Origin of the sequence: Desertivirga xinjiangensis (genome assembly GCF_024436435.1) — a bacterium.
GTDB classification, from domain to species: Bacteria; Bacteroidota; Bacteroidia; order Sphingobacteriales; family Sphingobacteriaceae; genus Desertivirga; species Desertivirga xinjiangensis.
In genome coordinates this window covers 1-57,671 of record NZ_JAFMZP010000011.1, presented here as the reverse complement: position 1 = coordinate 57,671, position 57,671 = coordinate 1, and the positions used below count along the sequence as shown (strand labels likewise).

52 protein-coding genes (1 of these 52 running past the window's edge) are annotated in these 57,671 nt (G+C 41.8%); 19 read left to right on the top strand and 33 right to left on the bottom strand.

Translation table 11 applies throughout. The annotated features are described in order from the left end of the window. Together bshA and J3P37_RS20420 are read right to left on the bottom strand one after the other, a co-directional pair. Positions 1–1,006 carry the 5' portion of an N-acetyl-alpha-D-glucosaminyl L-malate synthase BshA gene (gene bshA / locus J3P37_RS20425; RefSeq protein ID WP_256013323.1) on the bottom strand. It extends 128 nt beyond the left edge of the window, so the window shows 1,006 of its 1,134 coding nt (coding positions 1–1,006); its start codon is at positions 1,004–1,006; the stop codon falls past the left edge of the window. Positions 1,007–1,132: 126 nt separating this feature from the next. After that, positions 1,133–2,986, bottom strand: a complete 1,854-nt coding sequence (locus J3P37_RS20420) for a serine hydrolase domain-containing protein (protein WP_256013320.1) — start codon at positions 2,984–2,986, stop codon at positions 1,133–1,135. Between the two features lie 183 nt (positions 2,987–3,169). Here J3P37_RS20420 and mutL point away from each other — a divergent pair, with 183 nt between their 5' ends. Genes mutL through J3P37_RS20390 form a run of 6 tightly spaced genes read left to right on the top strand, consistent with a single transcriptional unit; the run spans position 3,170 to position 10,178 of the window. Then, complete coding sequence (gene mutL / locus J3P37_RS20415) at positions 3,170–5,023, top strand: DNA mismatch repair endonuclease MutL (RefSeq protein WP_256013318.1); 1,854 nt, start codon at positions 3,170–3,172, stop codon at positions 5,021–5,023. A gap of 21 nt (positions 5,024–5,044) precedes the next feature. Next, complete coding sequence (locus J3P37_RS20410) at positions 5,045–5,767, top strand: rhomboid family intramembrane serine protease (RefSeq protein ID WP_256013316.1); 723 nt, start codon at positions 5,045–5,047, stop codon at positions 5,765–5,767. Between the two features lie 53 nt (positions 5,768–5,820). Beyond that, a complete protein-coding gene (locus tag J3P37_RS20405) occupies positions 5,821–6,624 on the top strand; it encodes a rhomboid family intramembrane serine protease (RefSeq protein WP_256013313.1) in 804 nt (267 codons plus the stop codon). Further along, positions 6,621–7,760, top strand: coding sequence for an endonuclease/exonuclease/phosphatase family protein (locus tag J3P37_RS20400; protein WP_256013310.1), 1,140 nt, complete (start codon positions 6,621–6,623; stop codon positions 7,758–7,760). The genes J3P37_RS20405 and J3P37_RS20400 overlap by 4 nt, the downstream gene beginning before the upstream one ends. Positions 7,761–7,820: 60 nt before the next feature. Then, positions 7,821–9,281 (top strand): cysteine--tRNA ligase, encoded by a 1,461-nt coding sequence (cysS, locus tag J3P37_RS20395; protein WP_256013307.1) that lies wholly within the window; start codon positions 7,821–7,823, stop codon positions 9,279–9,281. Between the two features lie 24 nt (positions 9,282–9,305). Next, positions 9,306–10,178: a DUF4440 domain-containing protein gene (locus tag J3P37_RS20390; RefSeq protein ID WP_256013306.1), complete on the top strand. Its 873-nt coding sequence runs from the start codon at positions 9,306–9,308 to the stop codon at positions 10,176–10,178. Positions 10,179–10,203: 25 nt separating this feature from the next. Here the strand turns inward: J3P37_RS20390 and J3P37_RS20385 are convergent, their stop codons facing one another. Together J3P37_RS20385 and J3P37_RS20380 are read right to left on the bottom strand one after the other, a co-directional pair. Beyond that, entirely contained in the window at positions 10,204–11,166 is a 963-nt protein-coding gene (locus J3P37_RS20385; RefSeq protein ID WP_256013305.1) for an AAA family ATPase, read from the bottom strand. Between the two features lie 12 nt (positions 11,167–11,178). Beyond that, positions 11,179–12,525, bottom strand: coding sequence for a peptidylprolyl isomerase (locus tag J3P37_RS20380; protein WP_256013302.1), 1,347 nt, complete (start codon positions 12,523–12,525; stop codon positions 11,179–11,181). 256 nt (positions 12,526–12,781) lie between these two features. On the opposite strand from J3P37_RS20380, the gene J3P37_RS20375 reads away from it, so the two are divergent. Further along, entirely contained in the window at positions 12,782–13,318 is a 537-nt protein-coding gene (locus J3P37_RS20375; RefSeq protein WP_256013299.1) for a hypothetical protein, read from the top strand. 32 nt (positions 13,319–13,350) lie between these two features. Next, positions 13,351–13,935, top strand: a complete 585-nt coding sequence (gene rdgB / locus J3P37_RS20370) for an RdgB/HAM1 family non-canonical purine NTP pyrophosphatase (RefSeq protein WP_256013297.1) — start codon at positions 13,351–13,353, stop codon at positions 13,933–13,935. Between the two features lie 197 nt (positions 13,936–14,132). Here rdgB and J3P37_RS20365 read toward each other — a convergent pair whose 3' ends face one another. Then, complete coding sequence (locus J3P37_RS20365; protein ID WP_256013294.1) at positions 14,133–16,187, bottom strand: OstA-like protein; 2,055 nt, start codon at positions 16,185–16,187, stop codon at positions 14,133–14,135. Between the two features lie 83 nt (positions 16,188–16,270). Between J3P37_RS20365 and tilS the strand changes: the two genes are divergently transcribed. From tilS to J3P37_RS20350, 3 genes are all read left to right on the top strand, one after another. Further along, positions 16,271–17,623 carry a tRNA lysidine(34) synthetase TilS gene (tilS, locus tag J3P37_RS20360; RefSeq protein ID WP_256013292.1) on the top strand — a complete coding sequence of 451 codons (1,353 nt, stop codon included), beginning with the start codon at positions 16,271–16,273 and terminating at the stop codon, positions 17,621–17,623. After that, positions 17,613–18,104 carry a hypothetical protein gene (locus J3P37_RS20355; protein ID WP_256013289.1) on the top strand — a complete coding sequence of 164 codons (492 nt, stop codon included), beginning with the start codon at positions 17,613–17,615 and terminating at the stop codon, positions 18,102–18,104. Before tilS ends, J3P37_RS20355 begins: the two co-directional genes overlap by 11 nt. Before the next feature lie 333 nt (positions 18,105–18,437). Then, positions 18,438–18,680, top strand: a complete 243-nt coding sequence (locus J3P37_RS20350; RefSeq protein ID WP_256013287.1) for a hypothetical protein — start codon at positions 18,438–18,440, stop codon at positions 18,678–18,680. Positions 18,681–18,787: 107 nt separating this feature from the next. On the opposite strand, the gene J3P37_RS20345 is transcribed toward J3P37_RS20350, so the two are convergent. Further along, positions 18,788–19,174 (bottom strand): response regulator transcription factor, encoded by a 387-nt coding sequence (locus J3P37_RS20345; protein WP_256013285.1) that lies wholly within the window; start codon positions 19,172–19,174, stop codon positions 18,788–18,790. Positions 19,175–19,326: 152 nt separating this feature from the next. Here J3P37_RS20345 and glgX point away from each other — a divergent pair, with 152 nt between their 5' ends. The 6 genes from glgX (at position 19,327) to J3P37_RS20315 (ending at position 30,290) form a co-directional block, all read left to right on the top strand. Beyond that, positions 19,327–21,465, top strand: coding sequence for a glycogen debranching protein GlgX (gene glgX, locus J3P37_RS20340; RefSeq protein WP_256013283.1), 2,139 nt, complete (start codon positions 19,327–19,329; stop codon positions 21,463–21,465). Positions 21,466–21,516: 51 nt separating this feature from the next. After that, the gene (treZ, locus tag J3P37_RS20335; protein ID WP_256013280.1) at positions 21,517–23,379 is read left to right on the top strand and encodes a malto-oligosyltrehalose trehalohydrolase; all 1,863 of its coding nucleotides are present in this window, start codon (positions 21,517–21,519) and stop codon (positions 23,377–23,379) included. A 40-nt stretch (positions 23,380–23,419) separates the two neighbouring features. Beyond that, positions 23,420–27,634, top strand: coding sequence for a malto-oligosyltrehalose synthase (gene treY, locus J3P37_RS20330; RefSeq protein ID WP_256013278.1), 4,215 nt, complete (start codon positions 23,420–23,422; stop codon positions 27,632–27,634). A 106-nt stretch (positions 27,635–27,740) separates the two neighbouring features. After that, positions 27,741–28,319, top strand: a complete 579-nt coding sequence (locus tag J3P37_RS20325; protein WP_256013276.1) for a putative outer membrane beta-barrel protein — start codon at positions 27,741–27,743, stop codon at positions 28,317–28,319. Between the two features lie 265 nt (positions 28,320–28,584). Next, positions 28,585–30,075 carry a tetratricopeptide repeat protein gene (locus tag J3P37_RS20320; protein ID WP_256013274.1) on the top strand — a complete coding sequence of 497 codons (1,491 nt, stop codon included), beginning with the start codon at positions 28,585–28,587 and terminating at the stop codon, positions 30,073–30,075. A 26-nt stretch (positions 30,076–30,101) separates the two neighbouring features. After that, positions 30,102–30,290, top strand: a complete 189-nt coding sequence (locus J3P37_RS20315; protein WP_256013272.1) for a hypothetical protein — start codon at positions 30,102–30,104, stop codon at positions 30,288–30,290. On the opposite strand, the gene J3P37_RS20310 is transcribed toward J3P37_RS20315, so the two are convergent. The 25 genes from J3P37_RS20310 to J3P37_RS20195 all read right to left on the bottom strand — a co-directional run bounded on the left by J3P37_RS20310 (position 30,246) and on the right by J3P37_RS20195 (position 54,792). After that, on the bottom strand, positions 30,246–30,914 hold the full coding sequence (locus J3P37_RS20310) for a lysophospholipid acyltransferase family protein (RefSeq protein WP_256013270.1): 669 nt from the start codon (positions 30,912–30,914) through the stop codon (positions 30,246–30,248). The two genes, J3P37_RS20315 and J3P37_RS20310, sit on opposite strands and share 45 nt — an antisense overlap. Further along, positions 30,911–31,744 (bottom strand): alpha/beta fold hydrolase, encoded by an 834-nt coding sequence (locus J3P37_RS20305; RefSeq protein WP_256013267.1) that lies wholly within the window; start codon positions 31,742–31,744, stop codon positions 30,911–30,913. The genes J3P37_RS20310 and J3P37_RS20305 overlap by 4 nt, the downstream gene beginning before the upstream one ends. 23 nt (positions 31,745–31,767) lie before the next feature. Next, positions 31,768–32,133 carry a holo-ACP synthase gene (locus J3P37_RS20300; protein ID WP_256013265.1) on the bottom strand — a complete coding sequence of 122 codons (366 nt, stop codon included), beginning with the start codon at positions 32,131–32,133 and terminating at the stop codon, positions 31,768–31,770. A gap of 49 nt (positions 32,134–32,182) precedes the next feature. Continuing rightward, entirely contained in the window at positions 32,183–32,995 is an 813-nt protein-coding gene (locus J3P37_RS20295; protein WP_256013262.1) for an enoyl-ACP reductase FabI, read from the bottom strand. Beyond that, the gene (locus J3P37_RS20290; protein WP_256013260.1) at positions 32,995–34,344 is read right to left on the bottom strand and encodes a beta-ketoacyl-[acyl-carrier-protein] synthase family protein; all 1,350 of its coding nucleotides are present in this window, start codon (positions 34,342–34,344) and stop codon (positions 32,995–32,997) included. Before J3P37_RS20290 ends, J3P37_RS20295 begins: the two co-directional genes overlap by 1 nt. Positions 34,345–34,346: 2 nt before the next feature. After that, entirely contained in the window at positions 34,347–34,607 is a 261-nt protein-coding gene (locus J3P37_RS20285; protein WP_256013257.1) for an acyl carrier protein, read from the bottom strand. A gap of 6 nt (positions 34,608–34,613) precedes the next feature. Next, positions 34,614–35,165, bottom strand: a complete 552-nt coding sequence (locus J3P37_RS20280; RefSeq protein WP_256013255.1) for a hypothetical protein — start codon at positions 35,163–35,165, stop codon at positions 34,614–34,616. Between the two features lie 3 nt (positions 35,166–35,168). Further along, the gene (locus tag J3P37_RS20275) at positions 35,169–35,891 is read right to left on the bottom strand and encodes an SDR family NAD(P)-dependent oxidoreductase (RefSeq protein WP_256013253.1); all 723 of its coding nucleotides are present in this window, start codon (positions 35,889–35,891) and stop codon (positions 35,169–35,171) included. A 171-nt stretch (positions 35,892–36,062) separates the two neighbouring features. Continuing rightward, positions 36,063–37,259 (bottom strand): aminotransferase class I/II-fold pyridoxal phosphate-dependent enzyme, encoded by a 1,197-nt coding sequence (locus J3P37_RS20270; protein WP_305121199.1) that lies wholly within the window; start codon positions 37,257–37,259, stop codon positions 36,063–36,065. Positions 37,260–37,378: 119 nt separating this feature from the next. Continuing rightward, complete coding sequence (locus J3P37_RS20265; RefSeq protein ID WP_256013252.1) at positions 37,379–37,978, bottom strand: acetyltransferase; 600 nt, start codon at positions 37,976–37,978, stop codon at positions 37,379–37,381. A 2-nt stretch (positions 37,979–37,980) separates the two neighbouring features. Then, positions 37,981–38,583, bottom strand: coding sequence for a sugar transferase (locus tag J3P37_RS20260; RefSeq protein WP_256013251.1), 603 nt, complete (start codon positions 38,581–38,583; stop codon positions 37,981–37,983). Then, positions 38,576–39,883: a phenylacetate--CoA ligase family protein gene (locus J3P37_RS20255; protein WP_256013250.1), complete on the bottom strand. Its 1,308-nt coding sequence runs from the start codon at positions 39,881–39,883 to the stop codon at positions 38,576–38,578. The genes J3P37_RS20260 and J3P37_RS20255 overlap by 8 nt, the downstream gene beginning before the upstream one ends. A gap of 11 nt (positions 39,884–39,894) precedes the next feature. Beyond that, the gene (locus J3P37_RS20250; protein ID WP_256013249.1) at positions 39,895–40,497 is read right to left on the bottom strand and encodes an acetyltransferase; all 603 of its coding nucleotides are present in this window, start codon (positions 40,495–40,497) and stop codon (positions 39,895–39,897) included. A gap of 107 nt (positions 40,498–40,604) precedes the next feature. Continuing rightward, the gene (locus J3P37_RS20245) at positions 40,605–41,705 is read right to left on the bottom strand and encodes a glycosyltransferase family 4 protein (protein WP_256013248.1); all 1,101 of its coding nucleotides are present in this window, start codon (positions 41,703–41,705) and stop codon (positions 40,605–40,607) included. A gap of 58 nt (positions 41,706–41,763) precedes the next feature. Then, positions 41,764–42,741 (bottom strand): glycosyltransferase, encoded by a 978-nt coding sequence (locus tag J3P37_RS20240; protein WP_256013247.1) that lies wholly within the window; start codon positions 42,739–42,741, stop codon positions 41,764–41,766. Then, complete coding sequence (locus tag J3P37_RS23170; protein ID WP_369414101.1) at positions 42,741–43,838, bottom strand: EpsG family protein; 1,098 nt, start codon at positions 43,836–43,838, stop codon at positions 42,741–42,743. The genes J3P37_RS20240 and J3P37_RS23170 overlap by 1 nt, the downstream gene beginning before the upstream one ends. Further along, positions 43,838–44,944: a glycosyltransferase gene (locus J3P37_RS20235; RefSeq protein WP_256013246.1), complete on the bottom strand. Its 1,107-nt coding sequence runs from the start codon at positions 44,942–44,944 to the stop codon at positions 43,838–43,840. Before J3P37_RS20235 ends, J3P37_RS23170 begins: the two co-directional genes overlap by 1 nt. After that, positions 44,941–45,855 (bottom strand): glycosyltransferase family 2 protein, encoded by a 915-nt coding sequence (locus tag J3P37_RS20230; RefSeq protein ID WP_256013245.1) that lies wholly within the window; start codon positions 45,853–45,855, stop codon positions 44,941–44,943. The genes J3P37_RS20235 and J3P37_RS20230 overlap by 4 nt, the downstream gene beginning before the upstream one ends. Next, positions 45,845–46,975 carry a polysaccharide pyruvyl transferase family protein gene (locus tag J3P37_RS20225; protein ID WP_256013243.1) on the bottom strand — a complete coding sequence of 377 codons (1,131 nt, stop codon included), beginning with the start codon at positions 46,973–46,975 and terminating at the stop codon, positions 45,845–45,847. The genes J3P37_RS20230 and J3P37_RS20225 overlap by 11 nt, the downstream gene beginning before the upstream one ends. Then, on the bottom strand, positions 46,972–48,111 hold the full coding sequence (locus J3P37_RS20220) for a glycoside hydrolase family 88 protein (RefSeq protein ID WP_256013241.1): 1,140 nt from the start codon (positions 48,109–48,111) through the stop codon (positions 46,972–46,974). The genes J3P37_RS20225 and J3P37_RS20220 overlap by 4 nt, the downstream gene beginning before the upstream one ends. A gap of 28 nt (positions 48,112–48,139) precedes the next feature. Beyond that, the gene (locus J3P37_RS20215) at positions 48,140–49,147 is read right to left on the bottom strand and encodes a glycosyltransferase family 2 protein (RefSeq protein WP_256013239.1); all 1,008 of its coding nucleotides are present in this window, start codon (positions 49,145–49,147) and stop codon (positions 48,140–48,142) included. Beyond that, a complete protein-coding gene (locus J3P37_RS20210) occupies positions 49,144–50,136 on the bottom strand; it encodes a glycosyltransferase family 2 protein (protein ID WP_256013237.1) in 993 nt (330 codons plus the stop codon). The genes J3P37_RS20215 and J3P37_RS20210 overlap by 4 nt, the downstream gene beginning before the upstream one ends. Beyond that, positions 50,129–51,631, bottom strand: coding sequence for an oligosaccharide flippase family protein (locus J3P37_RS20205; RefSeq protein WP_256013235.1), 1,503 nt, complete (start codon positions 51,629–51,631; stop codon positions 50,129–50,131). The genes J3P37_RS20210 and J3P37_RS20205 overlap by 8 nt, the downstream gene beginning before the upstream one ends. 28 nt (positions 51,632–51,659) lie before the next feature. Continuing rightward, a complete protein-coding gene (locus J3P37_RS20200; protein WP_256013232.1) occupies positions 51,660–54,017 on the bottom strand; it encodes a GumC family protein in 2,358 nt (785 codons plus the stop codon). A 1-nt stretch (position 54,018) separates the two neighbouring features. Then, complete coding sequence (locus tag J3P37_RS20195) at positions 54,019–54,792, bottom strand: polysaccharide biosynthesis/export family protein (RefSeq protein ID WP_256013230.1); 774 nt, start codon at positions 54,790–54,792, stop codon at positions 54,019–54,021. A 175-nt stretch (positions 54,793–54,967) separates the two neighbouring features. Here J3P37_RS20195 and J3P37_RS20190 point away from each other — a divergent pair, with 175 nt between their 5' ends. Beyond that, the gene (locus tag J3P37_RS20190; RefSeq protein WP_256013228.1) at positions 54,968–55,636 is read left to right on the top strand and encodes a tyrosine-protein phosphatase; all 669 of its coding nucleotides are present in this window, start codon (positions 54,968–54,970) and stop codon (positions 55,634–55,636) included. Here J3P37_RS20190 and J3P37_RS20185 read toward each other — a convergent pair. Continuing rightward, positions 55,625–56,332, bottom strand: coding sequence for an HAD family hydrolase (locus tag J3P37_RS20185; protein ID WP_256013227.1), 708 nt, complete (start codon positions 56,330–56,332; stop codon positions 55,625–55,627). The genes J3P37_RS20190 and J3P37_RS20185 overlap by 12 nt on opposite strands. A 75-nt stretch (positions 56,333–56,407) precedes the next feature. Between J3P37_RS20185 and J3P37_RS20180 the strand changes: the two genes are divergently transcribed. Continuing rightward, on the top strand, positions 56,408–56,974 hold the full coding sequence (locus tag J3P37_RS20180; RefSeq protein WP_256013225.1) for a Crp/Fnr family transcriptional regulator: 567 nt from the start codon (positions 56,408–56,410) through the stop codon (positions 56,972–56,974). Between the two features lie 139 nt (positions 56,975–57,113). On the opposite strand, the gene J3P37_RS20175 is transcribed toward J3P37_RS20180, so the two are convergent. Next, positions 57,114–57,545, bottom strand: a complete 432-nt coding sequence (locus tag J3P37_RS20175; RefSeq protein WP_256013222.1) for a VOC family protein — start codon at positions 57,543–57,545, stop codon at positions 57,114–57,116. Between the last annotated feature and the right edge of the window lie 126 nt (positions 57,546–57,671).

Below are 57,671 nucleotides of genomic sequence, written 5' to 3'. Positions count from 1 at the left end.
CGAGGATATGGATTGCTTTTTCGGCCATATCATCAACATCGCCAACTTCACTTAGAAACCCGGTTACCCCCTGTACGTTCAGCTCTGGCAATCCGCCTGCATTGGACGAAATTACAGGAACTTTACAGGCCATTGCTTCCAGGGCTGCCAAACCAAAGCTCTCCGATTGAGATGGGATCAGGAACAGATCAGCAACAGAAAGAATTTCTTCAATGGCATCCTGCTTTCCGAGGAAACGAACATTCTCACATATTTCCAGCTCCCTCGAAAGCTGTTCACAGTTCACCCTGTCCGGACCATCGCCGACCATCAGCAGTTTAGAAGGAATTTTTTCCTGCACTTTCTTAAACACTTTTATTACGTCGGTGGCTCTTTTTACTTTCCTAAAATTGGACGTATGGATAAGGATAACCTCATTAAGGGGTGCTATCGCCTTTTTAAAATGATCTTTTTTCTTCAGGCTGAACCTGTTAAGATCTATAAAATTGGGAATAACCTTAATTTCCTTATGGATCTCGAAATGCTCATAAGTAGCCTTTCTTAGGTCTTCAGAAACGGCTGTAACGCCATCAGACTGGTTGATAGAGAAAGTAACCACTGGCTTAAAAGTTAAATCCTTCCCAATTAAGGTAATATCGGTGCCATGCAGGGTAGTAACAACAGGGATATGAATTCCATATGTTGCCAGGATCTGTTTGGCCATAAATGCTGCTGAAGCATGTGGAATTGCATAATGAACATGCAGAATGTCCAACTTTTCAAACCTTACAACATCTACAAGTTTGCTTGCCAGCACAGCCTCGTAAGGCGAGTGATCGAACAAGGGATAGTTTAGAACTGATACTTCGTGATAGAACAGGTTTTCAGAGAAAAAATCTAGCCTTGCCGGCTGGCTATATGTAATAAAATGCACCTGATGACCATTGCCGGCAAGAGCCTTTCCTAATTCAGTTGCAACAACGCCACTACCGCCAAACGTTGGATAGCAAACAATTCCAATCTTCATGGCACAAATTAACATGATTTTTGTGAACAGATTGTTTACCTGCCGTCAATTCTTAAGGCATCTGATACCCAAAGTGTCACTCGTGATACTTTCATGATATCCCGATGATATGTAAGGATACCCTTATTATTGGGCTTTTAAAATCGCCTTGTATACGGCATCCTGAATTGCCGGCCTGATATTCATACTTGAGAGCTTGTTAGCCGTCTGCTCATGGACACGGTTTGATAAAAAAATATAGATCAGCTTAAATTTAGGATCTACCCATACGCAGGTACCAGTGAAGCCCGTATGTCCATAGGTTTCTGGCGATGCCAGTTCTGAAGGATAGCTGCCCGTCGCGGGATTCCACCTATCAAAGCCTAAACCCCTGCGACTGGTTGATGATTGTTTTGATGTGAACAAGCTGATGGTGTTAGGATTGAAGTATTGCAAGCCACCATATGTTCCGCCATTTAACAGCATCTGGAAAAGAATGGCAAGATCGTTTGCGCTGGCAAACAGACCAGCATGTCCGGCAACCCCACCGGCCATTGCCGCCCCCTGGTCATGTACATAACCGGCAACAAGGGTTTTCCTAAAATAGGTATCATTTTCAGTGGGTACAATCCGGCTTTTATCAAAACGGTTACGGGGGTTAAAGCCGGCGGTATGCATCCCCAACGGTTTATAAAACTCATTAAGCACATACTGATCAAGTCTGTTCATCGACTGGCGCTCTATTACTTCCTTTATGAAATACATGCTCAGATCGCTGTATTCGTATCTGCCACGAGACTCGAGCCTGGTAGTCAGCATCCGGGGTAACATCACATCTTCATAATAGTTGCTGCGCAGGTAATAACCATCAGCCACTTTTACCGAATACTCTGACGATGAATCCGAACTATGATCTGTGGGTTTTAAACTCGAATAAAACGGGATAAAAGGTGTTAGTCCCGCCTCATGAAGCATCAGCTCTTTGATACTCAGGCTATTCTTTGAAGTACTTCTGGCGAGAGGGAAATAAGTTCCAAGGCTCTCATCCAGATCGAGTTTTCCCTGCTCGTAGAGCCGCATAGCTGCAATAGTTGTTGCCGAAACTTTGGTTACAGATGCCAGGTCAAAAATATCTTCTACTTTATCAGGCTCAGCCACAGGATCATTAGAATAGGTATGACTGCCATATGCTTTATTAAAGATCACTTTACCATCTTTCACTACCATAACCGCGGCGCCCGGAGTAGCTCTTTGAGCTATTGCCTTTGCCATAATTTTGTTTATAGACGTTTCAAGCTCAAAGCCATCAATGCCCAGCTCTTCGGGAACCGTATATTTAAGACGTGTAGCAGTGGTGCTATATCCATCTCCCAGCTTAAACTTTTCGGAAATCCCATAGGGCAGCCGCGCATACATCTCCGCACCTCCGAAGATCGCCTGAGCTCCATAGTTAGCCGACACCGGCGACTTGTCAGAAGTCCACAAAATCGGACAAGATACAGAATCGAGATATTTTAAGCTCCGAGCATCACCTTGCATGGTGATGATCAATTGCCTGTCTTTCTCTGAATCCAGGTCGGCTAGAAACGACTGTATTCCTGCATCACTCAAAACAACATCATTTACCTGTACGATAATGATATTATAAAATTTAAGGTCTGAGCTCAACTTATTCAAGCTCTGACTTCCACTTTGGCGCTCATAGGCCTGGGCCGAAAAGCTTTTGACTTCCGCATACTTATTTAAAATACTGTCAAACTCACCAGAATATACAGATCCGAGATTTACACTCGCTATCCTGCTCTCTGAGAGGTTCTCCAAGGGAACTACACCTGCCTGATTATTAAGCAAAACCATCGAAGCCGCCGTAACCTCCATTTGCCTAAGCCATTCAACATTCGAGGATTTTTTGGGGACTTCTGCTGATACAAACAGAACCAGCGAAAGTAAGATCGCTGAAACAGGCAGTAAAAAACGGTCTTTGATATACTTTCTATTCATTTCGTAGGAGGGATGCTTTAATAAGTAACGAAAGTATGAAACTATAATTATTTGTAAAAACCTGAATAAAAAACATTAAGCTGATGTGCTGTTGCGGCATTACCCGTTTTTTACAATTAATTGATTAGCCAATTCAAAGCGGGTCTGGCATTAGGGTATATTTTGATTAATTTTGAAACGATTATGTCTGATATTATCCAGCTTTTACCCGATTCGGTAGCCAACCAGATTGCAGCAGGCGAAGTAGTTCAACGACCTGCTTCGGCGGTTAAAGAACTTATTGAAAATGCAATTGATGCAGGCGCCGGAAAGATCCAGCTTATTATAAAAGATGCAGGTAAGTCCTTATTGCAGGTAATAGATGATGGCTGCGGCATGAGCGTAACCGATGCCCGCATGTGTTTTGAACGCCATGCGACTTCCAAAATACGAAAAGCCAGTGACCTGTTTGCGATCCGCACAATGGGATTCAGGGGAGAGGCAATGGCATCAATAGCTGCAATTGCCCAGGTTGAACTTAAAACGCGGCGACATGAGGATGAGCTGGGCACTCAGATCTGTATTGAGGGTTCTGAAGTAGTGAAACAGGAACCTGCCTCCTGCCCTTCAGGAACCAGCATTTCTGTAAAAAATTTATTTTATAATATTCCTGCCAGGCGAAATTTCCTGAAAGGAAACGCGGTAGAGCTGCGACATGTTATTGATGAGTTTCAACGTGTGGCTTTGGCCCATCCGGAGATTTTTTTTACGTTTCATAGTGATGGAAATGAAGTATTTCATTTACCAAAAGCCAGTCTGAAGCAACGGATAGTTCACCTCTTTGGAAGTGCATACAACCAAAAGCTCGTACCGGTTGAAGAAGAGACAAGTATAATCTCCGTTAAAGGTTATGTTGGAAAACCCGAATTTGCACGTAAAACGCGGGGCGAACAGTTCTTTTTCGTAAACAAGCGCTTCATTAAAGATCCGTATCTCAATCACGCGGTACTTACTGCCTTTGAGGAACTGCTGCCTGATGACAGCTACCCATTGTACGTATTGTTTATCGATATAGATCCGGCCAAAATTGACATCAACGTTCATCCTACGAAAACTGAAATAAAATACCAGGATGAAAAGGCAATATATGCTATTATGCGTTCATCAGTTAAGCGAGCATTAGGGCAGTATAATATCACCCCCACACTGGATTTCGATCAGGAAACCGGATTCAGCCAGATGATCTCCCATAAAGCGCCTGAGGACATTGTGCCGCCTCAAATTAGTTTCAATCCTGATTTTAATCCTTTTCAATCAGAACCAAAAACGCAAAGAGACAGCTCGTCCTATACAAGGAACTTTAGTGAAGGCCGCCCTGAAGTCTCCAAGAACTGGGGCTCACTGTACGAAATAGTTCAAAATCCGGCAGCAGAACAGCAGGAAATAGCTATACAGCCCGAAGCAAGCATAAATCCGCTTAAAAAAACAGGCGAGAGCCAGATATTCCAGCTTCATAACCGATTTATAATTTCGCAGATCCGCTCTGGTTTCATGCTGATCGATCAGCAGGCCGCACACGAAAGAGTTCTTTATGAGCGTTTCTTACTACAACTGGACAATCACAAGGGAGCGAGTCAGCAAAGTTTGTTTCCACAAACTATTACACTTAGCCCTGTCGATTTTGAATTAGTAAAAGAGCTTCTGCCTGATATCCAATCTTTAGGATTTCAGATACGTGAGTTTGGAAAGAATACGGTAGTTGTTGAAGGGGTTCCTGCAGATATTGGCTCGAACGTAAGTGAAGTAGAAATGCTTGAGCATTTGATCGAGGGTTTTAAAAACAATTTCACGTTATTGAAATTAAATAGGCGAGACAATCTCGCCCGCACACTGGCCAGAAATACGGCAATTAAAGCCGGAACGAAGTTATCGCAGGAGGAAATGAATAATCTAATTGATGAATTGTTTGCATGTCAGATGCCTAATTCGTCGATTAGCGGAAAGCCGGTGATAATAACATATAGTCTGGATGATCTTTTACAAAAATTTGAAAAATAATCAGCGAAAGCGAATAGATTAATGAATAGCTACCGACCCTCACCTTTTGCCAATATTACGCCGGTTGTGAAAAACCTGCTCATTATTAATGTTATCTTTTACATAGCTACACTGCTCTTCAGGAAAGGGGACAGTTTCCCCCTGGTTGATCACCTGGCCGTGTATTATTTCGATTCGCCGAAATTCAAGGTTTGGCAGGTGGTCACATATATGTTTATGCATAGCCCCATGAACTTCGGACATATTCTTTTTAATATGTTCGCTTTATTCAGCTTTGGATCCACCCTGGAGAATATCCTTGGTTCAAAACGTTTTCTGAACTTTTATCTTATAACCGGCCTGGGCGCCCTGGTATTACAAATGGCGGTTCAGGCTGTTGAAATTTACATGATGACCGGAGGCTTCACCATAAATGTTGACACCTACCAGTCAACCAACCAGGAGCACCTTATGACTTTAGGCGGTATCTATTACGGCCCCATGCTTGGTGCTTCGGGTGCTATCTTCGGTATTTTAATTGCTTTCGGATTGTTATTCCCAAATGCAGAATTATTTCTTATCTTTCTGCCTATACCAATTAAAGCAAAATACCTTATTCCGGTGTATGTAATATTAGAGCTGGTGTTCGGCGTGGCGAAATTTTCCGGTGACTCGGTCGCCCATTTTGCTCATTTAGGCGGAGCATTGTTCGGTTTTATTTTAATTAAACTTTGGGGAATTCGTCGTCCCGGAGGATTTTTATGAACAGGTCTATATTTAAAGAGTTATCGTATAAGATGCTTCATTCGGGGAGCCGGATGAATTTATTTATCGGCATTAATAGCATCGTCTTTTTTACGCTGGGCATATTCACAACAGTAGAATTCCTTTTTACGAAAGGAACCCCGATGTCTGACTGGCTGACGATGAACTTATCAGCCCCGCCATTTCTTCCAGACTTACTGGAAAAATTTTGGACGCCCTTTACTTACATGTTCAGCCATAGGGCCTTATTGCACTTTGTATTTAACATGCTGGGCCTTTACTGGTTCGGAAGGATTTTCGAGGATTTCTTAAATGCCCGCCAGTTTACCTTTAATTATATTGCCGGAGGCTTGTCAGGCGCATTATTCTTCATTCTTGCCTGCAATGTATTTCCTGTCTTCAGAGATAATATCGTCTTTCTGCCACCTGTTATAGGAGCCTCCGCAAGTGTTATGGCCATCATAGTGGCTACCGCCACCCTTCTGCCCGATTACAGCCTCAGGCTATTGCTGTTTGGTGATGTTCGTCTGAAGTATCTGGCTCTGGTATATGTTCTGATAGATCTTGTTTCTATTGCGGGGACCAATGCAGGCGGCGCTATCGCTCACCTGGGCGGCGCTCTGTTGGGATTTATATATATCAAACAACTACAAGCTGGAAATGACTGGAGCAAGATCTTTGACCGAAAGAAGAAACTGAAGGTTATCAGAAACTCACAGACGAGGAGCAAGCCTGTCAGTTCACCTCCTGACGAAGAGATTATAGATCAGATATTGGATAAAATTTCGAGGTCAGGATACGATAGCTTAACCAAGCAGGAGAAAGAGCAGCTTTTTAAAGCCAGCAATAAGGAATGAGGACTAGGAAAAAAACAAAAAAACCTTTCAGTTTTGTTAGTAAAAGCATTTTTGTAGCCAACCTGATCGCTGCCCTGGTTTTACTTCTCAGCTATGCCGCATCCTTTATTAGCCCCGCTACATTTTGGCCCCTCGCATTTATCGGTTTAGGTTATCCTTTTCTGCTGGCAGTAAACCTGCTTTTTGTGGCCTACTGGTTATTCCGGAAACCCCTCTACACCCTGCTTTCTGTAATTACTATTGTTCTTGGATGGAAGTTTCTTGTAAGCACCATTGGGTTCAGAGAATCAACCGGTATTCAGGTTCCAAAATCTTCACAAAGTTTCATTAGGGTGCTTACATGGAATGCTCATTACTTTAAAAAATTTGATGAGCAGAACGACAAGATGATAAAAGACCAAATGCTCGATGTTATAAGGCACGAACAGCCGGATATTATTTGTCTCCAGGAATTCTACTCACGCAGGAAAGGCGAATTCAACATCCGAAAATCCATCCTCGAAATCCTGAATACGGAACACTATTATATTGAAGAAAATATGGGAAACGATTATGAAACTATCGGACTGGCCATTTTTTCAAAATACCGGATCAGAAAAAAAGGAAATATTGTTTTCCCTAATACCGACCGTGGAAATCAGGTTACATATGCCGACTTTAAGGTTAACAAACAAACATTCCGAATTTATAACGTTCACCTGCAGTCAATCAAATTCCAAAAGGAAGACTACAATTACCTGAAAGAGATCAAACAGATCAATACCGATGATTCTGAATCGCCGAGACGCATTGGCAGCCGCCTGAAACAAGCCTTTATAAAACGCGGCGAACAAGCAAAAATACTAAGAGCCCATGCACGCGAAAGCGAGCTTCCATATATTATTGTTGGAGACTTTAACGACACACCCGTTTCATATACGGTTAACACGCTTTCTAAGAATATCAAAAACAGCTTCCGGGAAAGAGGAAGCGGTTTCGGAGTGACTTATAATGGTGATTTTCCCAACTTCCAGATTGACTACATTCTGGCCTCCGGTGAATTTAACGTAATGAATTACTGCATCATAAATAAGAAGCTTTCAGATCATTATCCTGTACGCAGCGACTTAGAACTAAACCATGAGGTAAAACAATAAATTCTTATCGACCTCATTCTTCCCGAATTTTATATTACCCGATTTTATTAAGTTTGCATCATGAGTAACAACCTCGTTGTTTATAATACCTTAACAAGAACAAAAGAAAACTTTGAACCCGTAAATGCGCCCTTTGTGGGCATGTATGTTTGCGGGCCTACAGTATATAGTGATGTTCATCTGGGCAACTGCCGCACCTTTGTATCCTTCGACTTAATCTACCGTTATTTATCGCACAAAGGTTATAAAGTACGATATGTGCGGAATATCACCGATGCCGGCCATTTGGAAGGCGACAGGGATGAGGGCGATGATAAGTTTTCTAAGAAGGCTCGCCTTGAACAACTGGAACCTATGGAGATCGTGCAGCGCTATACTATTGGTTTCCATGATGTCATGAAGCTTTTTAACACCCTGTCTCCAAGCATAGAGCCGACTGCAACCGGGCATATAGCCGAACAGATTGAAATGGTAAAAGATATCATCGCTAATGGCTTCGCTTATGAAAAGAATGGCAGCGTGTATTTTGACGTTGAAAAGTACTCAAAAGACCATAATTATACCGTTTTAACAAACCGGAACATCGAAGACCTGCTTGCTAATACCCGAGAGCTTGGCGGGCAGGACGAAAAGCATGGCCGGCTTGACTTTGCGCTCTGGATCAAAGCGAAACCAGAACACATCATGCGCTGGCCTTCGCCATGGGGCTGGGGATTCCCCGGCTGGCATATCGAGTGCTCAGCCATGAGCAATAAATACCTGGGCGAGATCTTTGATATCCACGGAGGAGGTATGGATCTTGCAGCTACACATCACACCAATGAAATCGCACAATCGCAGGCTTGCAACCATACTCAGCCGGCAAAATACTGGATGCATACTAATATGCTTACCGTAAATGGCACACGTATGTCAAAGTCGGCAGGTAACGGCTTTTTGCCTCATGAGCTTTTTACAGGCAATCATCCCTTGTTGAGCCAGGGGTTCTCACCTATGACGGTTCGTTTCTTCATGCTGCAGGCTCATTACAGAAGCACGCTCGATTTCTCCAATGAAGCACTTGAGGCATCCGATAAAGGGTTTAAACGACTGATGAATGCCTGCGGACTATTGGATAAACTTAAAGCATCTGCAAACTCCAGTATCGATGTAGCTTCGATCAGGCAGGCGTGCTATGATGCCATGGACGACGATTTTAACAGCCCGGTAACTATCGCACACCTGTTTGAGGCAGCACGTATCATTAACAGTGTATATGATGGAAAAGCTTCGGCCACAGAGGCCGACATAGACGCATTAAAAACATTGATGAGCGATTTTGTGTATGATATATTGGGCCTTAAAGAAGAGCAGGCACAAACGGACAATATAACGCGACTTATGGAGTTTATTATAGAACTGCGCTCGGAGGCTAAGGAAAATAAGGATTATGCAACATCCGACAAGATCCGCAATGGCTTACAGGCTTTGGGAATTCAGCTGAAAGATGGCAAAGAAGGAACAACCTGGAGCAAGGCCTAATTATATTCATCCAATCCCTTATTAATGAAGTTTCTTTTTTATTTATCTTTTTTATTGACAATCGCAGGGCCAGCTCTCTCGCAAACTGCCGATAAAGTGGGCCAGCTCATCGCTGCCGAAAATTACTTTGCAGCCAGGGTTAAGGAAAAGGGCCTGAAAAAAGCCTTTATCAAGGTTTCGGATGCTAACACGGTCATCTTTAAACCCAGCCCTGTAAACGCCGTCCGCTATTATAAAAAACAGCCTGACAGTATTAATCTGGGCTATTTAAGTTGGGAACCTTCATTTGCAAGGGTGTCTAAAAGTAACGACTGGGGTTTTACAACCGGTCCGTTCGCTTTCAAACAGACAGACGATGGCCCCGCTGCTTACTACGGCTCCTATCTGTCGGTGTGGAAAAAAAACAAAAAAGGCATTTGGAAACTGGCACTCACAATGCCCATTTCACATAAAAAACCGAAAACAATACCGGCACTGGATTTCACAAACCCTGCTAATGAGATCTTTATTCACCAAAGATCGCAAAAACGATTACAGGAGCGTGAAGACATTGTTTTCAGCTCTGATAAGTTACTGAGCACCATCCAGAAAGCCGATAACAAAGTTGCCATGAACGAGTTCCTTTCACCTCAATCAAGGCTGCTTTTTCCGGATTACGAACCGGTGATCGGCAAAGCAGCAATCATGAATTTCTGGAAGAAGCGCGAATTTAGGGAAATATCAATACCGGTAAAAGCTGACAGAGCTTACAGCGGTGATTATGCTTTTACTCAGGGCACTTCAACTATAGTCGGAAAAACCGGACCCAAAAAATACAACTACATAAGGATCTGGGAAGTTCAGCCAGGGTATAAATGGAATATTATTCTGCAGATCTACACAGAGTCCGGAGAATAACAAAGATTAAGCAGGATCAAGCGGACTACAACAGTCGCTTGATCAGATCTTCAGTTGTTACCCCTTCAGCCTCCGCTTTATAATTACGCACAATACGATGGCGAAGGATAGGCTCTGCAATTGCCTGCACATCCTCGATGTCCGGTGAGTATTTACCTGATATCACAGCATGACACTTTGCTCCTAATACTAAATACTGGGAAGCCCGCGGCCCTGCGCCCCAGCTCAGAAATTTGTTTACTTCAGCAGTTGCTGTAGCGGTATTAGGGCGGGTCTTTGCGGCAAGAGATACGGCATATTCAAGCACATTATCGGTTATCGGAACATTTCGGACGAGGCGCTGAAAATATCTTATTTCTTCTGCATTTAATATTTTCTGCAATGCTATTTGCCTGTTAGCAGTGGTGTTTTTTACAACCTGGAGCTCTTCCTGAAAAGAAGGATAGGAAAGGAATACATTAAACATAAAGCGGTCTAATTGTGCTTCCGGTAAGGGATAGGTTCCCTCCTGCTCAATAGGGTTTTGCGTGGCTAACACGAAGAAAGGTTGAGGCAACGAATAAGTTTGTCCACCTACCGTCACGATCTTTTCCTGCATGGCTTCAAGTAAAGCAGCCTGTGTCTTAGGAGGAGTACGATTAATTTCGTCGGCAAGTATGATATTAGAGAACACCGGCCCCTTAATGAACTTAAATGCGCGATCCTCACCAAGAATTTCCGAACCAAGAATATCCGATGGCATTAAGTCGGGGGTAAATTGAATTCTGTTATAACTCAGGTCAAGTACCTGGGCCACCGTTTGTACCAATAAAGTTTTTGCCAGCCCAGGGACACCCACCAATAAGCAATGTCCATTGCTGAATATTGAGATTAAAACAGATTTCACGACATCGTCCTGCCCTATGATGACATTTCCGATCTCAGTTCTTATCTTTTTATAGGATGCAGCAAGGGCATCTATTGCTTCGATATCCGATTGGCAGGCCATTAAGATCTGGTTTTATTTGGCAACCCACATTTTTAAACCTTCACATGACTGAAACTCCTGATCAATCTTAATATAGGTAGATTTCCGTCTTTGCTCGAACCACTCACTTACCTGCCGGTTCAATTTATCCTCATAAGCACTTTCCTTCAACTTTGGAAAATCCGTTTCCAGACTGGCCTGGTGGGGCTGAGTTTTTGACTTCAGGTATAAAAAGCGATAGCCTTGTTTACCATCTTTCGCAGTAAATAGCTGAGGCTTAGAAAACGACCCAACCTTCATCGTGTCGATCGTTAAAAAGACTTGAGGCTCCAGTTTGTCAGTAGGGATATACGTAGTACGGCTCTGAACACCTTCAGTGTTCAACAGCATACCTCCGGTATATTTGGTATCATTATTATCAGAAAACATAGAGGCTGCGGTCGCAAAGGGAATTTTACCGGCAACCACGTCACGGTGAATGCTGTCTATATGAGCCTTAGTCCGGTCAAGACTCGCAGGAGTTGGCTCTATTTTAATCAAAATATGTCTTACTCTTACCTGCTCGCCTCTTCGGTCGATAACCTGCAGAAAATGGAAACCAAAATCAGTCTCAAAGACCGGCGACAAATCACCTGCTTTAAGCTTAAAGGCCATTGCCGTAAATTCTTTAGTCATCACAGTCCGGTCAAAAAATCCAAGATCCCCACCGTCAGGCGCGGAACCCGGATCCTGAGAGTACAGCCGCGCCAATGTCTCAAAGCTTTCGCCACCCTTAACCCTTAAGCGCAAAGCCTCTGCCTTATCCCGGAAAGCCTCCTTCTCCTTTTTTGTAAGCTTCGGGTAAGTTACTATTTCGCCGATCTCAACTTCTGTGTTGAAATAAGGCAAACTGTCTTTGGGAATTGATTCAAAAAAACGCTTTACTTCAAGCGGAGTCACCGCAACATTTTCAGTGATCTTTCCACGCATTCTTTCAGCTACCAGCTGCTCTCTTACATCCGGCCGGATCTCATCTTTATACTGAATTACCGAACGGTTCAGAAATTGCTCTAATCGCTCTTGCCCACCAGCCCTTTGCATAAAAGCTCTCATGCGGCGGTCAACCTCATTGGTAACCTCATCATCAGTAACAGTCACAGAGTCAATTACTGCTTGCTGAGAAAGTAGTTTTTGAGTAAGCATTTGCTGAACCAGGTAACATTTTACCTCCGGATTTTCGGGATTCCCCTGTAAAATGTAATTGGCATAATCACGTTCAATATCCGATTGTAAGATAATATTGTCTCCTACAACCGCTACTATTTTATTCACTGAACGTTGTGCATAAAGGGTATTTCCCACAGTAACCAATACCAAAAGTACCCTAAAAAATTTTCTCATCCTTAATACCTATATTTTTATTGCCAAAGAGGCATTTCCATGCAATTTTTGATTTCTGTTCGCTTAAGAAATCTTGCAAAATTATCAGATATAATTTATTATTCACTGATTTTCTGAAATTATGCCATTTTGCGTATATAAAGGTAAGCCGATTAATCTGGGAAACCGCTAAAAAATTAGTTTTTAACTATTTTTAACAAGAATGCCTTGTGGGCATCAGGGTCGCAGATTGCAGGTTTTTTTGTAGTTTTGAACGATGAGTGGATTGAAAGCAACACACCCGGTTTCCCTTCAGTATTTAATGACTGAAGAACTCTATCTTATTGATCCAATCGACCTTGAGGCTGTAAAAGACGTGAGCCAAACTAACATTCGGGAAAGCCAGGCTGAAAGTCCCGCTCCTCCTCCCCAGCCTTCGTTTGACTATCTGGGTGAAAACAATAAGTATTTCCTGCTGCTGGTTGACTATCCCGGCCATCAAGTAATGGCCCCCAAGGAACTGGAAGCCCTTCAAAGTATCCTGACCGCAAAAAAGATGAGTTTGGGCGACGTGGCTGTTATGAATGTAGCGACCAACCCCGCAGCAAGCCTGCAACAATTAAAGACATTTTTTGCCTGCAGTAAAGTGGTGCTCTTCGGACTCAATCCGGAAAGATTTGGCCTACCGGCACTGAGCCCGAACAAGATCTCGGAACATGAGGGAATACAACTTCTGAACACCTTCAACTTTTCCGAAATGCTCAACGATGTGGAAAAGAAAAAAATCTTTTGGAATGTTATGAAAGGATTTTGAGGCGCTGCAGTACAACAAATCAACCCCTATATATGAAATCACTCGTATTCGCGACGAATAATAAACATAAGCTGGAAGAAGTCCAGGCCCTGATGGGTAGCAAGTTTCACCTGAAAACCCTCGAAGAAGCAGGCTGCTTTGAAGATATCCCTGAAACGGGGACTACTTTCGAAGAAAATGCTTCCCAAAAAAGCCGTTATATTTTCGATCACTTTAAACTTGATTGCTTCTCTGACGACTCGGGGCTTGAAGTAGACGCGCTGAATGGGGAACCGGGAGTTTATTCCGCCCGATATTCCGGCTCGAGAGATCCTGAAACTAATCTGCAACTGGTGCTTGATAATATGAAAGGAAAAAGCAACCGGCAAGCACGCTTCATCTGTGTGATCTCCTTGATCCTCGATGGGAACGAATATCTGTTCGAAGGAAGGGCCGAAGGGCGAATCACTGCTGATCGCTCAGGAAATGCCGGGTTTGGCTACGATCCCATCTTTCAGCCTGAAGGCTACAATATTACATACGCCGACATGAGCGGAGAAGAAAAAAATCAAATCTCACACAGGGCGCAGGCGATACAAAAACTTACCGATTTTCTCGATGGGTATAACGAATATTGAAAGGTTTGCATCTAAATTCCAGACACAAGACGCACGCGTGCCACACCGCTGTCCTTAGTCTGTAGCCTCGGCTAAAGAGTGCAGGGGACTAAGGATTAACCAATAAATGAAAGTCTCTGACTCGTTAGGCGTTTAATTATAGCGCTTTAAGGAGTCTGAGACTCCTTTGCATTTCTGAATTTTCTAAAATAAACCTGTTACTTCTTACTTGCTGTTTTACCTGTCGCTTTTTGTGCCGGAGGAATCGCTCTTTTAGCAGTCGGCTTCGAAGACTTTTTAGGAGCAAGTGTCGGAATAATTTCCTCTTTTGATTTGGGACGTTCGTTGGGCTTCCAGATGAACCCCTTTAATATCTCAACATCCTTATCGACCTTCTCAATAGGATAGTACTTACCCTCGGGTTTTCGAACCAAAACTACATTTTCCAACTTGTTATCCTTAAAATCAAGCCTCATTCTGCTGCTTAGCGAACGATTCATACCCGAGTAGGCACTATCCTGAACGGTATAATAGATACTTTCAGCATTCCCATCCACAAACATCTGATATAAGCGATTATCTTTAAATATGCCTGTAAGTACCTTACCCTTCACCTGGTTAAACTTAATCGAATCCAGTTCAGTGCTCACCACAAACCCATTATTTTGCAGGAGCATATTGTCGAGCTTCTGGTTTTTTAGTTGGAGGAAAATGGTATCGGCTGATAACTGCGAACCTTGGGTCCAGATCATGGGATTTACATAACACCGGATGATAGAGTCAGCATAACTGTAAAAAGCTGAATCCGCCTTGGTTTGCAGATCCGATTTGAAGATCTTTACTTTATTATAGGCCAGGACTATCCGGGTTCGGGTGGTATCAAGTGGCAATTTCACATCCAGCTTTTTCTGGAGACTATCTTTTTGTAAGCTGTCTTTTGCCGCTGACTCTGTTCCTGCAGAAATAACATCGTCCGAATCGTCTTTTGCCGGTTCAGCTTCGGTCATAACGTCTTTCTTCTGTTCTTTCCCCTTAAATAAACCACTCAGTAGTCCTTTCTTTTTCCCCCGTCTCTTTTCGCGGGCAGAAGGTTCCTCCTTTTCAACCTCCTTCCTGGCACTTGTATCCTGCAAAGCTTCCTCTTTTGGCGCCGCAACGGTAGCAGTTGCAGTACCTGCCGGCACAGCATCAGCAGGGCGACTTTCTGCTGCCATAGGTACAGCACCCGCCTCACCCCCTTCAGCAGCTAAATCAGCTCCCTCAACTCCAGGATCGTCTACTATTTCTTCATCTGCCTTTAATTCCTCCTGGTTAGCCGGTTTCAGGTCCCTAAGAAAAATTAATTTTGTACGCAGCGTATCAGCAGTCATAAAGATAGAATCCACTGCCCCTGAATCTGGCTTCGTCTGCAAGACAACGTAAGCATTTCTCGTAACCAATGCACTTTCATCTATCTTACGATAAATGCCCTGGTTGCCCTTCAAGGTTATCTTTTGGGTGGTGTCAATAAAAGTAATATTGTTGATCGCTTTACCAAAACCAGCCTTACCATCATAATATAAACTATCTCCTTTTAAAGATTTGCTGCCATCGGTGTACAAATTCTTCTTCCCAAACCATGCCTGATCGGTAAGAGTATTGTAACGCCCGTTCTCAGTATACAAATTAGTTTTATCTTTTTTTCCCTTGATGTTTGTAGGGCCGTAAAAATAGGAAACCCTGGTTCCCGAATTGTATTTCAGGGTATCGGTAGTGATCAGCGCATCAGGGGTATTTACAAGAACGTCATATCTGAAATAAGCATCGCGGGTATTGGCAAAGTAGTACCCTGTTTTGCTGGTCAGCACATCAGGTCCGTTAACAATTTTACCACCCCCGGAATAAGTACCAATCCGTGTCCCCATGTTGTACGTCAGGAAATTGGTTGTAAGCACCGCTTCTTTATCAACCAGTCGAACATTATTAGTAAGCAGCGCAATTCTAGTCGTACCATTATAGTTCAGCAAGTCGGAATATACAGTTGTTCCATTTGGCTGGGTAATTACTACATTGCCAAAGGCATCGAAGGTATTGGCATTTTGGTTAAAATCGGCACTGTCTGCAGCAAGCGTTGATCCTTCCTGAGAAAATATGGGGCGTATCACCCGCATCACACCTTCTTTTGAAAACCCTTTGATGATTTCCGAAGATGTCAGCTGCACCGGTTTGCCTTTCTGGGCTTTGGCCTGCAACACTGCAGCCACTAGAAATAAAAGAAAAAAGACTTTCCTCACGCCGCAAAATTACTCTTTTAAAATATAATTTGTATTAATAAGCATCCTTAAGCTTTTTAAAGATAATTGAATAATTTTGATGAATGTTGCCCACCAGCCGCTTTTTATCATTTGTCGCCCAACAAAAGTTATTCAATCCTACTGACAAGGTTTTGCTTACAGTAAGCGGAGGCAGGGATTCTGTTCTGTTATGCCATCTTTTCAACGCTGCAAGGCTTGATTTTGGTATTGCACATTGCAATTTCGGATTGAGGTCTGAGGAATCTGATGCCGATGAACTTTTCACAAAAGATCTTGCAGACTCTTTTAAAGTACCATTTTATTCCGTACGTTTTGACACAAGTGATTATGCCCAATCAAGGAGCATCTCTACACAAATGGCCGCCAGAGAGCTTAGGTATAATTGGTTTGAAGAAATACGGCAAACTTATGGATATCAGTACATTGCGTTAGCTCACCATGCAAGCGATACCACTGAGACGGTTCTGCTCAACCTTACTCGCGGAACAGGAATAGCAGGTCTGCACGGCATTCTTCCCAAAAGGGATTTTTTAATACGTCCCCTATTATTTTTAAGCAGGGATGAGATCTCTGTTATTATTGAAAGCGAAAATATTCCCTACAGGGAAGACAGTTCCAATCTCTCATCTAAATATGCCCGGAATAAGATCAGGCTGGAAGTAGTACCCCGGCTAAAAGATCTGAACCCCGGATTGGACGAAACCTTTGAGGCAAACGCCAGACGCTTCATCCAGGTGGAAGATTTCCTAAATACTGAAGTCGGGAAATTAAGAGAACGTCTCTTCATCCAAATTTCAAAAACTCAATTCGAGATCCGGTTAGAAGATCTGAAAAGCCTCTCACCGAAGCAACTCCTTCTATATGAGCTCTTCAAGCCTTTTGGATTCTCTGAGGCAGTTTTGACCGACTTCGCACAATCCTGGGAAAGTCAGCCTGGAAAGCTCTTCAAGTCGCAAACCTATACTTTGCTTTTGGACAGAAACCGGGTTTTACTTGAGAAAAAAAGCGAGCAACACCATTCTTCCGAAATACTGTTTGATTTAAAAGGGAATGATGTAGTTTTTGGAAGTACCAGGCTGATATTTGACATCCGGGAAATTGGAAGCACAATGATCAGTCCGCTCAAGGACAAAGCTTTTTTTGACTTTTCCTTGTTACAGTTCCCATTAAAATTGCGTCAATGGAATATAGGGGATTATTTTTTTCCTTTCGGAATGAAGGGAAAGAAAAAGGTGAGTGATCTGTTCAGGGAGCTTAAGATTCCGCTTACTGAAAAGAAAAATATTCCTATACTTGAAAATGCTAATGGCGACATTCTGTGGGTGGTAGGCTACCGGTCGGATAACCGTTACAAAGTTAGTTCCCAAACAAAAAAAGTTATTACATTCGAGAAGCTAAAGCACCATGACAACTGAACCTGTATTTTCTGAAAAACAATATCTCGGGAGAGATTATAATCGCATAAGTATCAGAGTGGTTATGATCTTATTTTGTGTGGCGGCCTATTACATCACCGAAGGACGGGAAAGAAATGGCGATCTGTTTTTAATAGTCGGTGCCGGAATTTTTGTCGCCTCAATTGTAATGTTGTTCATGGTACACTACCGCACTTCCGTAAAAAACAAAAGCGTTATCTTAAACGGTCTATGGACAACAAAGCTTATAAAAATAGATTTAAATAGCATTGTAAAGGTCGAGCGTAAGGCGTACAGTCCATATATTATAAATAATCCTGTTTATAACCTGCATCAAAAGGGTAAAATAAGGTTTTATGCAAGTGGGAAAGATGCTATTTCCCTCACCGACCGCGATGGTCTTGAATATATCATAGGAACCCAATGCCCCGTAGAACTGGAAGATGCTATCCGTTCAGAAATGAGGAAGCCGGAGAATTAAGTTCATCGATTTCTTCGTTTATTTTGTACAGGTGTAAAAATCCCATACACAAGTGCGACCAATATTCAGGGCAATCCATAACGAACTGTAACTCACCGGGCTATTATTTTAAGTATATCAAAAAATATATCCTGATAACCCGCTAATGGACTGAATTTTGATAAGTTCTTTTTGCAGCAAATCGGATCTCATGATAGTAAAACCTTACACCCCCGAAAACACCACCTACCGGTCGAAGTTCTCCCACGCAGAAAACAGAAAATTTGATGCATTTATGTATCTCTTCTTTTTCATGCTTGTATTGTTACTTGCTATTTACACCTCCCTATAGTCATGATACAAACTCAGGAAGTAAAAAGCCAAATCGCTGGCTTCTTCAAACAGAAGGAGATGGATAATAATTTTTTGGTGCAACACATCAAACAAGCATATTCAGCCGGTAAGCTTGATCACAATTTCATTCGCAAGATTATAGGTAATTGCTTCAAGTCCCAGGATCATACAGCAATTTTAGTAGGTTCACTATTATTGCAGCTGGATAATGATGAGATAAGGGAGCTTTTTAAAGAGTTATAAGTAGGTTCTAAGTCCTAAGTTTCAGCACACGCAGCACGCGTGCGCTAGCAAACGAATTGTTAATGGTTTTAAGCACGGCGTAAATCAAAAATCGTAATTCGTAATTCCTAACAATATTCACTTAACGCATCATTACTTCTACGGTTAAAGCAAGAGCTTATCTTTTCATCAAGTTCGAACAGATCAAACGGCTTTTTAATAAAATCATCTGCTCCGGATTTTTCGGATTGATCGATAACATCATTATACCCTGACATAATAATAACAGGTAACTTGATCTGCTGATTGCTTTTTATCTGGTGACAGATTGCCCCTCCGTTTGCACTTGGAAGCATAAAGTCAAGCAATAAAAGATCCGGTTTGTATTCCTCTATTGTCTCATACAAACGCTTTGCGTCGCTGATCGTTTTAACCTGGTAGTTTAAGCAAGCGAGGGCGTCGTCCAAAGCTTCAAGAATGGCTTCGTCGTCATCCAATACAAGTATCCGTTCCATACATCTCCTGTTAAAGTATTGGTTAATTCATTCTGCAAAGTTTTATATAGAAGTTCACAACTATTGTAAAGGTTTTAAAAAACTGAAAAAAAACACTATCGAAAAACCTATGAAGACAAAACATTTTAAGAGCATTTTCATTGTTATCCAGTATGATAAAAACTATATACCCAGGTAACCCTTACCCACTTGGCGCAACATGGGATGGCGAGGGTGTTAACTTTGCTCTATATACTGAAAACGCAACTGGTGTTGACCTTTGCTTGTTTTCAAATGACGAATCAACCGAGACCGACCGTATACCACTTAAGGAGCGATCGAATCATGTCTGGCATAGCTATATTCCGGGACTCAAGCCCGGACAATTATATGGATACCGGGTTCATGGACCATATGAACCAGAGAACGGGCACCGGTTCAATCCAAATAAACTTTTGCTTGACCCCTACGCGAAAGCGATCACGGGAACAATGGACTGGCATGATTCCTTATTTGCTTACAATATCGGTGATCCGGAGGAAGATCTTTCGTATAGCGAAAGCGACAGTGCTTCCTATATTCCCAAGAGTGTTGTCATCGATGACAACTTTGATTGGGAGAACGATAAGGCTCCCAAAATATCGTACCATAAATCTATTATTTATGAAGCTCATGTTAAAGGCTTTACCAAGCTCCATCCGGAAATTCCGGAAAACATACGCGGCTCTTATGCTGCAATCGGACACCCTGTAACCATTAAATATTTGAAAGAGCTTGGTATCACGGCTATCGAGCTGATGCCTGTGCACCATTTTGTCAAGGACAGGTACCTGGAAGAAAAAGGATTAAGCAATTATTGGGGATATAGTTCGATTGGATTTTTCGCTCCAGACGTTCGGTATTCAAGCAGCGGTACTCACGGTGGTCAGGTAACCGAATTTAAGAACATGGTGAAAGCTCTGCATAAAGCAGGTATTGAAGTAATCCTGGATGTAGTTTATAACCATACTGCAGAGGGTAATCAGAATGGACCTACACTTTGTTTCCGTGGAGTCGACAACGCCTCCTATTATCGCTTGACAGACGACAACAAACGCTACTATATGGATTATACGGGTTGCGGCAATACCTTGAATGCCAACCTGCCTAATGTCCTTAGAATGATCATGGATAGCCTGCGTTACTGGATCCTCGACATGCACGTCGATGGTTTCCGTTTCGACCTTGCAGCGACCTTGGCTCGGGAACTGCATGAAGTAGACCGGTTAAGCGCATTTTTCGATATCATTCACCAGGATCCTACCATATCGCAGGTTAAATTAATCGCCGAACCATGGGACATTGGTGAAGGTGGTTACCAGGTTGGAAAGTTTCCTCCGGGATGGGCGGAATGGAATGGGAAATACCGTGATTGCATCAGGGATTACTGGAGAGGTGCTGACAGTATGCTCGGCGAATTCGCAGAACGTTTTACCGGTAGTTCTGACCTATATAAAGACGACTACCGTCGTCCAACCGCAAGTATTAATTTCGTTACTGCCCACGATGGCTTTACCCTGCACGACCTTGTGTCGTACAATGAAAAACATAATGAAGCCAACGGAGAAGACAATAATGATGGCGACGATCATAACCGCTCATGGAATTGCGGCGAGGAAGGTGATACCGACAACGAGGAGATTATAGAGCTCCGCAACAAACAAAAAAGAAACTTTTTGGCTACCCTATTCCTGTCGCAAGGAGTACCTATGCTTGTCGCTGGAGATGAAGCCGGTAGGACTCAGGGAGGGAATAACAATGCTTATTGCCAGGACAACGAAATTTCCTGGATAAACTGGGAAAATAGCGATTCAGAGCTGCTGAACTTTACCAGAACATTAATTCACTTACGAACAACCCATCCAACGTTCCGCCGCCGCCGATGGTTTAAGGGACAACCTATTAAAGGGATCGGTCTGGAAGACATCAGCTGGTTCCTGCCGGATGGTGAAGAAATGCCTGAAGAGAACTGGAATCACGACTTTGCCAAATCCCTGGCTATCTTTTTAAATGGTAAGGGGATCCGTACAGTTGGACCTAAGGGTGAACCAATTGTTGACGACAATTTCTACATCGTTTTCAATGCACATTATGAGCCTCTAACCTTCGTTTTGCCACCAAAGAAATATGGCAGCAAATGGACAAAAATTCTGGACACCCATACCGGCTTTGTGACCGGAGACGACGGAGGAGAAACTTTCGGCGCTTCAGACTCTATAACCGTTGAAAGCCGCTCAGTAATATTACTTAGACAACCACTAACAAAGGAATAAAACTTAACCCGGACTGGGTGCATGCGGCTCCCAGTCCTAACAAAGAATAGCATGAATTCAACTGACGTAAAGAAAAGGTCTCTAGGTGTTAACTTTAATGCGGGAGATGATACGGCGGAGGTTCTGGTCTGGGCACCAAAAGCTAAAAAAGTTGAATTAGAAACTGAACGCACAGAAAACAACATCATCCCGCTAAACCGCCAGGAACACGGTTACTGGCATATCAAAACAACCCGGCTGAAACCAGGTGAAACTTATCAGTTAATCCTAGATGGTCAGCATAAGCGCCCTGACCCTGCCGCTCTTGCACAGGAAGATTCTGTACATGGCAAGTCAGTGGCCGTCGACCTCCACGCCTTTCAATGGACAGACGAGAACTGGAACAACGTGGCGCTTGAAGATTATATTTTATATGAATTACATACCGGCACCTTTACCCCTGAAGGAAACTTCAGGGGTATTGAAAGTAAACTCGAATATTTACTCGATCTTGGGGTAAATGCCATCGAAATAATGCCGGTTGCCCAGTTTCCTGGAGGAAGAAACTGGGGCTACGACGGTGTCCTTCCCTACGCTGTGCAGAATACTTATGGCGGAGCAGAAGCCTTGCAGCACCTGGTAAATAAATGCCATGAGAAAGGAATTGCTGTTATCCTCGACGTAGTGTACAACCACATGGGGCCAGAAGGAAATTACCTCGGCGACTTTGGCCATTATTTTACGGAAAAATACAGTACCCCATGGGGGAATGCCATCAACTTCGACGACGCCTGGTGTGATGGGGTTCGCCGGTATTTTATAGAAAATGTACTGATGTGGTTCCGTGATTTCCATATCGATGCGCTGCGTATGGATGCTGTTCACGCTATCAAAGACTTTAGTCCCGTACATATTCTTCGTGATATAAAACTTCATGTCGATAAGCTGATGGAAGAAACCGGCCGAAAACACTATCTTATTGTGGAACTCGACCTGAACGACACCCGCTTCATCAATCCCCTCAATGAGCAGGGTTTTGGCATGGATGCCCAATGGGTTGACGAGTTTCACCATGCTTTACGTGTAACCGCCGGCGAAAGCCGCACTGGCTATTATTCAGATTTCAATGGACTGGTCCATCTTGCTAAATCGTATTCAGATGCTTACGTTTACGATGGGCAATATTCAGAACACCGGTTTAAGAATTTCGGCATCAAAGCTGAAGATAATCCTGGGCAGCAGTTTGTTGTCTTCTCACAAAATCACGACCAGGTAGGCAACCGAATGCTCGGAGAACGCAGCAGCACACTGGTAAGTTTCGAAATGCAGAAGCTAATGGCCGGAGCGGTTCTTATCAGTCCATTTCTTCCCATGCTTTTTATGGGTGAAGAATATGGTGAGCCAAACCCCTTTCTGTACTTCGTAAGTCATACCGACGAAGAGCTTGCAGATGCTGTCAGGAAAGGTCGCAAAGAAGAATTTGCCGATTTTCACGCCGAAGGCGAGGCGCCCGATCCAGTATCAGAGGAGACATTTCTTCGTTCCAGGCTACAGTGGCAATTGCTAACGCAAGAGCCACATCAATTCCTGCTTAAGTACTATAAAAAGTTGATTGAACTAAGAAAGAGCCACCCGGTTTTGAGCCGGTTGGACCGGAAAAACCTTGAAGTGGAATGTAATGAAGCGGCCCAAACACTGATCTTACACCGCTGGCAGGATGAGCAGCATGTGATCTGCCTGATGAACTTTTCCGACAGGGCCCAGCAGGTTTTAATTCCCCCATATTCTGAACAATGGCAAAAAGTGCTAAACTCTGCGTCGCCGCAATGGAACGGAACATTTAATGCGCCCGAGTACCTTGCTGAGGATGCGAATATCGAGCTTCCACCAGAATCTATCCTGATCTATCAAAGTAGTTTGAACCAGCCAACCTAGCGTTGGGCTAAATTTGTTATTGACACTCTTTTAAAAAAACATGCACAACCCTATATCTACCTACAGGCTGCAATTCCATAAGGAATTCAATTTTGAAGATTTTACTGAAGTGATTTCCTATTTACAAGAACTAGGTGTAAAAACCGTTTATGCTTCCCCTGTATTTCATTCCACAAAGGGAAGCACGCACGGCTATGACGGCATGAATCCACATCTGATAAATCCGGAAATTGGCACGGAAGAGCAACTGAGAGCAATCAGTAAAGAGCTGAAAGAACACAAGATTAGCTGGTTACAGGATATCGTGCCTAATCATATGGCTTTTCATCCGGAAAATCCATGGTTGGTGGACGTTCTGGAGAAGGGCAGGCAGTCGGTTTATGCCTCCTTCTTTGACATCGACTGGACAAATGGCACAGAGCCGGCCCGGATCATGCTGCCTTTTTTGGGTTCTAACCTGGAAGACGTCATTAATAATAAAGAACTAACCCTGGAATATAAGGACAACCACTTTGTATTGAGCTATTTTGATAGTTCTTACCCCCTCACTCCCCGTTCCTACCAGGCTATTCTAAGCAGCGGGCCAGGCAACAACCAGGCCCTTGATCAGTTACTGGCGCAAATGACCGCCATACACCAGGTAGAAGAGCCCGATATGTATGCAGAACGCTGGCATGAGTTCTTATTACAACTTGCTTCATTGATGAAAAATGAGCCGGTAAAAACAATGGTACAAGCAAAGCTGCAGGCCATAAATGCTGATCACGACAAGATCACACAATTAGTCAACGAACAGGTATACCGTTTATGCTATTGGCAGGAAACAGACAAGAAGATCAACTTCCGGCGTTTTTTTACGGTCAATGGTTTGATCTGCCTGAACATTCAGGATGATGCCGTATTTACTCACTTCCATTCTTACATCAAAGAACTCAAAGACCAGGGGATCTTCCAGGGTGTAAGGATCGACCATATCGATGGCCTGCACAACCCCGAAAAATACCTGAAGGATCTGAGGGCTTTAATGGGCGATGAGACTTACATCACGGTTGAAAAAATACTCGAGCCAGGTGAAGAGCTTCCTGACTGGCCAATTCAGGGAAATACAGGTTACGATTTCCTTTCCGACGTTAACAACCTGTTTACCAATAGCGAATACGAAAAGGATTTCAGCAAATACTATCAGAAACTGACCGGCGACAAAACACCGGTAACCGAACAGATCCTTGCCAAGAAGGCACATATCCTTTTTGAACATATGCAAGGCGAACTCGATAACCTTTACCGGCTATTTATTAATCTTGGCCTGGGTGATGAGGCTGAATACGAGGCGGGAGAAGGTGAAAATCTTAAAACAGCTATCGCCGAGTTCCTTATTCATTGCCCCGTTTACCGCTTTTATGGCAACCAGCTTCCTCTTGACCGTAAAGAGGAAAATGAAATTTCCGAGATACTAAAACTCGTAAAAAAGAAAAAGCCTGAACTGAACAATCAAGTTGAACTGCTTTCAAAAGCCATATTGAAGAAGCCTAAACTCGGTAACAGGGAATACAATGCGGTCGCCTTACGCTTCTATCAGCGGCTTATGCAGTTTACCGGTCCCTTAATGGCCAAGGGCGTTGAAGATACTCTTATGTATACTTATAACCGCTTTATTGCGCACAATGAAGTGGGAGATGCGCCTGAATCATTCGGTATCAGCATTGATGTTTTTCATGAGAAAATGAAAGCAAGGCAGACACGCTGGCCCCTTTCGGCCAATGCCACCTCCACGCATGATACCAAGCGTGGGGAAGATGTTCGTGCCAGATTAAATGTTCTGACAGACTTGCCCGAGGAATGGATTGAATCGGTAAAGCTATGGCAATACCTCAATGCGCCCTTAAAACAGAATCAGGCCCCCGACTTAAATGATGAATATTTCATCTATCAAAGCCTGGCAGGAGCATATCCGATGCCAGGAGAGGAAGAAGATGATTTTTTGGAGCGAATACAACAGTATCTCGAGAAAGCCTTGCGCGAAGGGAAGCAAAATTCAAACTGGTCGAAACCTGACGAAGCGTACGAAACGGCGACAAAGAATTTCATTGCAGCACTTCTACAGAAAGACAAGCCGTTCTGGAGACATTTTGAGAGTTTCCGCAACAAAATACTGGACTATGGAATAGTAAACTCGCTGGTGCAGGTCCTATTGAAATTTACGTGTCCGGGTGTACCCGATGTGTATCAAGGCTGCGAGCTTTGGGATCTTAGCTTTGTTGACCCCGACAATCGTCGTCCGGTAGACTATGAGAAGCGAAGGCTGTGGCTCGAAGAAATATCTTCTGTAAAAGACAAAAAGGAACTTTATACAGAGCTCTGGCAAAATCGCTATAACGGCAAAATCAAGCTATGGCTTACTTCCGTTCTTTTGAATGAACGTAAACTGGAAAACGACACCTTTGAAAAAGCCGATTATATCCCGCTAAAAGTAAAAGGTAAACATAAAGACAAGGTTATGGCTTTTGCCCGCAGGCACAAACAAACATGGTATGTTGTTGCAGTGCCGCTGCACCTGGCATCCATGGCCAAGGCGGAGAAAACCGATCTCGCTAACCTAAAGTGGAAAAACACCCGCATCATCTTACCAGCTGAAGCTCCGGTTGTCTGGGAAAATGTGCTCTTAAAAACCAAGGGAAAAAATGAGGGCGAATTGCTGGTAAAAGATCTGTTTGAGACTGTGCCATTTTCAGTGCTAAAACTAAAACAACCAATCAATACCCGTGGAGGTGGAATTTTACTTCATATTTCTTCGCTGCCCTCATCATTCGGGGTGGGGGATATGGGTCCTGAAGCGAAGAATTTCGCCGACTTCCTGTACCGAAGTAAACAGAAGCTCTGGCAGATATTGCCGCTAAGCCCAACGGAAGCAGGTCAGGGTTACTCCCCTTACAGCGCCATTTCCAGCATGGCTGGCAACACCTTGCTTATCAGTCCCGAGTTACTTGTGGAGGAAGGACTTCTTAATAAAAACGACCTGAACGATACCCTGCCATCAAAGAGCCAGGCAGATTTTAAGCATGCAGAAAAACTGAAAGACAAGCTCTTTGAAAAAGCATTTTCAACCTTTCTGTCAGGAAACTTTAGCCGTCTGCAATCTGGCTTTGACCAGTTCTGTGCACAGGAAGCTTACTGGCTTGACAGTTATGCTTTATTCATCGCACTAAAACTACACCTTGGTGGCAAGCCATGGTATCAGTGGCCTGAGGCCTACAAACTTAGAAATAAGGAAGCGCTCCAAACCTTTACTGAGAACGAAGGAAAGACGATGCTTAAGACCAAGTGGCTTCAGTTTATTTTTATGAAGCAATGGCTGGAGCTAAAAGCTTATGCAAACGACAGAGGTATTCAACTTTTCGGTGACCTCCCTTTTTATGTCAGTTACGACTCATCGGATGTGTGGTCGCATCCTGAAATATTCCTTTTAGACAATGAAGGCAATCAAACCGGAACTGCAGGAGTACCTCCTGATTATTTCAATGACAATGGCCAGCTTTGGGGGATGCCAGTATTTCGCTGGGATGTATTAAAACAGCAAAATTATGAGTGGTGGATCAGGCGGATCAGCAAAAACATGGAACTGTTCGACCTATTACGACTAGACCATTTCAGAGCATTTTCTTCCTACTGGGAAGTTCCGGCAAACGAGGAGACTGCGAAAAACGGCGAGTGGCGGGAGGGGCCGGGCGCTGATTTCTTCAGAGTACTCGAGGCCCAATTAGGAAATCTACCATTTATTGCAGAAGATCTGGGAGATATTGATCAGCCGGTCTACGATCTGCGCGATGAGTTTAAACTTCCAGGCATGAAGGTCCTGCAGTTCGCCTTTGGAGATAACCTGCCCGACTCTATCGACATCCCTCATAACTATAAACAAAACTTCTTTGTTTATACCGGAACTCATGATAACAATACTACGCTGGGCTGGTTCCATCAGGAAGCTGACAGTGCTGTAAAAAAGCGGATCAGGATGTATACCGGACTTAAACCTAAGGATAAAAACATCCATAAAATTTTGGCCCGCCTGGCTTATTCTTCTGTAGCCAAAACGGCGATACTTCCATTGCAGGACGTCATCGGTCTGGATGAAGGTAACCGCATGAATATCCCGGCATCCACAGAAAATAACTGGACATGGCGCTTATTACCCGACCAGGTAAAGAAGGAACATGAAAAAGAACTGAGGACCTTGGTGCAGATCTACAACCGAGGCTAATACGCTGCTCAGGCGGGCAGCGAAAGAATTTCGCAAATGCACAATAACAGATTATCACAAACGAATAGCCTGAGGGAGGTGTTAAAACACACATAACGCTAAGCTCATGAAAAAACTATTTTTTACGATCCTTTTAACAGGAATGACCTTTTTAGGCGCAACTGCGCAGATCCAGCAAGGTAATGTGATGATCGGCACGAATATTTCAAACCTTAATTTCGGCCTGGATGACCCCAATGCTTTTACTTTCAACCTTAATCCTAAGGCCGCTTGGTTCATTCAAGATGGCCTGGCTATCGGTGGAGATATCAATTTCGGTCTCTCAACAGCTAAAGATGCAGGATCTGATATCACCTACGGTATAGGGCTTTTAGGCAGGTATTACGGCATGAGAGGTGCCGACCTGGTAGTAAACAACTCTCGCTTTTTTGGTGAAGCTACAGTGGGCATTTCCGGATATAATCCATCCACAGGCGGTTCCACCAATGGCCTCGGCTTTAGCTTTGGCCCTGGCTTTAGTTACTTTGTTACCTCTACTATCGGCCTGGAAGCATTACTCAAATATAACGGCACAGTCGGCTTCGGCAGCAGTCCCTACGCCCACCAGCTGGTTTTAGGTGTAGGATTCCAGATCTATCTTCCCGGAAGAAGCACCGCCAGGAAAGTAGAAAGCGACGTCCGGTAGGCGGAGAGCCAAAAGCTCAAAGCGAAAAGTTAACCTTACTATCCAGAGAATCCGAAAGGAATCTCTGGATTTAGTAACAGCAACGCTCTTCGAAATTCCCCCCCGGGCTCCATAGTCTTCGAGATATCCATCTGAAGCCCTATTGTAGGTTCTCCGAACAGCCCCTGCTAGCGCACGCGCCGCGTGTGCTTTTTAAAACAGCCAACAACATAACTTACTAAATAACCCAAACAGCTATGCCCCCTAAATTGTATTTTTGGGATCTATGCTAAATACCCGAAGAAAACTTCTATTACTCCTATCCTTGCTAAGCATACAACCCAGCCTGAAAGCAGCCTTCAATTTCAACCCAAACTGCATCAAGGCCTACGAAGCCATTCTAAGTTTAAAAGCAGAAGAAGCCAAAGTACTTATACAGAAAGAAAAGCAGCAAAACCCTCAGAACGGAATTACAATCCTGCTAGACAATTACCTAAGCTATTTCCAGCTATTAACTTCTGAAAATAAAGCAGCGTACGAAAATCAAAAAGACCTTAAAGCTTCCCGGATATCCGACTTAGAAAAACAAGACAAAAATTCCCCCTACTACCTTTTCTCCCAGGCAGAGATCTATTTACAATGGGGACTTATAAAAGGCAGGTTTGGCGATTATTTCTCATCTGCGATGGACCTAAACAAGGCTAAAGGACTCCTCAGAGAAAACGCTCAAAAATATCCCGACTTCCTGCCTAATCAGAAGAGCCTCGCCCTGATAAACGTCATATTCGGATCAGTCCCTTCCAACTTAAAAAAAACGCTTCAGCTTGTAGGCATCAAAGGCGACAGTCAGGCTGGGATCAACCAACTCCACTCCCTGCGTACGCAACTTCAAAAGTCGCCATACAGCTTTTATAAAGATGAAGTGATCTTCTTTATCTGCTATATTGATATTGACATTCTTCATAACAAAAACTCTTATTCCAAACTCATTTCGTACATCTCCGGAATGGAGAATGGCAGCCTGCTGAAAATTTACCTGCAAGGCTACGTATCCGCTAAGACGGGCCATAACCGGGAAGCAATCGCTTTCCTGGAAGCCAGTGCCAATAATGAAAACTCGCAGAAATTTCCGGCCCTTAGTTACCTGCTGGGCAATGCGAAGCTCAACCGCATGGATAGCAATGCGCATGTATACCTGACTAAATACATTCAGCACTATAAAGGGACCAACTTTATCAAAGACACTTATTTAAAACTGGCTTATTTCTACTTTCTGAATAACGATACGGGTAAGTATGCGTACTTCCTGAAAATGGTCAAAAACAAGGGATATACTAATAACGAAAAAGACAAACAAGCGCTAAGGGAAGCTAATGACAGGGCACCGGATCCCTTTTTATTAAGAGCAAGATTGTATTTCGACGGTGGTGATTACGCCAAAGCCCTTGCCCAGTTGAAAGATAAAGATGTAAACGACTTTAGTTTCTTCAGGGACAAAATCGAGTTTCACTACCGCCTGGGACGGATCTATGAAGAAAGTAGCCAGTTGAATGAAGCGCTTGTCAATTATCAGAAGGCCATTTACCTGGGAAAAAATGCCAGCTACTATTTTGCGGCCAATTCAGCTCTCAAGATAGCGGAGATCTCTGAACAGCAAAAGGATTATAAAAGGGCTACGTATTATTACAACCAGGCCATCTCGATGAAAGATCATGAATATGAAAGCAGCATTGAAAACCAGGCGAAGGAAAGGCTGAAAGTTGTGAATGGGAAGTGATAAGTCCATGATTGAAAATGGTATTTATGAACCCGCAGAATAAAGACCTTAAAGGCGGTCGTCATGCCGAATTCAATTCGGCACCTCTTGACCCATATAAGGAGCACCAGCTTAGGCAAGAGGTCCTGAAACAAGTTCAGGATGGCGAAGAAACGAATGCAAATTTCAATTCAGTGCGTTCGGGCATTCCGCGTAAACCGGATGGTTCTTTTTAGCGATTCCAGGTGATGCTTATTTACCCTATCCTGAAGTTCCTCAAAATCAAATTCATGATTGGTACCGCAATCCAGCACATTAAAATACACCGATGGCTTGAGGCTTTCAAAATATTCAGGAATATTACTGCTCCATAATATCTGACAGTTGCCCTGAACTCTGGGGACGATCTCTCCAATGCCTTCTTTAAACAGGATATGACGCACATGGCTGGATTCAAGGTTTCCCTGTGGGTACATCAGCAAAACGTTTCCGGGTGTATTTAGTATTTCAGCTGCGTAATTCAGGCTCTCCTCAATAGAAGCCCTGCCTGGTTCAACAGAAAAACATCCAAAGTACTTAAGCCACCAGTTCATTTCCATCTGCTTTTTCAGCACCATGATCTTTATACCTTTTAGGTTCTTCTCACCAACAGCATTACTCAATAAACCCCGGTATAAAAATACTGCCAGGAAGCCATCCCAGAAACTGAAGTGGTTACACATTAATAAGTACGAATGATCAGCCTTTATAGGAACGCCTGCAATAGGCATCTTATTGAATCGCTTCCTTAAAAACCAGCACAACATCCTGAAAAGGAAATTCAAAACAGCCGGTGGAAGTGGTTTGTCTTTGATGATCATGCCGGTATTTCTAAAAGGGCTTTTGAAAGAACCTGTGCAAAATTTCGATTGACCATTTCATGGTTTTCGTCGAGCACCAGTACCTCGGCATGCTGTAATTGCGAAACAAACCGGTTGCCAATACTTGGTGGATACATCAGATCCCGTTTACCAAAGATAAAGACGGATCTGATCTTTTTATCCCGAAGGACTTCAAATAACCTGGCTTCATCGGTCTCCAGGAACCGAAGATAGGTGAAACAAGCGTAAAAATTAAAACGTAATTCAGCTGTGGCAATCTCCTTATACAATATTTCATAACCTGAACGGTCAACAACCCTTATGGCCTGACATACCTTGAGCAGTCTGATCAGGGCTTTTTTACTCAATACCAGTTTTTCCAACAAGCCATTTCCCAGCTTATTTTTACTCAGAAAGCGAACCATCCTTCCTGGATTTAAAGAAGAAGGTGCTACTACAATATACTCATCTACCAGCTGAGCCAGCTCTTCCACCACAGTGGTGGCGTAGTGAGAACCCATGGAATAGCCAATTACCGAGAAGCGATCTATCTGTTCATGCTTACAAAACGCCATGATCATACCTGCCAGCTCCTGCTTAGACAAGCCAGCCTTAACCACCTCAAGACTATGTTGTTTTAGCTTGGTTCCCTCATGGAAAAACAGGTCGAAGCCATAAAAGGTATATTTCGAGCCCAAAACCTCTTCCAGCACTCTAAACTGCCTGCCATGCATACCATACCCATGAAAACATAACATTTTTTGCGTGCCTTCGCCAAACTTATAATAACTAAGCGTGGCCAAAGAATGATCAAAAAAGTGCTGAGTCATCTCTTATGATTATCTGTTGATGATTATTTAAGTGATAAGATAGCCAGGGCCCACACATAGTCGCCGTCGTGTGAAATAGTTAAGCTGATAGGGTAAAAGTTTTCTTGGTCATGTAAAACCACGCTGGGCTTGCCGGCAATTTTGTCTCTGCGGATCTCTATTTTTCTCCATGATAAAGGTGCCGGATCTATTTGCTTGATAGCTTTGTAGACCGCCTCCTTTGCTGCCCAGGTAGAAGCATACCTCAACAAAGAATCATCGAACAGATTACAGTAGTTCCGTTCAGTTTCCGTATAAACTCTCTGCTTGAATAGTTCCGTAAGGGAGTGTTTAAAATCGGGCAAAAAGACAAGATCATTCCCAACCACAAAGCTTCTACCTTCTGCCACACTGCTGACTGTGTTAGTAATTTTATCTGTTATTCTATCTGTATCTAAATTACTCTCCATCATACGGCACTCCCATGATGTTGAACCCACCATCAACAAAATGAATATTTCCCGTAACTTTCTTCGATAGGGCTGAAAAGTAATACAAGGCCGCGTCACCTATATCTCCTGCGTCTACATTACCCAGAGGCGCCGTCAACTTACCAAGCTTCCGTAATTTTCTAACGCCATTTATCCCTCCGGCAGACGTTGTCATCACTAAGCCTGCCGAGATTGCATTTATCCTTACCTGGCTCTCCCTGAAATAGCTGGCCAGATAGAGCATGATATTTTCAAGAGCAGCTTTGTTAATGCCCATCCCTGCATAACCGGGGAAAACCCGCTGGGAAGCATTATAAGTAAGCGTGAGTACAGAGGCCCCTTTCGCAAACAATGGGTGGGCTACCCGGCAGATTCTTAACAGCGAATAAGCGCTGATATTAAAAGAATCCATCAGATCTTCGAAAGGGATATCCAGGTAAGAAGGTGCAGGGTCCTGGCTTCCCGGCAGCGAGTAACACATTACCTGCTGACTTCCAAAAGCCACTCCATGCAGCAAGTAATCTATCGGTCCCAGACCCTGATAAACCTTTTGAAGAAAAGCATTGATCTCAGTTTCGTCCCTTACATCCACTTCAGCTGCAAAGCTTGTATCCATACCCTGCCTTTCCATCAGGTACAATACTTCATCTTTGGTGTCTTTAACATAGCTTAAAGCAATCTTACAGCCCGATTGCTGTAACTTTACCGCAATGTCCCAGGCTATCGAACTTTCGTTCCTCACGCCAAAAACCACAGCTATCTTATTCGTATTCTCAATCATCACAGCTCTCTTGAAATAGAAATTGCACTATTGGTACCGCCAAAGCCATAGTTTAAACAGGCAATGTGGTTAATCTCTTTTGAGAAGCTATTTTGCGGTATCAGATCTCTGAATGCAGCAAGAGGTTCAAATGGTCCAAACCAATGACCGCTTTTCTGAAAAGATTCCTGCTCAGGATTCAGATGTGCCGAATTCAGGCAGGGCAGCACTTTCTGATGCTTGAGCATCAGCAAAGCCGTTATAAATTCAACGGCACCCGCAGCACCCAACATATGACCAAACTGTGATTTAGGTGCAGAAATATGATATCCGTCATGCCCAAGGGCATCAACTACGCTCAACAATTCTATCGCATCACCTGCAGGCGTAGACGTTCCATGCACCTTAACCACATCCGGTTTTTGACCGGAGCCGGCCATTAAACCTTTCCAGAGCCTCTGCTGACCGCTAAAAGAAGGAGCGAACATATCGCCATCGCCATCCGAATTATTAAAGTAATTATCTATGACAGCTATAATGTCAGCACCGCGGGCTTTCGCCAGTTCGTATTCTTCCAGGGCAACGATTCCTCCTCCGAAAGAACAAACAAAGCCATTTCGCTGCAGATCAAAAGGCCGCGAGCTCTCCTCCGGAGAAAAGCCCCTGCTGAGCACCTGCATCGCATCAAAACCAATAAATGTTTCCAGGGAAGTACCTTCTACCCCACCTGCAATGGCACGGTCCTGTAATCCGAAACTGATCAGCCGGTAAGCGTACCCGATATTACCCAGTCCTGTCGCACAGGCTGAGCCTATTGACTCGCACACCCCTTTGTTCTTTATCAGGCAGGATACATTGGCAGCATCGCGGTAAACCATGGCGCGGTCTACAGCATGCGAACCCACAAGCCGTGTTTTTTTCTTGTGGTGGAAGAAACTATGCCAGGCATTCCGCAGTATTTCATGACCTCCTCCACCGGAACCTACTACCACCCCTGTGCCTTCCGACTGTGTTTCAGCATCGCTCCAGCCAGCCATCGCAATGGCCTCCTGGGCACCCAGCATCGCCCAGATACTTCCGATATCGGCTGTTGCCAGGTTTGCATCAGGAATGCGGTTCAGCTTATCGATATAAGTCTCCGGATAATTTTCAACCAGTGTAGAATAAATAGGCTCAAGACCCATTTCCGCTTCCGTGATGAAACCCGAAACACTTGAACGGATATTTTTGCCGTAGGCTGTAGCTTTATCCCACTCTCTGATCAGGCTCTGATCAGAGAACAACTTATTGCTGAAGTCCTTGAGATCAGAACAGGTAGGAAAAGCGCCTCCCATACCGACAACCGCCACCTTTCTGCCTGGTACTTGCATGTTTAAGCTCTTTCTTTTGTTCTTAAAATCAGATCAACGATGTCTTTCACTGTCGAACCCAGGCCATCGATGTCATCATCCTCAAATTCCACATCAAACTTCTGTTCGGCCTTGGCAGCGATATTGATCATTTCAGTGGAAGGAGTGTTTAAGTCGGCAATAAAATCCGTTTCTTCGGTTACGGCAACCAGTTTGTCCTGGTCTATGGTTCTGACTGTTTTAAGTATTTCTACCAGACCATCAATAATCTCTTGTCTTTCCATTATTCTTTAATCTTTATTAAAAAGCTCTTTTTTCAATGCCCTGCCGGTTATATCATTCAGTTCTGCTACCAGCCCAAAGTCGTCGCTAAGGTCGTATGCCTTAAGGCGATCTTCATTGAAATGGCTAAAATACTCATCTAAGTTCAAACCTTGAGGCACTTTATAAATTCTTCCATCGCAGACCATTTGCCTGAACTTATAGAATTTAATGGAGCCGATGCTTATAAAAGTATCGCCTTTCTCCAGGTAGTTCTGAAAGTAAACTGCCCCGATACTGATAAATGCTGGAATAAACTGATCTTTAAGATCAAGGGGATCACATTTTTGTTTTTGGCATTCCAGGAAAGTCCCGCACGAAACTATAGTTGCCTGCGCAAAAGCCTCAATCTGATCCACCCCTCTGAAAATACCAAAATGGTCTTCCACATCCCTATCCTTAGGCGTATAGCTTGCCACAATACCCAATTTTGGCGAATGCCAGTGATAAGTGTCCAAAAGCAGTTTAGTGGGACCATGAAGCAACATGTTTTGGGGAGAAACCCCTACCAGATTGTCCATTAATTATAATATTCCTCCATTTATATTAATGTTTGTCCCGTTAATATAAGACGCCTTATCGGATAATAAAAATAAAACAGCCTCGGCCACATCCTCTACTTTGCCAAAACGCTGCGCCGGTATCATCTTCAAATATTTTTCTTTTTCCGTTTCCGGGATAGCATCAGTCATGTCTGTTTCAATAAAGCCAGGAGAAACACTTAGCACCCTGATTTCATGGCCGGCATTCAATGCCGCAGCTTCCTGCGCCAATGATTTTGAGAGCGCAACCAGGCCGGCCTTGGTAGCTGCATACACCGATTGAAAAGCGTTTCCACTTTCGCCAACCACTGAACTTATATTGATAATAACCCCTTTTTTGTTCAGGCCAAAGATCTTCATGGCCGTTTTAGAAATCATCACGGGTGCTTTCAGATTGACATTGATCATAGCGTCAATCTCGCGCTCCGGCTGAAAGGTGATGGGTTTATCAAAGGTTAGACCCGCATTATTGATCACTGCATACAGGCTGTCGCCATGATCCTTTTTTAACTGCTTACAAAAAGCATTAATTTGTTCTGCATCCGAAAAATCTGCACATAAGATGTGGCTGTCAGGGCCGACCTCCCCCAAGTTCTCCTCTTTAGAGGCATGTAAAATAAGGCTATACTCCGATTCCAGTTTTTTCGAAATTGCCAGCCCCAGGCCCCTGCTGGCACCCGTAATTAATACTTTCAGTTTCTGCATGGCACCAGGTAGATACTCAAAATTAATTTCTTTTCTTTCAAGTAGGTAAAACTAAGTATTACTTTTAGAAAAGTATAATTTTTGAAAGGCAGGAATTGAGATTGCCGTATCTCATTTTGGATTGAAGCTCTCTTGCCGGATTAATAAATTTTCTAAAACGCATCGTCATGTCTATTGGGATGCAAAAACTAACTGGGAACTTAGATTACGCTCGTCTTCATCAAATTGCTTTCTAGGATTCTGATGTTTCAACATGCCCTTGATAATCGTTCCGACCCGATTTAGCGCTCCTGTCGTGAGATTAGATCCAGACGGAAGACAGAGGCCGTAGGTATATAGTTCCTCAGCTACCTGATTGCCATAATAGGCACAATCTTGAAACAACGGCTGCATATGCATCGGTTTCCAAACTGGCCTTGATTCTATATTATCGGCAAGCAGGGCAAGCCTGATCTCGTCACCAGATACACCTGTCAACTCCGGATTTACTTGTATCGCTGTAAGCCACCTGTTTGAAAAAACTTTTTCAGATTCATGTTGGAAGCTAATGCCGGAAAAGTCCAGCTGCTCGATATAAAAATCAAAATTCTTACGGCGTTGCTGTATCCTCTCATCCAGCACCAACATTTGTCCTCTACCGATACAAGCCGAGATGTTGCTCATTCGGTAGTTATAACCCATCTCCTTATGTTCATAATGCACAACTTCCTCCTTTGCCTGGGTGGCCAGAAAGCGCGCTTTATTAATATATTCCTCACTATCGGAAAGGAGAGCGCCTCCTCCCGATGTGGTTATAATTTTATTGCCATTAAAAGAAACGACAGCTAAGTGTCCAAATTTGCCTGTTTGTTTAGCCCCTATCCTGGAACCAAGCGATTCCGCTGCATCTTCTAACACCGGAATTTCGTATCTTTCCGCAATCTCAAGAATGGCGTCCATTTTCGCAGGCATACCATATAAATGGACAGGAATAATTGCTTTAACTTTTTTTCCTTTTGCGAGACGATCTTTTATAGCAGCCTCCAAAGCTTCAGGATCCATATTCCAGGAACCTTTCTCACTGTCGACAAAAACAGGAGTGGCTCCAAGATACATAACAGGGTTAGCCGTTGCCACAAAAGTCAGACTTTGGCAAATCACCTCGTCACCCTTCATAACACCCAACAACTGTAAGCCAAGATGTATAGCAGAAGTGCCAGATGACAAAGCAACAGCATATCCAACTCCTGTATAATCGGCGAGACTTTCTTCAAATTTAATAATGTCAGGCCCCATCGGAGCAATCCAGTTCTGTAGAAAAGCCTCCTCTACAAACCGCTTTTCCATACCACCCATATGCGGCGATGAGAGCCAAATTTCCGATTTCATAAATTGGAGAATAAGTTGATAAAACTCATTAAAATATTTCTTAGGTAGCTTATGACAGCAATAACTGATCCTATGTGTCAAAACATTACTATGTTTCACATAGCTATTAATTTTCTTATCTATTTTCTTGTTCCGGTTTTCGCAGGGTTCCCCCAGAATTTAGAAAAATCAGGCACATCTGTCAAGACAACGGATCCTGCTCCTATAACTGCCCATTTGCCAATCCTAATACCCTGCTTTACACAAGCTCCCATTCCGATGAAGGCACCCTCTCCAACCGTAACATTACCGGCTAAACAGGCATTAGGGGCTATATGCACATAATCACCTATCGTACAGTCGTGATCGACCGATGAATTTGTATTTATAATTACATGCTCACCAACTATAACGGATGAATTGATACTTACCCCGGCCAGAACTACGGAACCTGCTCCAATTGCTGCGCGCCTGGAGACATAAGCCCGCGGGTGAACCAAAGAAGTAAAAGTTTTTTGTTCATATTTTTCTGCCAGTTGTTTTCTGGCCGAATTATCTCCTATTGACAAAATCAGTGTTTCCTGAGAAAAGGACACCTCGCCGGGGACAAAAATCCTATAATCAAACAATGTACCAACCACTATCTTTTCGTCTATTATTCCTGATATTGGAATATTTAACTCTTCCGCAGTTTCCAACACCACCTTTGCATGTCCCCCGGCCCCATATAAATATAACATATTCAATTACCCTTAAATGCCTGCATCGTCGCCTCGCCGTTTGCTGAGACGCCATCTCGTTTAAATACTTTATATATCGTGAAACACACAATCCTCATATCCAGTGCAAAAGAAAGATGGTCAACATACCATACGTCATACTCAAATTTTTTTTGCCAGGAAATAGCATTACGTCCATTCACCTGCGCCCAACCCGTTATCCCTGGCTTCACTTCATGTCTTCGGCGCTGTTCTTTGTTATACAAAGGAAGATAGGCCGGCAATAGCGGTCTGGGTCCAACCAAGCTCATATCTCCTTTTAATACATTGATTAATTGTGGAACTTCATCTAGCGAAGTCCGGCGAATGAAAGCTCCAATTGAGGTTAAACGCATGCTATCCGGAAGCAAATCACCTTTCTTATCTTTTTTTTCATTCATAGACCTGAACTTGATAATCTTGAAAATGCGACCATTTATTCCCGGGCGCAACTGCAGAAAGAACGGCTTGCCACTAGTGGTAAAATATAGCAATACAGTAATTACTATTAAAACCGGACTTAGCACTACTAGACCCAAAATAGCAACAAAAACATCCAGGCTACGTTTAAAGATCAATTTATACACTTGCAAGCCTGTTGATAATATATGGGCGTTTACCGGAAGGCAGTTTTTCAATATCCTCTACCAATTGTATATTAATTTCCGCATCGCTCCCCAGCCAGTTCTTCAAATCGGCAATAAGCGCATCTTCGGAAAAATCTGCTGGATCATAATTACTTTTAGGAACCAATTTTAAAGTGAAAAGTTTCTTTGATTCCTGGATCATTTGGTACTGTACGAAAATTTCAGACTCTTCCATAAAGAGATCCATATACAAAGGATAAAGTCTTTCCCCATTCGTAGCATAAAGCAATTGCACAGACCGGCCGGACAGGGAAGTCAAGCTTTTCGCCCAATTAGGGTTTTCATCAAACACTTGACCAAGTTGTGCGAGGTCTCCAGTCTCGTAACGAATCAGGGGCATAGCATCCGAGTGTAGGTCCGTCACCACTACTCTCCCAACTTCCCCCGGCTTGACACTCACATCTTTGTCGAGATCTAATACCTCAATAATATAATTGAGACTGTTAAGCTCAAATCCACTATGATTGTCCGTTTGATAGCCTAGTACTCCTAATTCCTCCGTAGCATACCTGCTATGTACCGGACATCCAAAAGCTTTTACGAGATAGTCCCGATGCTTCGCAGTCAAATTTTCTGCAAAAGCCAGGATACCCTGAATTCCAAACTCTTCCGGCCGGTCGCCCTGCTCCAGGCAATACGTAGCTAATAAAGCCATCGCAGAAGGAAATCCGATCAAAACCTTGACCTTCTTACTTTTTAAAAGAGAGCGGGTGTTTTCCAGAAAATGCTTATCAAGAACTTTTGAGGGAATGAAAATCTGGTTCTGAAACCACAGCTTACGACTGCTCTTAGGTAAATTCGTCCTAAAATAACCATGACAAACACCTACCCGGTAGCCTGCCCGGGAACTGAAATGAATCACCTCTGCCAGCTGTCTCTTCTTCTTTTGCGGGGTAAGATAAAAAGTAAAAGGGACGCCGTAAGATCCGCTTGTAGTTACGGGAACCAATTCCTTCCTGGTATATTTTGAAGACAGCACCTGCTCCATGTGTTCTTTTAACAAACGTTTTTTTACTATGGGATACCCGGATAGGTTCGTTCCTGGATTATTATTGGCATAAAAAACAGAAGAGGTTTGTACTTCATTAAGGAACCTGTTTAATTTTATCAGAACGTCTTGATACGGTTTGCCGGCTGCATTAAAAGCGTCTAACTCTTTTATCATCCCGTTTATCGGCTCTTTACGCATTCTGTCTAGAGCTCTGAAAGCCTTGTTTCGTATATATTCACTAAATCTCATCAGCCAGAACTCTATACAGTTTCTATAATCTGTGTTTTAATGATCCTGGCGGGATTACCTACCACCATAGCGCCATCAGGTACGTCTTTGATCACCACAGAGCCTGCTCCTATAACACACCATTTCCCGATGCTCACACCCTGTATAACAGCAGCCCCTAAGCCAATATGCGTGCCCTCGCCTACCTTAACATTTCCAGCCAGGGCAACATTTGGACCAATATGAACAAAGTCCCCGATCTCACAGTCGTGTCCTACGGAGGAGTTCGTATTGATAATCACATGTCTTCCTATTCTGGCGTCGATATTGATAGTTGCGCCACCTACTACCACCGTACCTTCGCCAATGATAGTTCGGCTACTTAGACATGCTTTAGGATGTATCAGAGAGCAAAAAACTAACTTGTTTTCCAAGGCTTTTTCGCGCCTTACCATATTATTTCCAATTGCGACCACTGCCATGACTGGTTCGGCCGGAAAAACAGTTGAAACTTTGTAGGATAATACTGTATTCCTACTGCTATCATCGTCAATAAAACCTTTAATTGTTTTGCCGTTTAATTCGGCAAGTTCAGCAACTACTTTGCCATGCCCCCCGGCTCCTATAATGTACATCTAATAAAAATCTAGAATTTAGTACGAAATCTCTTGAGGAATGTTCAATATTTTGATACTGAAGTATATAAATATCTTAATAACACTAGTAAAACTATTTAAGTAAATTATATCCCTGCGATACTTCTATACTTAGTTAAAGCCTCATTCCAAACAATGTCCCGGGAAAATTTCGATTGAACAATTTTACGGCAATTTAGCGACATTCCATTAAGAATTTCTTTGTTTGTTATACAAAACCGCATCTTTTCTATTAGATCAACTATATTTCTGGGTTCAATTAAATACCCATTTATTCCATTCTCGACAATTTCGTTACATCCGGTAATGTTAGACACAATTGCTGGAACACCCATTGCATTAGCTTCCATAACCGACATCCCAAAACCCTCCCGGTAGCTTGGAAATGAGAGGACGTCCATAATTGAAAGAAAGGGCTTCACATCTGCCTGAACACCACAATGTATAATCTTACCATTTTCAGCTATTTCTTTCAAAGTTTCCGGCTTCAAAGGATCCAGGTTCTGCTCCAAGCCCCCAATCAACAGAAGAGTGATATCCGAGTATGTGAGACACAAATTTTTGAATGCGTGAACAAGCTCATTGATTCCTTTGTCTGACACTATCCTACCGATAAAACCGAACACAAAGTCATTCTGAGGAATATTAAGCTCCCTCTTCAAGGAAGACCTATCGTAACGATCCTTATTAAAAAGGTTAAGGTCAATTCCATTTGAACTCCCGAAGGCAATTACTTCGATATTCTTTTTTGTGATTTCTTTTTGCAGTATCTGCTTTACTCCTTGACTTACAGCAATGATATTCGTTGCAAATAAACAGGATAGCTTTTCTAAAAGAATTAATATTCTTCTTTTAACACCCAAAGCGCCCTGATACCTGAGGCCGTGCACAAAGTAGATCCTGTGAGGAACGGATGTAAAAAATCCCGCCATTAACGAAAGTAAAGCGCCTTTAGGGGTATTACAATGTATAATATCTGGCCTTTCTCTCTTAAACAGCTTAATCAATCTGAACAAACTGATTAGATCTTTGAAAACATTAATATCCCTTTCCATTGGTATTGGGTAGAAAGCAACATTATCTGTCTCCGCCGCGTTGCAAAGTTCTTCGCCAGGAGACGAAATCAGACTTATGTCAAAACACGACTTAAGGTATGTGATCTGCCCTTTAAAAAAGATCATCGACATGGGGACTGTCGTTATAAGGAAGAACTTGGGCATGCTTTGTATATTAACAGACATGTAATTAAGATAAACTAAAACAGGGTTTGATGAATCTGTACAGCCATATATGTTTTAATACGAATAACCTGAATAAATTTTTTCTATAGTCATAGATACGGTAGTTCACATAGAAGAGGCCTTCCTTCTCAAGTTGTTTTTTGAGTGCTCTTACTTCGACAAAGGAAGCTCTGATCTTAACTAACTGAAAGAACATTGTCGCTACTAAAAACGCCTTTCGTTCCTCAAAGAATTGGTTTGTAGACGCATTGCTAATCATGCGCCTTTGGGTGTTAAGGGTTTCCTTCAGTACTAAAAGGATATCGCTAATCATTTTACGCTTTCTATCCTTATCGGTGGTTCTGGTAATTGAATTGTCCGTTTGGAGAAAAGCACAAACAAGTGAATCTGTTGCTAGAACCCTTTTTGCCAGAGAAAAAGTACGTGTATTAAATTCAAAATCTTCTATAAAAATCTGCTCGAGAAAAAACAGATTGTTCTTCATTAAAAAATCTCTTAGATATAACTTATTACAAGCCGAGTGTAGGTAGCGAATCGAATTATAGTAACTTATTCCATCAACGACGCTAGAGTATGTGGTATTCTGAACTCTATATACCGAGTTGTCGTTGATGTCAACCCCTATTGCAGAAAATTCTAATATTTCCAGGGAGTTTTGCTCGGCAACATCTAGAACAGACTTAATAGCTGAGGGCAAAATTTTATCATCTGCATCAAGAAATAATATGTACCTACCACGCGCCGCCAGAATTCCTGTGTTCCTTGCCCCTCCGAGTCCTTTATTCCTTTGTGAGATTATTTTGCAGTTGTTTTTATCCTTTAAGTGTAGTTCAGCTACCGCAACCGAATTATCAGTCGAACCATCATTTACCAAAATAACCTCGAATTCGTTATGAGAGAGTCCCTGAGAATAAACAGAATCCAGGCAACGCACTATAAACCTTTCAACATTGTACATGGGTATTACTACAGAACAAAGCATTAATTAGCAATTATTACGTTCATAAAAAAAGTGAAAGCGAAATACGCAAACAAGAGGTATCCTATAACTCTATGCTGAAAGGGTAAGACAAGATGCTTAATAATGGGATAAAATATGATTATTGCCATCAAAAACCAGGATAAGTAGGCAAAGCGATTAGAGAAGTTGGCCTTAATCACCAATATCCAAAATGCATTAGAAAACAAATATGTGTTATATAAAATTCTGTAGAATTTATCATCATAGTTGAGCCTATATAAGTAATACCATCCAGCAAAAACAGCACATCCACTATAAATTAAAAAGTCCCATCTGAAGCCAGTACTTGAAAATTGATCTCCATTAATATTTCGATTTGTTAAATAGTCAACAGCCCGGGTATCATTCATCACTCCTGCAAATAAAACCTGGATATTGTTGCCTAACAAAAGTGACATTGGAATACATAAGAGCCAGAAAAACAAAAAGTATTTAGGTTGCGGACAGATACAAGCTACAAAAAAAGCTACTGATGGCAAAAGCACCGTCTTATGAAAGTTGACAGCGACAATTAACCAAAACAGCTTCCATCCCAGCCTTTCTCTTGAAACCGCCAGTAAAAACATCGATGTTGCTATGCCATTCCGAATCCCATTGACACCATATGACCAAAACGAGAATGACGCAACCAACGCTAAAAACGAGTAAAACCAATAATTTTTAAACCACTTTTTGGAAATCAGATATAGAGGAACAATATATAAGATACTACATATCAAAAAATAAAATGAGGCTGTCATTATTTTAGATGAGACATACGTAAAATAATTAAACATTAAATCGTCAGTGCTATTAATGTATTTCAACCCATCCTGCTGAAACCGGCGAAAATTGTAGTCGTACATAGTCATATCAATGAATACGCCATTGACCGGCCTCAACCCCATGTAAACAATCACGAAAACTAAAAAGCCCAATCCAATCGTATTCGTAAATCTCTTGTTATCTACAGAATGAATGGGTGTTATATAACATTTCGTGAAGATTATGGCGACAACGATAAATAAAGTGATATAATAGATATTTGTATAATATATGACGGGGACCCATTCAAACATCAGTTCATTTTTTTATAAAAGTCCTGTAGATACTCAGCATTAGACCTTATATCAAATCCTCTCTCTATGAGATGGCTTTTGTCAGTATAGCAGGAAAAATCACCTTGCCTGCTGTTAATTAATTTCTCTATCCAATCTTCTTGTCGTTCTAATGGCAGGAAATCTACCAAGCCCATATTTAGATCAACTTCCTTCGACAGCCCCTTTGATACAAGTGCTTTTAACCCCATGGCCTGCGACTCTACCAACACAACGGGAAATCCTTCAAACAAAGATGGCATAATCATCACATCTGCACCCGCCATAATTTGGGGAACATCTTCTCTTAATCCGGCGAACAGAATGTAGTTATCTAGACTGGCATTCGTCACCAACATTTCCAACTCTTGCTTCAAAGAACCCTGGCCTAAGAAAAGCATGACAAAGTCTATCTTCAATGCTTTCATACGTTCGGCCAGTCTTATAGAAAACTTATGATTCTTCACTTTTTCCATGCGTCCAACCTGAATAATCTTTAAAGTCGACTTCGGAATAGAGAATGTTCTGTTTAAATAGTCCTTACACTCCGAAGCGATTAACCTATAAGCTTCGACATCTATGGAATTCGGCAGAATAAGTACTTCCGCGTCACGTGGAAACAGGAAAGTCCCAGCTTCTTTTCCACATGCCAGAAAAGCAGTAGAATACCTTCTAATTACCTTTTTTGCTATATATTGATAGAGTAGTGAGATGAATTTCCCCCTTTCTGCACCTGCATCACTTGTATTATGAGAATGACAGATCCTGTGTTTCACGCCCGCCAGCTTTGCAGCATATAGATGAAACGCATTACTAAATAGCGTGTGTGCATGAACGATGTTGTAGGAAGGATTATCGCGCAAAAACTTTCGTAGAGCTAGCATTCGTTTAAGCGCATTTCTTCCGGGGATATAGAAGATCCTACCACCCAACTCGCTAATTTCGTCGTCAAAGTTTCCCTTTTCATTTGTAAAGACTATAAAATCGAATTGCAACTTTGAATGGTCTATGCTCCGGTACAGATTCATTACCATTGTCTCCGCGCCGGCCCTGTCCATTTTACCTATTACATGCAAAACTCTTTTCATTTTCTGGTATTAAAAAACAGGCGACATTCTCCAAACGTTAACATAATGAACAGAAAAAATCTATATTTTAAAGACAAGTTCGGAGTGCTAAACACCTTATCATTTACTTCTTTAAAAACCTCTGTATATTCTATGTTATCACCCTTACGTAAGGCTAACAATTTGTAATGCAACTTCAGTAAGTCGAGGTCAAACTTAACATTCCGGAGAGCAAAGGTATTTTCTAAATACTCTATGACTTTTCTGAAACTATCGAATGCATTTGCGGATAATGCATTTGTAACAGAGTCACCATTTTGGATGTAATGGTAGACGATTTTGGGAACATATCTAATTTCGGGTTTGTTCATAGAAAGAATTTGAACTAAAGCGTGCATATCTTCCATAAAATTGATATCCTCATCAAATATCACCCCCCGATACAACTCACGTCTTATTAATTTATTCCACAGTGCCCCGTGATATTGATGGTATAGTAAGCCCTGGATAAAATCATCCGCTGATCCCTTAAAATTTTGACTTACATACCTTTCCAAGGAAGAAACTATGACTTGATAATCCCCGAGAATGATACCTGCTTGCGACAGAACAGCTTCTTTATAGAGCACCTCCAGCGCATCGGTAGGAATCCTATCATCGACATCATAATGTATTATATAGTCACCACTCGCTTTTTTAATCCCGTAATTTCTCGCAGATGCCACGCCTCCTTTTTTCTCGTTGAAAAGTTTAAACCTTTTATCCTCCTCAATAAAGTTTTCAGCCACTTCCCTTGTATTGTCTGTAGACCCGTCGTTTATTATAATCACTTCGAAGTTTTGAAATGACTGATTTGAAATATCTTTTAAAGCGTGTGTGATATACGCTCCTCCATTATAAACCGGCATTACAATGGAGATATCAGCTTTCATTACAAAAGGCTTTTAAGAGAAATTTCACAGATCTAGCCCTCTGTTCCTCTAGATCTTCATTTACTTTAACCCAATCTATTGGTGAGTTTATCAAATCCAGATTTATATCTTCCGCGTTTGTTATTAATCTTTCCTCTAAACTAAATAATTTCAACAAGGAAACGAAACGTGTCATGCCCCTTTCAGCATTGCCAAGAGCGATGAATGGTTTGTTAAAAATAATCGAAAAAATGCAGCCATGAAAAGAATCTGCAATAACGAATTTTGCGTCCCTGAATGACCTTAGCCATTGGGGCAATGGTGGAAAGATGTAATTTGAGTCTTTCGGTGTAAAGAATTTATCGAATTTTCTGGGCATTGTTTCAAATGCGGTGAGAGCTAACCCGGCACCTACAGTTTTAAGAATTTCATTTTTCCGATCATCCATGTCGAGGATATAAGTAAATAATTCTCCTTCTGATGGTTCAGTCTTATGCCTGTCGATAATTTGTAAATAATCCTCCACACCTAATAAAAGTGTCGGATCAAGTAATTGTACAGCTTCCATATGGAAGTGATCTTTACATAACTTGACGGCCGAGTCTTCTCTAACTGAAACAGCTTTAAATTTCGCTAATAAATCTTTACACCTTTTCGTTTGTACTTCGTCGAAGAGGAATTGCTCTGTTCCGAAGGATGCTGCATATGCAATTTTTATTTGTGTTGCCGGGCAAAATTCCAGGAAATAGTTATAGATATTGGGGGTATAACCTGGTCTCCATACCTGATCTGAACCAACAACCACCGCATCGAGCATTTCAGTCTCCTGTTTTAACAGAATTTCGCCGTCTATTCTTTTTGTTATAAATTCAAACTCGCTTTTTATAAAAGCTAACGTGTGTTGAGATATGATTTCATTCTCTTTTTTATCAGGATAATAAGGGGCATTGTTCCACAGAGAAGATCTGATAAATCTCTTTAGCTGTATATTTTTTGATGCCAGAAAGCTAAGCTTGTGATGATGATAATCGACTAGAAAAACGGTGTGTCCCATTCGCTTCAAAGTTTCTTTCAAAGCGAATGCCTGTATAATTCCCCCATAGTTATTCCACAATGGTAAAGTCAAAATTCCTACTTTCATTTTGCGAGAGTTAATAACAACAGCCCCTGACTAAGCTCTGATCGGCCCTTAATTCTTGAATAGTTGTTGATATAAATAGTGTCTCCCGAATTCAGTTCCACAAACCCCTTAGTGCTTATAGCTGATCTCAAAGCTGAATTCAATTTATTGTTCCTCATGCCATAGACTAGTGCGTTAGCATAGTAAAACATAATTGTAGCAGATGAATCTATTGAATAATCATAATTATGCCCCAAGAATTGCGGCCAATAATGATTTATATTTAAACTTTCTATTTTGCGCCAGTAGTTTTCGAATATGTCTTTGAATGACAGGTCCTCTTCATTAGATTTTACACTGTATGCTAAACCTATGAGAAACCATCCCATCCCTCTGCTCCAGTTTACCGAGCCTAATTTCATCTTTTTATTCAAATCATATGCATGAGACGGAAAGGAAAGTATCTCGCCGGAATTTGAGGCATATTGTAAATACTTTTTAATTTGCAGATTAGCTTCTTCTTTTATCAAAGTGCAACCTTTCAGCAATGCATATTCGTATAAAAATGGCAATAACATTCCCAAGGTATCAATAAAGAGTATATTGTCAGTTTTTCGATATAGGTAAAGCCCTTCCTTATTTTTAAAAACTTGGATGTGACTATAAATTTGCTCTGCTGCCTTTCTATACTTCAGTTCCTTTGTGTGCTCGAACAGATTCAAAAATAGCAGTCCAAATAATGCCTGATCTATCTTGTTAAATCTGAATTTTAGCTCACCAACTTCATTGATTAAATGGCTTGATTGAATTACTACGGTATGCAAGATTGTTTCATCGTTCCTTTCAATTCCAAATTTGAACAGACCTATCAACAACCAAGCCCTCGGAAAATTGAAATATGCATAATTCTGAAGACTGCTATCTCTTTTTAACTTTTGTTTTATCCTTGCCAAATCGCGATAAAGACTATCCTCATCGCCGAAGGCCATGTAAACGGTCTTTGATGCTGCCATTTGCAATGCGACATTTCGCAGTCGGTGTTCTACTTCTTTTAAATCATTAAACTCTAGTAGTTTTACAGGTCCGAACTTTCGTTTAAATAAAGGTTTTAACAGTAAATAACTTAAAATAAATACAAGGACAAGAAGAAATACCATACTTTAACAATATATGTTGATGTAACCATTACTTTTTTAGATTTCTGATCCTGAGCAATAACATTATTAGCAGTACTGAATTAGTCATCATTAATCTTCTTAGGAGGATAAAAAATCTATCGTTTCCCGTTTCCTTCAACCGGTACTTATTTCGATATAGAGAAATCTCTTCCAGGTCAAGAATACTTTTTATTGCATGATATTGTTGTATGAAAGATTTTCCACTCCCCTTCCTACCTTCTTCAAAAATTGCTTTAGATGCAACTCTAAAATATTGATACAACCTTTCCTCTTCGGTTACTGCCTCATACCTTTCAATTATGGCAAAATAAGCATCCTTGGTCTTTTTAACATCCGAATAAAAGTTATCGTTATATGCCAAAGTAGTGCTATCCTGACCAGTTCGCCTATAATTGTAGGTATAATCGTTGACGAAAATTATCTTTTGGCACTGCAAGGCATACTCTAGAACAAAAATGAAATCTTCCCCGTTTCGCAAGTCCTCTTTAAACGAAATTTTATTCTTTACTATTACTTCGGTTTTAAATAATTTATTAACCGGAGCGTTGGTTAAAACAAACTCATTGGCTTCGAAGAAATCGTGCGGCTCAAAACGGTCTGCCTCTAACATCTCTCTGTTGTGCTTGCTAGCAGGGACTGTTTTATTTTTATACACATAATTAATATTTGAAATTACTAATTGAGTGTCATTGCTTAAGGTTGAAGGAATCAGGCACTCCAGATAATTGGGTTCAACCCAGTCATCTGCATCGATAAAGCAGATGTAAGTCCCTTCTGCAAGCCCTATCCCTTTATTTCGTGCTGCTGAAACTCCTTTATTTGGTTGTCCAGCTAAAACAATTCTTTTGTCCTCTTGAGCATGCTTTTTGCTAATACTAAACGAATCGTCGGTAGAACCATCGTCAATCAATATCAATTGAAACTCTTTAAAACTTTGATTCAATATGGAACTGATGCATCTATCTATATAGGCCGAAACGTTATAAACAGGAACAATTATAGAAACAAGAGTCATCTCAGCTTAATTAAATTTGACAACACAAAATAGCTTAATCGCGGAAAGCGCATGGTTACTGCAAGGATCCTAAATAAATAAACAAGCTTGGACGATTCACTATCAATCCCGAACTTAAAGTCTATTAAATCTAACAGTTCCCTAAATCGTAACAATTTATCCTTTGCACTCAACTTTCTTATATTGCTGAAAACTCCAAGTATCGAAGTAAACAATCGTCTGTTATTAACCTTATTTAAAAAAACAAGGTATTCGTCACTTGATATTCGTTTTTGGATCGACATCCTTTCAGCATGTGTTAATTGGATATATTTCAAAATCTTATCAAAATCATGCACTTTAGTTGACAATGAAGCCTGATTGTGATGTAATATGTAGTTATAATCTGTAAAAGGTGTTATGCAGAAAGATTCAATATATTTCAAATAATTGAGGATAAACAAGTTGTCCTCGCCAAAAGAAAGGCTTTGATCAAAAAAGACTTTGTTTGCTTTAACAAGTTCAGTTTTGAATAACTTGGCACAAGGCCCCTCGAATAAATGTTTTTTATCGGCTACCAGAATAAACGATTTAAGGCTTTCGATTTCACCTATATCACCGACAGGCGACCTAGAAACGTTTTCGCCATCTACGAATCTCATTCCCTGGATATAGAAATCTCTATCTTGAAAAACGTCCATTTTAAAGTTTTCCAAAAATGTACACTCAAGGTAATCATCTGCATCAACGAAGGAGACATATTGTCCCCTTGACAGCGATATCCCTTTATTTCTGGCCGCAGAGACCCCTAAATTCATTTGATTCTCCACTCTAATCCTACTATCTTCAGCAGCAAATTTCTTACATATCTCTAAAGTACTATCCGTTGAACCATCGTCAATTAATATCAGCTCGAAATCTTTAAAAGACTGCCCTAAAATAGAGCTTATACACCTTGAAATGTAATTTTTAGCGTTATATGCTGGTATTATAACAGAAATCTTAGGCATATATTCGAAATGCATTTCTCACCAGATCTTTCTCATAGTTGTTTGCTACTAAATGATACATAGCTAAGAAGTAGATTATAGTATATGTCATAATCTTAATTGACAAGGTTACCCATTGAAACCCAGGAAATATGAAATTTATTGCATAACCGACAATTAATGTGACTGTAAAAACAAAAACACTTTTTGATAGTAACTCCTTGTAGAACCTAACTATTTGTAAGTTTAGCTTTTTTACAAAATAAACATTCAATATCATTTGAGCGATAAACCAGCAAGTGCATATACCCATCAACATTCCCAACCCCTTCCAGCGGTTAATAAAAAAATAACCTATAACGGTCCCAACAACGAATAAGAAGATATAAACTAATCCTTTAAAGCGGAACAAGCTCTTTGCTCTTAGCAGTGAATCGGCAAAAGATTGAACTAGGATATTTGTGCTTGTTAGCATTATTAACAATGCCATAAGCCAGGCGTCTTTATATGTATCTCCTATCCATAGATATATAAACTCCTGGCCAAAAAGAATAAAACCACCTAAAATCAGCAGTAATACCATAAGGGCAATTCTACCAATCTTGATCATCATATCTGTCAATTGTATACCATTAAATCCATTTACCACCATCTGCATCGCCTTCGGCAAAAACACTCCATTGATCGCTCCTGCAAAACCTGCATAATACGTGCCGAGCATCACCCCAACGCTGTAAATTGCAACGGTTGTAGTATCTGTCTTTATTCCTAGAATTACCTGCCCTCCTCTCCATTGAAGTTCAAGAACGAGTGCAAAAACAAATACCCATATTGAATAGGCAAAAATCTCCTTTACGAGAAAAATGTCCAATTGACGGAGTTTAAACTTCACATTTAACTTTTTCAATACGTACCAGCCGTTTAATGTAATAAACAGAATATTCAGGACGGTATCGATAGCAATCAAACCGATAGCTTCTCCACCATTTAACAACAATACAACCACAAGAACTGTCCTGACAAGGTAGCGCAGCATACTCACAACCCGGGGATAAACAAACTGTTCGTATCCCGCACATATAGCTGAAAAAGCACCTCCCGGGAGAGTAATGACCAAATTGAATATTAAGACAGCAAACATTACTTTGGCCTTCGCCATTTCTGCCGGGCTCAGTGAATTACTGAAAATATGATGAAGGTTAAAATACAGCCCTATTCCAACCAATGCAATGAGCAAGGAAATAACGCCATAAATCAACATGGTTATTGCCAGAAAATTTTCTTCAGCTTTTTGACTATTTTCTGCTCTATATTTGGCTACAAACCTAACGATAGTGCCATTTAATCCCAGATCAAGAACACTGATATAACCCACAAAGGCCCCGATTAAGGAATAAAGACCGTACTCAGCATCCCCCAAGCTTTTGATAATAAAGGGAGTCAAAACCACACCCACAATATTAGTAAGGAAGATACTTAAGTAGGATAAAACTGCTCCTGTTTTTAACTGGCTCACCACAAGTCTGATTCGTTCCTAATTATCGTTATATCAACCTTTTCTTAAAAACTCTAAAAAAACTGATCAACATATTCCCTTTGTGTGCATCACTGGTATAATATCCATACCCATAATTCTCGCCCAGTTTCACACCATTCAATACCACGTTCATTTTGGGGAACTTTTGTTCTTGCTGCAATTCAGAAATCTTGCTTAGCTGGCTTTTAAAAGTAATTCCCTGCCTTACAAGAAACAGTGTAATGTCTGCAAACCTGGCTAATATCTGTGCATCGATAACTAAACCAATGGGTGGTGTATCTATGATAATTTCGTCGTAGTGCTCTTTCAGATAATTTATAAGCACCTCCATTTCCTCTCCTGCCAGCAATTCTGATGGGTTGGGTGGCAGAGGGCCGGAGCCAATGACTGAAATATTAGTATAGCCATCCAAAGGCTGAATAATCTTTTCTATCTCGGCCTTCCCAATAAGATAATTGCTAAGGCCTATATTAGATTTCAAATTGAGATAGCGGCTAACCTTGGGTTTCCTTAGATCTAACTCCAATATTACAGTCTTTTTCCCACTAATAGCATGCACGGCCGCCAGGTTACAGGCCACAAAGCTTTTCCCTTCTCCCGACATGCTGGAGGTCAGCAAGGTTACCACGCCTTTGCTTTCTTTGCCTTTACGCCCTCCGAGATACTGCAGATTGATTCGCATGCTACGCAATTGCTCTGCCATGGCACTACGGTTGTTTACCGTAATTAGTTCGTTGGCCTCCTGCTGTGCAATCTCTCCTAACAGAGGGACTTCAGTCAGACGCTTCACATCTTTTACTGAACGAACACGGTTATTGAGCAGCTCCTTTATAAATACATACAGAAAAGCCAGCAAAAGGCCCGCTGCTAAAGCACCCAGCAAGATGGTATTTCTTTTTGGCGAAATCGGTCCAAGCGACACACTTGCGGGCTCTACGACCCTTGTATCTGCGGCAGCGGAAGCGTAAGACAAAATAGCTTCTTCTTTTTTTTGCAATAAGAACAGATATAAATTCTCTTTAATGCTTTGTTGTCTCTTAATGGTAATAAATTCCCGCTCCTGGCCAGGAATTTTTTTAATGGAGCTTTCGTAACGGCTGTTGTAATTAGTCAGGCCTTTGCGCATATTTTCAAGCGTATTTTCCAGACCATCTAAACTGGAAGTGATATTAGACTTGAAGTTTTTAATCTGTTCGTCGATAGGTTTAAAAACCGGATTGGAAGCCGGCAAGGTAGCTAGAAGATTTACTTTCTGCAGCTCCAGCGCATACAACTGGCTGATTTGCTCTACTAATACACGGTCGTCTATTCCAAGGGTACTGGGCAGCTTTTGCTCTTTAAAACCTTCGTTTATCGACCTTCGGATATTTCTGATAACCCCAAGCTTAAGATTTACCTCATTTAGCTGGGCGTCGGTAGTTCTTACACTCTCAAGAAACAGGCTGGCTTCCCCGCTGATATCTGTCAAGCCTTGAGTACTTTTAAAATCTTCGACATTTTTCTCCACATCGGTCAATTCGACGGTGATCAGTTTGAGCCTCTCATTGATGAAATCTATAGAGTTCTTTACTGTTTGATTTTTATCTTTTAAAGAGGCCTCATTGTAAACAGCAATGAGTGTGTTCACAATATCCCTGCCCCTTTCTGGAACGGTACTATTGAGGCTGATCCTGAGCACCGTAGACTGCTTGGAAGAAGGTTCAATACTTAGCAGGGAAACATATTGAGCCACTACACCTTCCGGATTCAGAAAAATGACCTGAAAATCGTTTTTTAAATTATTTCTGAGATAGGGGGTGGCAGAGATGATAAAGCTTCCCAACTTATTTTGCTGCAGCTTGCCAAGTTCGCCTTTAAAAGTCTCCTCGGTAGCGGGATCCTGCAATAAAAAGGTCTTACTATTTGGAAAAGAAAGGGTATAAGGCCTGCCATAACATGAGCGCTTAATCTCTAAAATTTTAATGACGACAGGCTTATTGTTGTATACATCCACTGCGATCACCCGGCCCTCGCTTTTTAAAGTTACATCCAGGTGGAGACGATTTACAACCTCCCGCATCAATGTTTTGGACTTGAGGATATCTATCTCATTGTCCACAATTTTCGAACTGGAAAAAAGATCGAGCTGATTTAGAATCTCATTATTGCTGCCTCCGTTTTTCTCATCTTTAATAAGCAGCATACTATCTACTTGAAAAACGGGCTTGGCATAGCGCAGGTAAATAAATGCAAAAAACACCGTAAGCATTGATGCTATTACAAATACCGGCCAGCGGTACACGTAGGGAGCTAGAATATCCCGCAGATTTAAAGTTGGTTCGCCGCTTAAGCCTTCTTCAAGATCTTCCAATTTCTTATACTTCATTCTAGCGGTTTAACTGTGAAAAAACTAAAGCTAGTACCGATATTAAAGACAGCCCTAAGCCAATATTACGGTATTTGGAGTCGATACTGGCGTATTTAGCTTCCCCGGGCTGTACATACAAAATATCTCCGCTTTTTAAATAATAATAGGGTGAATCGAACAATACCTTACTTTGCAGGTCAAGCCGAATATATTCTCTTTTTTCTCCATTTTCCCTTATCAGCAAAACATCGTTCCTTTTTGCAGTGATATTGAGGTCGCCCGCAAGACTTATGGCTTCTACTACATTAATGTTTTCCCTATCTATAAGGTAAGCGCCGGGTTTCATTACATCTCCCAGAACAGATACCCTGTAATTAACCAATTTCAAATTGACCACAGGTTCTTTAAGATATGCCATTAATTGCTCCTCAATCTTTTTCCTTGCTTCGATGATGGAAAGTCCTTCGATATTAACTGAGCCCGCCAGCGGGATACGGATATTACCCTCACTGTCTACCATATAGCTTCCGGATGGTGACCCAACTTCTTTATTGGCTGAACTATTAACAACAGCCGCACTTCCGCTATTAAACACTGCCGAAGCCATGGTATTCAAACTGGTTACCTCCAGCAGGAACGCATCTCCTTTTTGTATGTTAAGCTCCCTATGATTGACTATAGCCGTCGAAGCTACCGGTTCTTTTGAAAGATCTGTAAAATAAGGGATAGACTGGTATTTAACGCCGCAAGAGCTGAAGCACCACAGCAAGCAGATGTATAAAAAGTATTTCATGCAATAGAAAATAATTTCTCTGGTATGCCATAGAAATCAGCCACAATAATACGCAATTTTCTTAGATCGATGAAGTGGAACCCAGCTCTAACGCTATATTTGCATATGATTTTTGAGGATGTTGTTTTTTAAACGAAAAAAAAACACTGGTGATTTTTCGGCTTTAGCTACAGATATGCATTCACACCTGATCCCCGGCGTGGACGATGGGGCCGAGAATATGGAAGACAGTCTGTCAATGATAGAAGCCTTAGCTGAATTAGGTTTTAATAGGTTGTTTACAACACCTCACAGTATGCAAGGCCTACATCCAAACACAAAATCCACGCTAGTAACAGGCTATCAGCTGATCAAATCCAAACTGCCTAATGGCATCACACTAGAGCTTTCTTCAGAGTACTATCTAGATGAACACTTTGACCACCTGGTTAACACTCAACAGCTATTACTTTTACCTGGACAGAGGCTGTTGATTGAATTCAGCCAGGTTATTCGTCCGTATGCCCTCGAGGAATCTCTTTTCGGACTTGCCATTAAGGGCTATCAGGTAGTACTTGCACACCCTGAAAGGTATTTATTCCTACACAAAAATTTTGATGACTATTTCCGGCTAAAAGACATGGGAGTAGAGTTTCAGGTGAATGCTTTATCTCTCACAGATCACTACGGCAAGAACATACGGGCAATAGCCGAAAAGCTGACAGACCATAAACTCGTCGATTTTATAGGGACCGATATTCATAGAATCCAGCAAATCGACCTGTTAAAAAAAGTACCCTCGAGCAGATATTATGCTAAATTACTTGAAAGCGGGTTATTGAAAAACAACAGTTTAAGCTTGTAAAAGAACTTCTTCAATTTCATCAATTTTCTTTAATTCAATAAAATTTTTGTATTGCAAAATATGTTGGCTTTGATCATGCTGCTCATGCAACCAGGTAGTGTGGTATGGAATATGACCAGCAAACCCACCCATCTCCAAAACAGGTAAAACGTCAGACTTTAGCGAGTTACCCAGCATTAAAAAATTCTCTGGCCGGCAATCCAGGTGTTTTAGCAGTTTCTGATAATCCCTTACTTTCTTCTCACTCATAATTTCGATGTGATGGAAATAGTGCTCCAGCCCAGATTTCTGTAGCTTGCGTTCCTGATCCAGCAGATCACCTTTCGTAGCCACTACTAACCTATATCTCCCTTTTAGCCTCCCGAGAGTTTCAGCTACACCATCTAAAAGTTCAATGGGTCTTTCCAACAGCTCCTGTCCGATTTTTATAGTTCTATTTACCAGTTCCAGCGGAGCTAAATTATTCGAAATCCTGCTGATCGTTTCGATCATACAAAGCATAAAACCCTTAACCCCATAGCCATAGAGCTGAAGGTTGTCCATTTCAGTTTTAAATAATTCCTGCGAAACCGAATGCTGCGGCAGATAGTCTTCAAGCAATAAACAAAACTGCCTTTCGGCTTCCTGAAAGTACGGTTCATTCACCCACAACGTATCATCCGCATCAAATGCGATAGTTTTAATCTGATTATCCATTTTAATTGTAATTTTCTGGCTGCGAAAATCACCATTGTAAATAATTGAGAAAAGGACATTTGTCCCAGGCAAAACATGTTGCGAACCAATCAATCCTTCCTGGCGTATATAGAAGAGCTTTACAACACGCAGCCACGCAAAGAAGACATTCTGCTAAGAACATTCCCAAAAGGGAGAAGATTATTAAGCCAGAACGAAGCTTCCACGAAAGTGATGCTGATCAAAGAGGGTATTACCAAATGCTTTTTTACCGAAGAAAACGACAAGGAATATATTGTCGAATTTTTGAGTAAAGGAGAGATTGTAGGAGAAATAGAGGTGATCCGCAGCATCCCCTGCTTATGCAGTATAGAAGCAATGACAGATGTTTCTGCTTATGCCATTTCCATTCCCTATTTTAAGTCGCTTCTCCAAACTAACCTGGCATTAAATAATTTATTGATAGATGTTTTCGCCGAACGCATCGTGAACACCTCCAGCCGGGCATCCTATCAGCAATTATATACCACCGAACACAATTTGTCAAAACTACTGGCATTGCAATCCAAACAGGAGATCAGGCTTTCAAAAGAAGAAATGGCCGCATATTTAGGGATCACTATCAGAAGCCTTAACAGGGCATTAAAAGCGGCTACAAATTAACTCTTACGCCGTCAAACATTTTCGCTTTCTAGTTCTGTCCTTAGACTGAGCGAAGCGGGGTCTAAGGATTAATAGATAAAATGAGTCTCCGACTCAAAGCCGCAAAACATACCACCTAACGAGTCGAAAACTCACCAATTTACTCCATCGAAAAAAGTCCAAACGGATTCCCTTCAGTATCCACACAGATGGAACAAAATCCATATTCGCCTATTGAAAATTTGGACCGGCTGACAATTCCTCCTGCATCTTTAATCCGGCCTTCTTCAACGCTACAGTCCTGGCAAGGGAAATAAACCATAGTATTTACGCAGTGGCCGTCACCTTCTTTGGTGCCAGGCATTTCAATTAAGGCTCCTGATACTCCCTGGTTTTCCATAGGCGAAAAAAATGCCATTTTCATACCCTCCGGCGAATCGCCCGGGGCACCACTATCCTTGAACTCCGTTCCTAATACCGCATTGTAGAATTTTTTTGCGCGTTCGATATCCTTTACATAGATCTCAAACCAGCAGATGATGTTTTCGTTCATTTTCCTGGATTTAGTTTGTCCATCAAATTTAGGCTTCATGATCTAAACAAAGGAGGGTAATTGCGTCTTATGACAGGGTGTCACTTCCTAAAAAAGCTATACACAAAAACAGTGTATGGAACAGAAAGAAACGTTTGTAAATCGAGAGAACAAAGGTCAGCCGTT

Bases quoted from the DNA above. Each gene is read 5' to 3' on its own strand.
- tilS (WP_256013292.1), top strand. From the start codon at position 16,271: ATGTTGCCCACCAGCCGCTTTTTATCATTTGTCGCCCAACAAAAGTTA.
- J3P37_RS20225 (WP_256013243.1), bottom strand. From the start codon at position 46,975: ATGAAAGTAGGAATTTTGACTTTACCATTGTGGAATAACTATGGGGGA.
- mutL (WP_256013318.1), top strand. From the start codon at position 3,170: ATGTCTGATATTATCCAGCTTTTACCCGATTCGGTAGCCAACCAGATT.
- J3P37_RS20390 (WP_256013306.1), top strand. From the start codon at position 9,306: ATGAAGTTTCTTTTTTATTTATCTTTTTTATTGACAATCGCAGGGCCA.
- J3P37_RS20240 (WP_256013247.1), bottom strand. From the start codon at position 42,741: ATGCTTTGTTCTGTAGTAATACCCATGTACAATGTTGAAAGGTTTATA.
- J3P37_RS20185 (WP_256013227.1), bottom strand. From the start codon at position 56,332: ATGGATAATCAGATTAAAACTATCGCATTTGATGCGGATGATACGTTG.
- rdgB (WP_256013297.1), top strand. From the start codon at position 13,351: ATGAAATCACTCGTATTCGCGACGAATAATAAACATAAGCTGGAAGAA.
- J3P37_RS20325 (WP_256013276.1), top strand. From the start codon at position 27,741: ATGAAAAAACTATTTTTTACGATCCTTTTAACAGGAATGACCTTTTTA.
- J3P37_RS20345 (WP_256013285.1), bottom strand. From the start codon at position 19,174: ATGGAACGGATACTTGTATTGGATGACGACGAAGCCATTCTTGAAGCT.
- J3P37_RS20255 (WP_256013250.1), bottom strand. From the start codon at position 39,883: ATGAGATTTAGTGAATATATACGAAACAAGGCTTTCAGAGCTCTAGAC.
- cysS (WP_256013307.1), top strand. From the start codon at position 7,821: ATGAGTAACAACCTCGTTGTTTATAATACCTTAACAAGAACAAAAGAA.
- treZ (WP_256013280.1), top strand. From the start codon at position 21,517: ATGAATTCAACTGACGTAAAGAAAAGGTCTCTAGGTGTTAACTTTAAT.
- J3P37_RS20245 (WP_256013248.1), bottom strand. From the start codon at position 41,705: ATGTCGATGATCTTTTTTAAAGGGCAGATCACATACCTTAAGTCGTGT.
- J3P37_RS20420 (WP_256013320.1), bottom strand. From the start codon at position 2,986: ATGAATAGAAAGTATATCAAAGACCGTTTTTTACTGCCTGTTTCAGCG.
- J3P37_RS20290 (WP_256013260.1), bottom strand. From the start codon at position 34,344: ATGCAAGTACCAGGCAGAAAGGTGGCGGTTGTCGGTATGGGAGGCGCT.
- J3P37_RS20270 (WP_305121199.1), bottom strand. From the start codon at position 37,259: ATGAAATCGGAAATTTGGCTCTCATCGCCGCATATGGGTGGTATGGAA.
- J3P37_RS20235 (WP_256013246.1), bottom strand. From the start codon at position 44,944: ATGAAAAGAGTTTTGCATGTAATAGGTAAAATGGACAGGGCCGGCGCG.
- J3P37_RS20250 (WP_256013249.1), bottom strand. From the start codon at position 40,497: ATGTACATTATAGGAGCCGGGGGGCATGGCAAAGTAGTTGCTGAACTT.
- J3P37_RS20200 (WP_256013232.1), bottom strand. From the start codon at position 54,017: ATGAAGTATAAGAAATTGGAAGATCTTGAAGAAGGCTTAAGCGGCGAA.
- J3P37_RS20310 (WP_256013270.1), bottom strand. From the start codon at position 30,914: ATGATCATCAAAGACAAACCACTTCCACCGGCTGTTTTGAATTTCCTT.
- J3P37_RS20175 (WP_256013222.1), bottom strand. From the start codon at position 57,545: ATGAAGCCTAAATTTGATGGACAAACTAAATCCAGGAAAATGAACGAA.
- J3P37_RS20405 (WP_256013313.1), top strand. From the start codon at position 5,821: ATGAATTTATTTATCGGCATTAATAGCATCGTCTTTTTTACGCTGGGC.
- J3P37_RS20320 (WP_256013274.1), top strand. From the start codon at position 28,585: ATGCTAAATACCCGAAGAAAACTTCTATTACTCCTATCCTTGCTAAGC.
- J3P37_RS20195 (WP_256013230.1), bottom strand. From the start codon at position 54,792: ATGAAATACTTTTTATACATCTGCTTGCTGTGGTGCTTCAGCTCTTGC.
- J3P37_RS20215 (WP_256013239.1), bottom strand. From the start codon at position 49,147: ATGACTCTTGTTTCTATAATTGTTCCTGTTTATAACGTTTCGGCCTAT.
- J3P37_RS20265 (WP_256013252.1), bottom strand. From the start codon at position 37,978: ATGTTATATTTATATGGGGCCGGGGGACATGCAAAGGTGGTGTTGGAA.
- J3P37_RS20275 (WP_256013253.1), bottom strand. From the start codon at position 35,891: ATGCAGAAACTGAAAGTATTAATTACGGGTGCCAGCAGGGGCCTGGGG.
- J3P37_RS20180 (WP_256013225.1), top strand. From the start codon at position 56,408: ATGTTGCGAACCAATCAATCCTTCCTGGCGTATATAGAAGAGCTTTAC.
- J3P37_RS20230 (WP_256013245.1), bottom strand. From the start codon at position 45,855: ATGAAAGCTGATATCTCCATTGTAATGCCGGTTTATAATGGAGGAGCG.
- J3P37_RS20280 (WP_256013255.1), bottom strand. From the start codon at position 35,165: ATGGACAATCTGGTAGGGGTTTCTCCCCAAAACATGTTGCTTCATGGT.
- J3P37_RS23170 (WP_369414101.1), bottom strand. From the start codon at position 43,838: ATGTTTGAATGGGTCCCCGTCATATATTATACAAATATCTATTATATC.
- J3P37_RS20385 (WP_256013305.1), bottom strand. From the start codon at position 11,166: ATGGCCTGCCAATCGGATATCGAAGCAATAGATGCCCTTGCTGCATCC.
- J3P37_RS20220 (WP_256013241.1), bottom strand. From the start codon at position 48,111: ATGGTATTTCTTCTTGTCCTTGTATTTATTTTAAGTTATTTACTGTTA.
- J3P37_RS20210 (WP_256013237.1), bottom strand. From the start codon at position 50,136: ATGCCTAAGATTTCTGTTATAATACCAGCATATAACGCTAAAAATTAC.
- J3P37_RS20295 (WP_256013262.1), bottom strand. From the start codon at position 32,995: ATGATTGAGAATACGAATAAGATAGCTGTGGTTTTTGGCGTGAGGAAC.
- J3P37_RS20285 (WP_256013257.1), bottom strand. From the start codon at position 34,607: ATGGAAAGACAAGAGATTATTGATGGTCTGGTAGAAATACTTAAAACA.
- J3P37_RS20380 (WP_256013302.1), bottom strand. From the start codon at position 12,525: ATGAGAAAATTTTTTAGGGTACTTTTGGTATTGGTTACTGTGGGAAAT.
- J3P37_RS20305 (WP_256013267.1), bottom strand. From the start codon at position 31,744: ATGACTCAGCACTTTTTTGATCATTCTTTGGCCACGCTTAGTTATTAT.
- J3P37_RS20350 (WP_256013287.1), top strand. From the start codon at position 18,438: ATGATACAAACTCAGGAAGTAAAAAGCCAAATCGCTGGCTTCTTCAAA.
- J3P37_RS20410 (WP_256013316.1), top strand. From the start codon at position 5,045: ATGAATAGCTACCGACCCTCACCTTTTGCCAATATTACGCCGGTTGTG.
- J3P37_RS20190 (WP_256013228.1), top strand. From the start codon at position 54,968: ATGCATTCACACCTGATCCCCGGCGTGGACGATGGGGCCGAGAATATG.
- J3P37_RS20400 (WP_256013310.1), top strand. From the start codon at position 6,621: ATGAGGACTAGGAAAAAAACAAAAAAACCTTTCAGTTTTGTTAGTAAA.
- J3P37_RS20375 (WP_256013299.1), top strand. From the start codon at position 12,782: ATGAGTGGATTGAAAGCAACACACCCGGTTTCCCTTCAGTATTTAATG.
- J3P37_RS20355 (WP_256013289.1), top strand. From the start codon at position 17,613: ATGACAACTGAACCTGTATTTTCTGAAAAACAATATCTCGGGAGAGAT.
- J3P37_RS20315 (WP_256013272.1), top strand. From the start codon at position 30,102: ATGAACCCGCAGAATAAAGACCTTAAAGGCGGTCGTCATGCCGAATTC.
- glgX (WP_256013283.1), top strand. From the start codon at position 19,327: ATGATAAAAACTATATACCCAGGTAACCCTTACCCACTTGGCGCAACA.
- treY (WP_256013278.1), top strand. From the start codon at position 23,420: ATGCACAACCCTATATCTACCTACAGGCTGCAATTCCATAAGGAATTC.